57 protein-coding genes and 4 pseudogenes (1 of these 61 running past the window's edge) are annotated in these 57,371 nt (G+C 49.3%); 47 read left to right on the top strand and 14 right to left on the bottom strand.

Annotated features, from left to right (window positions below; translation table 11 throughout):
• From pcrA to ACTNCH_RS10565, 12 genes are all read left to right on the top strand, one after another.
• A protein-coding gene (gene pcrA, locus ACTNCH_RS10620) for a DNA helicase PcrA (RefSeq protein WP_441018273.1) crosses the window boundary here: on the top strand, positions 1-1,863 show its 3' portion. It extends 369 nt beyond the left edge of the window; 1,863 of the gene's 2,232 nt are visible here — the last part of the coding sequence; the start codon falls outside the window, past its left edge; the stop codon is at positions 1,861-1,863.
• A gap of 122 nt (positions 1,864-1,985) precedes the next feature.
• Positions 1,986-2,234, top strand: coding sequence for a DUF4366 domain-containing protein (locus ACTNCH_RS10615; RefSeq protein WP_441018275.1), 249 nt, complete (start codon positions 1,986-1,988; stop codon positions 2,232-2,234).
• Between the two features lie 230 nt (positions 2,235-2,464).
• The gene (locus ACTNCH_RS10610; protein ID WP_441018277.1) at positions 2,465-2,875 is read left to right on the top strand and encodes a hypothetical protein; all 411 of its coding nucleotides are present in this window, start codon (positions 2,465-2,467) and stop codon (positions 2,873-2,875) included.
• Positions 2,872-4,263 carry a 23S rRNA (uracil(1939)-C(5))-methyltransferase RlmD gene (rlmD, locus tag ACTNCH_RS10605; protein ID WP_441018279.1) on the top strand — a complete coding sequence of 464 codons (1,392 nt, stop codon included), beginning with the start codon at positions 2,872-2,874 and terminating at the stop codon, positions 4,261-4,263. Before ACTNCH_RS10610 ends, rlmD begins: the two co-directional genes overlap by 4 nt.
• 243 nt (positions 4,264-4,506) lie before the next feature.
• On the top strand, positions 4,507-4,818 hold the full coding sequence (locus ACTNCH_RS10600; RefSeq protein WP_441018281.1) for a hypothetical protein: 312 nt from the start codon (positions 4,507-4,509) through the stop codon (positions 4,816-4,818).
• A gap of 30 nt (positions 4,819-4,848) precedes the next feature.
• Positions 4,849-6,189, top strand: coding sequence for a TrkH family potassium uptake protein (locus tag ACTNCH_RS10595; protein ID WP_441018283.1), 1,341 nt, complete (start codon positions 4,849-4,851; stop codon positions 6,187-6,189).
• A gap of 13 nt (positions 6,190-6,202) precedes the next feature.
• Positions 6,203-6,850, top strand: a complete 648-nt coding sequence (locus tag ACTNCH_RS10590; protein ID WP_441018285.1) for a potassium channel family protein — start codon at positions 6,203-6,205, stop codon at positions 6,848-6,850.
• A gap of 21 nt (positions 6,851-6,871) precedes the next feature.
• Complete coding sequence (locus ACTNCH_RS10585) at positions 6,872-7,414, top strand: LysR substrate-binding domain-containing protein (RefSeq protein WP_441018287.1); 543 nt, start codon at positions 6,872-6,874, stop codon at positions 7,412-7,414.
• A gap of 90 nt (positions 7,415-7,504) precedes the next feature.
• The gene (locus ACTNCH_RS10580; RefSeq protein WP_441018289.1) at positions 7,505-10,204 is read left to right on the top strand and encodes a DUF4118 domain-containing protein; all 2,700 of its coding nucleotides are present in this window, start codon (positions 7,505-7,507) and stop codon (positions 10,202-10,204) included.
• The gene (locus ACTNCH_RS10575) at positions 10,197-10,898 is read left to right on the top strand and encodes a response regulator (RefSeq protein WP_441018291.1); all 702 of its coding nucleotides are present in this window, start codon (positions 10,197-10,199) and stop codon (positions 10,896-10,898) included. The genes ACTNCH_RS10580 and ACTNCH_RS10575 overlap by 8 nt, the downstream gene beginning before the upstream one ends.
• Positions 10,899-10,970: 72 nt before the next feature.
• A complete protein-coding gene (locus ACTNCH_RS10570) occupies positions 10,971-11,405 on the top strand; it encodes a DUF3786 domain-containing protein (protein WP_441038347.1) in 435 nt (144 codons plus the stop codon).
• Positions 11,406-11,415: 10 nt separating this feature from the next.
• Positions 11,416-11,601 carry a VanZ family protein gene (locus ACTNCH_RS10565; RefSeq protein ID WP_441018293.1) on the top strand — a complete coding sequence of 62 codons (186 nt, stop codon included), beginning with the start codon at positions 11,416-11,418 and terminating at the stop codon, positions 11,599-11,601.
• Between the two features lie 4 nt (positions 11,602-11,605).
• Here the strand turns inward: ACTNCH_RS10565 and ACTNCH_RS10560 are convergent, their stop codons facing one another.
• The 5 genes from ACTNCH_RS10560 to ACTNCH_RS10540 form a co-directional block, all read right to left on the bottom strand.
• Entirely contained in the window at positions 11,606-12,487 is an 882-nt protein-coding gene (locus tag ACTNCH_RS10560; protein ID WP_441018295.1) for an ABC transporter permease, read from the bottom strand.
• The gene (locus ACTNCH_RS10555) at positions 12,484-13,494 is read right to left on the bottom strand and encodes an ABC transporter permease (protein ID WP_441018297.1); all 1,011 of its coding nucleotides are present in this window, start codon (positions 13,492-13,494) and stop codon (positions 12,484-12,486) included. Before ACTNCH_RS10555 ends, ACTNCH_RS10560 begins: the two co-directional genes overlap by 4 nt.
• Positions 13,491-14,390, bottom strand: coding sequence for an ATP-binding cassette domain-containing protein (locus ACTNCH_RS10550; protein ID WP_441018299.1), 900 nt, complete (start codon positions 14,388-14,390; stop codon positions 13,491-13,493). The genes ACTNCH_RS10555 and ACTNCH_RS10550 overlap by 4 nt, the downstream gene beginning before the upstream one ends.
• Complete coding sequence (locus ACTNCH_RS10545; RefSeq protein WP_441018301.1) at positions 14,383-15,396, bottom strand: ABC transporter ATP-binding protein; 1,014 nt, start codon at positions 15,394-15,396, stop codon at positions 14,383-14,385. The genes ACTNCH_RS10550 and ACTNCH_RS10545 overlap by 8 nt, the downstream gene beginning before the upstream one ends.
• 67 nt (positions 15,397-15,463) lie before the next feature.
• Complete coding sequence (locus ACTNCH_RS10540) at positions 15,464-17,059, bottom strand: ABC transporter substrate-binding protein (protein WP_441018303.1); 1,596 nt, start codon at positions 17,057-17,059, stop codon at positions 15,464-15,466.
• 196 nt (positions 17,060-17,255) lie between these two features.
• On the opposite strand from ACTNCH_RS10540, the gene ACTNCH_RS10535 reads away from it, so the two are divergent.
• Positions 17,256-17,768 carry a nitroreductase family protein gene (locus ACTNCH_RS10535; protein ID WP_441018305.1) on the top strand — a complete coding sequence of 171 codons (513 nt, stop codon included), beginning with the start codon at positions 17,256-17,258 and terminating at the stop codon, positions 17,766-17,768.
• 14 nt (positions 17,769-17,782) lie between these two features.
• Here the strand turns inward: ACTNCH_RS10535 and ACTNCH_RS10530 are convergent, their stop codons facing one another.
• The 3 genes from ACTNCH_RS10530 to nrdD all read right to left on the bottom strand — a co-directional run bounded on the left by ACTNCH_RS10530 (position 17,783) and on the right by nrdD (position 21,016).
• Complete coding sequence (locus ACTNCH_RS10530) at positions 17,783-18,115, bottom strand: helix-turn-helix domain-containing protein (RefSeq protein ID WP_158365355.1); 333 nt, start codon at positions 18,113-18,115, stop codon at positions 17,783-17,785.
• 148 nt (positions 18,116-18,263) lie between these two features.
• On the bottom strand, positions 18,264-18,827 hold the full coding sequence (nrdG, locus tag ACTNCH_RS10525) for an anaerobic ribonucleoside-triphosphate reductase activating protein (RefSeq protein WP_441018307.1): 564 nt from the start codon (positions 18,825-18,827) through the stop codon (positions 18,264-18,266).
• 11 nt (positions 18,828-18,838) lie between these two features.
• Entirely contained in the window at positions 18,839-21,016 is a 2,178-nt protein-coding gene (nrdD, locus tag ACTNCH_RS10520) for an anaerobic ribonucleoside-triphosphate reductase (protein ID WP_441018309.1), read from the bottom strand.
• 243 nt (positions 21,017-21,259) lie between these two features.
• On the opposite strand from nrdD, the gene ACTNCH_RS10515 reads away from it, so the two are divergent.
• From ACTNCH_RS10515 to ACTNCH_RS10505, 3 genes are read left to right on the top strand one after another with little or no spacing between them, the layout of a single operon-like run.
• Positions 21,260-22,255, top strand: a complete 996-nt coding sequence (locus ACTNCH_RS10515) for a leucine-rich repeat protein (RefSeq protein WP_441018311.1) — start codon at positions 21,260-21,262, stop codon at positions 22,253-22,255.
• 9 nt (positions 22,256-22,264) lie between these two features.
• The gene (locus ACTNCH_RS10510) at positions 22,265-23,590 is read left to right on the top strand and encodes a vWA domain-containing protein (protein ID WP_441018313.1); all 1,326 of its coding nucleotides are present in this window, start codon (positions 22,265-22,267) and stop codon (positions 23,588-23,590) included.
• Positions 23,591-23,605: 15 nt separating this feature from the next.
• A complete protein-coding gene (locus ACTNCH_RS10505; RefSeq protein ID WP_441018315.1) occupies positions 23,606-25,129 on the top strand; it encodes an ATP-binding protein in 1,524 nt (507 codons plus the stop codon).
• Between the two features lie 18 nt (positions 25,130-25,147).
• On the opposite strand, the gene ACTNCH_RS10500 is transcribed toward ACTNCH_RS10505, so the two are convergent.
• A complete protein-coding gene (locus tag ACTNCH_RS10500) occupies positions 25,148-25,789 on the bottom strand; it encodes a hypothetical protein (protein ID WP_441018317.1) in 642 nt (213 codons plus the stop codon).
• 62 nt (positions 25,790-25,851) lie between these two features.
• Complete coding sequence (locus ACTNCH_RS10495; protein ID WP_441018319.1) at positions 25,852-27,012, bottom strand: alanyl-tRNA editing protein; 1,161 nt, start codon at positions 27,010-27,012, stop codon at positions 25,852-25,854.
• 171 nt (positions 27,013-27,183) lie between these two features.
• On the opposite strand from ACTNCH_RS10495, the gene ACTNCH_RS10490 reads away from it, so the two are divergent.
• A complete protein-coding gene (locus ACTNCH_RS10490) occupies positions 27,184-27,480 on the top strand; it encodes a GNAT family acetyltransferase (RefSeq protein ID WP_441018321.1) in 297 nt (98 codons plus the stop codon).
• 132 nt (positions 27,481-27,612) lie between these two features.
• Here ACTNCH_RS10490 and ACTNCH_RS10485 read toward each other — a convergent pair whose 3' ends face one another.
• Entirely contained in the window at positions 27,613-29,253 is a 1,641-nt protein-coding gene (locus ACTNCH_RS10485; RefSeq protein ID WP_178037964.1) for an ATP-binding cassette domain-containing protein, read from the bottom strand.
• A gap of 262 nt (positions 29,254-29,515) precedes the next feature.
• Here ACTNCH_RS10485 and ACTNCH_RS10480 point away from each other — a divergent pair, with 262 nt between their 5' ends.
• From ACTNCH_RS10480 to ACTNCH_RS10375, 22 genes and pseudogenes are all read left to right on the top strand, one after another.
• The gene (locus ACTNCH_RS10480; protein ID WP_441018323.1) at positions 29,516-30,361 is read left to right on the top strand and encodes an aldo/keto reductase; all 846 of its coding nucleotides are present in this window, start codon (positions 29,516-29,518) and stop codon (positions 30,359-30,361) included.
• A gap of 208 nt (positions 30,362-30,569) precedes the next feature.
• Positions 30,570-31,013, top strand: a complete 444-nt coding sequence (locus ACTNCH_RS10475) for an Hsp20/alpha crystallin family protein (protein WP_441018325.1) — start codon at positions 30,570-30,572, stop codon at positions 31,011-31,013.
• Positions 31,014-31,115: 102 nt separating this feature from the next.
• Positions 31,116-32,171: a DnaJ C-terminal domain-containing protein gene (locus tag ACTNCH_RS10470; protein ID WP_441018327.1), complete on the top strand. Its 1,056-nt coding sequence runs from the start codon at positions 31,116-31,118 to the stop codon at positions 32,169-32,171.
• Positions 32,172-32,413: 242 nt separating this feature from the next.
• Positions 32,414-33,277 carry an energy-coupling factor transporter ATPase gene (locus ACTNCH_RS10465; protein WP_178038921.1) on the top strand — a complete coding sequence of 288 codons (864 nt, stop codon included), beginning with the start codon at positions 32,414-32,416 and terminating at the stop codon, positions 33,275-33,277.
• Positions 33,262-34,128 (top strand): energy-coupling factor transporter ATPase, encoded by an 867-nt coding sequence (locus ACTNCH_RS10460; RefSeq protein WP_178038922.1) that lies wholly within the window; start codon positions 33,262-33,264, stop codon positions 34,126-34,128. The genes ACTNCH_RS10465 and ACTNCH_RS10460 overlap by 16 nt, the downstream gene beginning before the upstream one ends.
• Positions 34,121-34,924, top strand: coding sequence for an energy-coupling factor transporter transmembrane protein EcfT (locus ACTNCH_RS10455; RefSeq protein ID WP_178038923.1), 804 nt, complete (start codon positions 34,121-34,123; stop codon positions 34,922-34,924). The genes ACTNCH_RS10460 and ACTNCH_RS10455 overlap by 8 nt, the downstream gene beginning before the upstream one ends.
• Positions 34,921-35,688, top strand: coding sequence for a tRNA pseudouridine(38-40) synthase TruA (gene truA / locus ACTNCH_RS10450; protein WP_441018330.1), 768 nt, complete (start codon positions 34,921-34,923; stop codon positions 35,686-35,688). Before ACTNCH_RS10455 ends, truA begins: the two co-directional genes overlap by 4 nt.
• 132 nt (positions 35,689-35,820) lie before the next feature.
• Positions 35,821-36,249 (top strand): 50S ribosomal protein L13, encoded by a 429-nt coding sequence (rplM, locus tag ACTNCH_RS10445; protein ID WP_158365013.1) that lies wholly within the window; start codon positions 35,821-35,823, stop codon positions 36,247-36,249.
• 30 nt (positions 36,250-36,279) lie between these two features.
• Positions 36,280-36,672 (top strand): 30S ribosomal protein S9, encoded by a 393-nt coding sequence (rpsI, locus tag ACTNCH_RS10440; protein WP_158365014.1) that lies wholly within the window; start codon positions 36,280-36,282, stop codon positions 36,670-36,672.
• A 378-nt stretch (positions 36,673-37,050) separates the two neighbouring features.
• Complete coding sequence (locus tag ACTNCH_RS10435) at positions 37,051-37,917, top strand: ParB/RepB/Spo0J family partition protein (RefSeq protein WP_441018333.1); 867 nt, start codon at positions 37,051-37,053, stop codon at positions 37,915-37,917.
• A 6-nt stretch (positions 37,918-37,923) separates the two neighbouring features.
• Positions 37,924-38,904, top strand: a pseudogene (locus ACTNCH_RS10430) (AAA family ATPase).
• A gap of 9 nt (positions 38,905-38,913) precedes the next feature.
• On the top strand, positions 38,914-39,198 hold the full coding sequence (locus ACTNCH_RS10425; RefSeq protein WP_441018335.1) for a hypothetical protein: 285 nt from the start codon (positions 38,914-38,916) through the stop codon (positions 39,196-39,198).
• 132 nt (positions 39,199-39,330) lie between these two features.
• Positions 39,331-39,552 (top strand): helix-turn-helix domain-containing protein, encoded by a 222-nt coding sequence (locus ACTNCH_RS10420; protein ID WP_441018337.1) that lies wholly within the window; start codon positions 39,331-39,333, stop codon positions 39,550-39,552.
• Between the two features lie 23 nt (positions 39,553-39,575).
• Complete coding sequence (locus ACTNCH_RS10415; RefSeq protein WP_441018339.1) at positions 39,576-40,391, top strand: alpha/beta fold hydrolase; 816 nt, start codon at positions 39,576-39,578, stop codon at positions 40,389-40,391.
• 124 nt (positions 40,392-40,515) lie between these two features.
• Positions 40,516-40,908 carry a DUF134 domain-containing protein gene (locus ACTNCH_RS10410; RefSeq protein ID WP_441018341.1) on the top strand — a complete coding sequence of 131 codons (393 nt, stop codon included), beginning with the start codon at positions 40,516-40,518 and terminating at the stop codon, positions 40,906-40,908.
• Between the two features lie 121 nt (positions 40,909-41,029).
• Positions 41,030-41,416, top strand: a complete 387-nt coding sequence (locus ACTNCH_RS10405; protein ID WP_441018376.1) for a Fur family transcriptional regulator — start codon at positions 41,030-41,032, stop codon at positions 41,414-41,416.
• A pseudogene (locus tag ACTNCH_RS10400) lies at positions 41,328-41,537 on the top strand (rubredoxin); the annotation flags it as partial. The gene ACTNCH_RS10405 and the pseudogene ACTNCH_RS10400, both read left to right, overlap by 89 nt.
• Positions 41,538-41,930: 393 nt before the next feature.
• Positions 41,931-42,050 (top strand): annotated as a pseudogene (locus ACTNCH_RS10395) (rubredoxin-like domain-containing protein); the annotation flags it as partial.
• Positions 42,051-42,064: 14 nt separating this feature from the next.
• Positions 42,065-42,244 (top strand): annotated as a pseudogene (locus tag ACTNCH_RS10390) (4Fe-4S binding protein); the annotation flags it as partial.
• Between the two features lie 435 nt (positions 42,245-42,679).
• Positions 42,680-43,234 carry a rubrerythrin gene (gene rbr, locus ACTNCH_RS10385; protein WP_441018378.1) on the top strand — a complete coding sequence of 185 codons (555 nt, stop codon included), beginning with the start codon at positions 42,680-42,682 and terminating at the stop codon, positions 43,232-43,234.
• Positions 43,235-43,945: 711 nt separating this feature from the next.
• Positions 43,946-44,254: a hypothetical protein gene (locus ACTNCH_RS10380; RefSeq protein WP_441018343.1), complete on the top strand. Its 309-nt coding sequence runs from the start codon at positions 43,946-43,948 to the stop codon at positions 44,252-44,254.
• Positions 44,255-44,436: 182 nt separating this feature from the next.
• Positions 44,437-44,808, top strand: a complete 372-nt coding sequence (locus ACTNCH_RS10375; RefSeq protein ID WP_441018345.1) for a TnpV protein — start codon at positions 44,437-44,439, stop codon at positions 44,806-44,808.
• 48 nt (positions 44,809-44,856) lie between these two features.
• On the opposite strand, the gene ACTNCH_RS10370 is transcribed toward ACTNCH_RS10375, so the two are convergent.
• The 3 genes from ACTNCH_RS10370 to ACTNCH_RS10360 are packed head-to-tail and all read right to left on the bottom strand — an operon-like array spanning position 44,857 to position 47,775.
• Positions 44,857-45,879, bottom strand: coding sequence for a virulence RhuM family protein (locus ACTNCH_RS10370; protein WP_441018347.1), 1,023 nt, complete (start codon positions 45,877-45,879; stop codon positions 44,857-44,859).
• The gene (locus tag ACTNCH_RS10365; protein WP_441018349.1) at positions 45,872-46,786 is read right to left on the bottom strand and encodes a hypothetical protein; all 915 of its coding nucleotides are present in this window, start codon (positions 46,784-46,786) and stop codon (positions 45,872-45,874) included. Before ACTNCH_RS10365 ends, ACTNCH_RS10370 begins: the two co-directional genes overlap by 8 nt.
• Before the next feature lie 56 nt (positions 46,787-46,842).
• Complete coding sequence (locus ACTNCH_RS10360; RefSeq protein WP_441018351.1) at positions 46,843-47,775, bottom strand: sigma-70 family RNA polymerase sigma factor; 933 nt, start codon at positions 47,773-47,775, stop codon at positions 46,843-46,845.
• A 248-nt stretch (positions 47,776-48,023) separates the two neighbouring features.
• Here ACTNCH_RS10360 and ACTNCH_RS10355 point away from each other — a divergent pair, with 248 nt between their 5' ends.
• The 8 genes from ACTNCH_RS10355 to mobQ all read left to right on the top strand — a co-directional run bounded on the left by ACTNCH_RS10355 (position 48,024) and on the right by mobQ (position 57,213).
• Positions 48,024-48,233: a transposon-encoded TnpW family protein gene (locus ACTNCH_RS10355; RefSeq protein WP_044930409.1), complete on the top strand. Its 210-nt coding sequence runs from the start codon at positions 48,024-48,026 to the stop codon at positions 48,231-48,233.
• Positions 48,230-50,272, top strand: a complete 2,043-nt coding sequence (locus ACTNCH_RS10350) for a DUF4368 domain-containing protein (protein WP_441018353.1) — start codon at positions 48,230-48,232, stop codon at positions 50,270-50,272. The genes ACTNCH_RS10355 and ACTNCH_RS10350 overlap by 4 nt, the downstream gene beginning before the upstream one ends.
• A 69-nt stretch (positions 50,273-50,341) precedes the next feature.
• Positions 50,342-50,971 carry a CHC2 zinc finger domain-containing protein gene (locus ACTNCH_RS10345; RefSeq protein ID WP_441018355.1) on the top strand — a complete coding sequence of 210 codons (630 nt, stop codon included), beginning with the start codon at positions 50,342-50,344 and terminating at the stop codon, positions 50,969-50,971.
• Entirely contained in the window at positions 50,943-52,244 is a 1,302-nt protein-coding gene (locus ACTNCH_RS10340; RefSeq protein WP_441018357.1) for a DNA primase family protein, read from the top strand. Before ACTNCH_RS10345 ends, ACTNCH_RS10340 begins: the two co-directional genes overlap by 29 nt.
• 516 nt (positions 52,245-52,760) lie before the next feature.
• Positions 52,761-52,976 carry a DUF6471 domain-containing protein gene (locus ACTNCH_RS10335; RefSeq protein ID WP_441018358.1) on the top strand — a complete coding sequence of 72 codons (216 nt, stop codon included), beginning with the start codon at positions 52,761-52,763 and terminating at the stop codon, positions 52,974-52,976.
• Positions 52,977-53,104: 128 nt separating this feature from the next.
• Positions 53,105-54,385 carry an IS110 family transposase gene (locus ACTNCH_RS10330; protein WP_441019519.1) on the top strand — a complete coding sequence of 427 codons (1,281 nt, stop codon included), beginning with the start codon at positions 53,105-53,107 and terminating at the stop codon, positions 54,383-54,385.
• 538 nt (positions 54,386-54,923) lie between these two features.
• Positions 54,924-55,130 (top strand): DUF3847 domain-containing protein, encoded by a 207-nt coding sequence (locus ACTNCH_RS10325; protein ID WP_441019518.1) that lies wholly within the window; start codon positions 54,924-54,926, stop codon positions 55,128-55,130.
• A 385-nt stretch (positions 55,131-55,515) separates the two neighbouring features.
• Positions 55,516-57,213, top strand: a complete 1,698-nt coding sequence (mobQ, locus tag ACTNCH_RS10320; protein WP_441019517.1) for a MobQ family relaxase — start codon at positions 55,516-55,518, stop codon at positions 57,211-57,213.
• Positions 57,214-57,371 lie beyond the last annotated feature (158 nt).

Raw genomic sequence — 57,371 nt, 5'->3', positions numbered from 1 at the left:
AAAAAGCTTCAGATTGATACGAAAGTATATAAGGAGCGGATGCTTCTTAGTGCCGTTTCCAAGGCAAAGGACGAATTGATAAGTCCGGAACAGATGCGGCTGGACGCAGGCGGCGACTGGAATCAGCAGAAGATTGCAGGAGTCTATGCGGAATATCAGGCCCAGCTTCGCAAGAATAACGCGCTGGATTTTGACGATCTGATTATGAAGACCGTAGAGCTGTTCCGGAATTGTCCGGATGTGCTGGATTATTACCAGGAACGGTTCCGCTACATCATGGTAGATGAGTATCAGGATACTAATACGGCCCAGTTCCAGCTGATAAGCCTGCTGGCGGCCAAATACCGGAATCTCTGTGTGGTAGGTGACGACGATCAGTCCATTTACCGGTTCCGGGGAGCCAATATTATGAATATCCTGAATTTTGAGCAGATATTTCCTGACGCGAAGGTCGTTAAGCTGGAGCAGAATTATCGCTCTACCGGCAATATCCTGAACGCGGCCAATGAGGTGATTCACCATAACCGGGGACGGAAGGAAAAGCGCCTGTGGACGGATAACGGAGCAGGAGCGCCGGTGCGTTTCCGGCAGTTTATGAACGCCTTCGAGGAGGCGGAGCATGTAATCGGCAATATTATCAGTCATATCCAGAAGGAGGAGGCCTCCTACCGGGATCATGCGATTCTCTACCGAACCAATGCCCAGTCCCGCCTTTTTGAGGAAAAGCTGATTTACGCCAATATTCCCTATAAGATTATCGGCGGCGTCAATTTCTATGCCCGCAAGGAAATCAAGGATCTGCTGGCTTACCTGAAGACCATAGACAACGGTCGGGACGAGGTAGCGGTACGCCGTATTATCAACGTGCCCAAGCGAGGGATCGGAGCCACCACCTTAAGCCGGGTCAGCGAGTACGCAGTGGCCAACGATATGGGCTTTTATGAGGCTCTTTTGAACGCAGAGACGATTCCGGGTATCGGGCGCGGCGCGTCCAAGGTGCTGCCCTTTACGGTCCTGATCCAGACGCTCCGGGCAAAGCAGGAGCATGCAAAGGTCAGTGAGCTGCTGGAAACGGTTCTGGAAGAAACCGGATATCGCAGAGAGCTGATTCTGGAGGGTACCGATGAGTCAGAGGCCCGCCTGGAGAACATCGACGAGCTTATGAGCAAGGTCAAGGATTACGATGAAAATGCGGAAAATCCTTCCTTAAGCGGCTTCCTGGAGGAGGTTGCGCTGGTGGCCGACATTGACAGCCTGGACGGAGACAGCGACCATGTGCTGCTCATGACGATGCATAGCGCCAAGGGCCTGGAGTTCCCCTATGTCTATATGGTAGGGATGGAAGAGGGGCTGTTCCCCAGCCTTATGTCTATCCTTTCAGACAATCCGGTCGAGGAGATCGAAGAGGAGCGGCGTCTCTGCTACGTGGGAATCACCCGTGCCAAGAAGGAGCTGCTCATGACGGCGGCCAGACAGCGGATGCAGCGGGGCGAGGTGCAGTACAATATGATTTCCCGCTTCGTAAAAGAGATTCCGGAGGAGTATCTGGAAAATAAGACGGAGAACCCGGGACAGCGGGCCAGAGAAGCCAAGGAGCAGCGTATCAACCAGCGTAAGCAGGCCATGCTGGAGGCCCGCAGAAGCCTTCGTGCCAAGCCGATCCAGTCGAACATGGTGACGGCGACCAAGGCCTCCCACCTGGATTATGGGGTGGGCGACCGGGTAAAGCATATCCGGTTCGGCGAAGGCACGGTACTGGAGATTACCGAGGGAGCGAAGGATTACGAGGTACGCGTCAATTTTGATACGGCCGGCGTAAAGAAGCTGTTCGCCTCCTTTGCCAAGCTGCAGAAGGTTTATTAAAAATGCTTCTGTAAAATTTGTGGGAAACGATAGTAATTTTATATGTCCTGTGATATAATAAAAACACTTAGAAATGTGCGCGAGATGCAAAATAAGCGGACTGCGGAAAGGATGTAGGAGCGATGAATAATAAGATGGAAGAGTTTCTGACAGCAACCAAGTTAAATGAACTGCTTCACAAGAAAGAGATTGAGGAGAAGAATAAGAATACTGTACTCTGGATTCTGGCTGTACTCGGCGCGGTAGCGGCAGTGGCAGGAATCGCCTATGCAGTATATCGTTTCTTTACACCGTCTTACCTGGATGAGTTCGAGGACGATTTCGATGACGACGAGTTCGACGATGATTTCTTCGACGATGAGGAAGAGTAAGTAAGAGTTTGAGAAAAGAGTGTCTCAGGACAGAGAAGATGTTTTGAGACACTCTTTTTTACTCTATAGGAAATATCGTGTTACGTTAAAGGGCGAAAGCTATGATTCCTATAGAGCAAAAAGCCCCTCCGGGGGATCGCACTGCGGCGGAATAGAATGGTGTCGCTAAAGCGACCCGCCGCAGGCGGAGAATCCTGCAGAGCAGGATTCTATTATATGGAGGAAGAGGTATGAAAAAAGGACGTAATCCCCTGGCTCAGTTTATGATTGGTATGGTAATGCTGGCGGCGGGGTTGTACTGGTTTCTGTCCAATGTGACGGTGACGACGCATTTTGGCCTGCAGATCTGGAATTTCCGGCTGGGCGCCGGTCTGATTGTAGTGCCCTTTATCGCCGGGATTATCTGGCTGTTTATCAATGTGGATTCCTTTGGAGCCAAGCTTTTGACGGTACTGGGAATCGTAGTGATTCTGGCTTCCATCATAGCCAATATCCAGTTCATATTCCGGGCAACCAGCCTGTATGTGTATCTGATTATGCTGGTGCTGATTTTCGGCGGCGCGGCTCTGGTAGGGCAGGTGTTGTTCCGGTGGCCGAAGGATGAGGACAAGAAGAAAAGTGGAGAAAAAAGAGATTTATGAAAAAAGGTGAGATTTACGAAGGGATCGTTGAGAAGACCGAGTTCCCGAATAAAGGTATTGTGACGGTGGAAGAGCGCCGCGTGGCGGTGAAAAATACATTGCCGGGGCAGAAAATCAGGTTTCGGCTTAAAAAGGTGCGGAAAGGTGTGGGAGAAGGACAGCTTCTGGAGGTTCTGGAGCCCGCAGCCAATGAGATTACGCCAGTCTGTCCCCATTTTGTAAGCTGCGGCGGCTGTACCTGGCAGAACCTGTCTTATGAGGACCAGCGTCTGCTGAAGGAAGGACAGCTCCGGGAGCTCCTTGACGGAGCTATCACAGAGCCTTACCTGTTCGAAGGCGTGAAGGGCAGCCCGAGACAGCTGGAGTACCGCAATAAGATGGAGTTTTCCTTCGGCGATGAGGAAAAGGACGGACCGCTGGCTCTTGGTATGCACAAGAGAGGTAGTTTCTATGACATCGTAACGGCAGACAAGTGTCAGATTGTAGATGAGGATTTCCGGAAAATTCTCTGCTGTGTGCTGGAGCATTTTGAAAAGAAAAAGTTGCCCTTTTATCACAGACTGCGCCACACCGGGTATCTGCGCCATCTGCTGGTGCGTAAAGCGGCGAATACCGGGGAGATCCTGGTCGATCTGATTACCACCACCCAGCACCTTGGAGAGGACGGCGGCGATTACAGCGCCCTGGCGGCGGACGAGTCCTGGGCAGAAGAACTGCGCGCGCTTTCGCTGGAGGGCGAGATCGTGGGGATCCTGCATACCTATAATGACAGTCTGGCAGATGTGGTGCAGAACGACCGGACCGAGCTTCTGTATGGACGGGATTATTTCTACGAGGAGCTTCTGGGGCTTCGGTTTAAGATTTCCCCCTTCTCCTTCTTCCAGACCAATTCCCTGGGAGCAGAGCTGCTCTATGAGACTGCCCGGGGCTATATCGGAGAGACGGACGATCGCGTGATTTTCGACCTGTACAGCGGCACCGGCACCATTGCCCAGATGCTGGCTCCGGTGGCCAAAAAGGTAGTGGGCGTGGAAATCGTGGAGGAGGCTGTGGAAGCCGCCAAAGTGAATGCCCGGCTGAACGGCCTGTCCAACTGTTCCTTTATCGCCGGTGATGTGCTGAAGGTTATCGATGAGCTGACAGATAAGCCGGATCTCATTGTGCTGGATCCGCCCCGGGACGGAATCCACCCCAAGGCGCTGCAGAAGATCATTGATTTCGGCGTAAACCGGATTGTCTATATTAGCTGTAAGCCCACCAGTCTGACGCGTGATCTGGAGCTTCTGCAGGGCAGAGGCTACCGGGTGGAGAAGTGCGTGGGCGTGGATATGTTCCCGTTTACGGGGAATGTGGAAGTCGTGTGTTGTCTACATCGGGTGAATTCGTAGAAGTCCTTAATTTTAGGCACTTTGCGAGGTATATGAGTTTCACACCAACAGGCAAGAAAAAGCAGATTATGAATGGAATCGAAGTGTCAGTAGTATTGCATCTGGTATGAGGAAATACATTCGGACAGAATTAACATTTTTTATTTAATAGCATAGAGAAAAGCCAAAAGGACGCTTGTTTTCAGAACTTCTGCAAGATGAGTGTCCTTTTCTTTTATCCCAAGGCAAAGGAGAAGATAAAAAATGGCAAGGAAGAAAGAAATGTATTCACCAGAGAATCACGACCCGGGTGCAGGTATTGTACTGATGAAACTGGATGAGCTGCATAGCTTTGAAGGATACCCGTTTAATAAGGTAGAGAAAAATCAGGAACTGTTTGAACTGCGATGCAGTATTGAGAAGGAAAGAGTAAGTCAATTTGATGTTGGACGGTATCCTGTAACGAGTGCTCTCAAAAGATTTCGGACTTCTGCTCATCTTTATACAATCTTAATTTCAAAACAAACTTACTTACGCCCATTTAATACAAATAAAGATAGAATAAAGGCAATATAAAAAAGAAATTAAGATTATGGGGATATAGTTATGCAACAGACAAACAGATCAAGACATCGACATATGACATCATTTCAAGTGATTAGTTTAGGGTTTTTATCTGTGATTCTCTTAGGTAGTCTGCTTTTGATGCTGCCGATTGCTGCAAAAAGCGGTCAGTGTACCTCATTTTTGGATGCTTTGTTTACCGCGACTTCTGCGGTTTGTGTGACGGGACTGGTTATTAATGATACGGCAACCTACTGGTCTTTATTTGGCCAAGGAGTTATTTTACTGCTGATTCAAATCGGAGGTATGGGAATTATTACGATTGCTATTGCGATTGCTGTTGTTTCCGGACGCAAAATCGGATTGATGCAGCGAAGTACCATGCAAGAGGCAATTTCGGCTCCAACGGTGGGGGGTATTGTGCGGAGAACACAATTTATTATTCGGACTACTATTCTTATCGAAATCATTGGTGCGGCTCTTTTAGCCCCTGTTTTTTGCAGGGACTTTGGGTTTTGGAAAGGAATATGGTATTCAATGTTCCATTCTATTTCTGCTTTTTGCAATGCAGGATTTGATCTAATCGGTATAAGAACCCCTTTTTCCTCGTTGACCTCTTATTCTGTACAGCCGATTGTAAATCTTGTAATTATGATGCTGATTGTTGCAGGAGGTATTGGATTCCTTACCTGGGAGGATATAAAGAATCGTAAATGGCATTTTAAAAAATACCGGATGCAAAGCAAGGTGATTTTTATGGTAACAGGAATATTGATATTCTTACCGGCGCTTTATTTTTTTTATTTTGAGTTTTCAAATGTGCCTCTTACAGAAAGAGTATGGGTTTCTTTGTTTCAATCCGTTACGCCGAGAACAGCAGGATTCAATACGGCAGATTTGACTTTACTCAGTGAAGTTGGGCAAATGCTTATCATTATGCTGATGCTCATCGGTGGCTCGCCCGGTTCCACTGCAGGTGGAATGAAAACGACAACTCTTGCAGTTCTAGTTTCATCGGCATTATCTGTATTTAGAAAAAAGGAACACACTCATTTTTTCGGCAGACAAATTCCGGATGGCACTATCAGAAATGCAGCTACGATTTTTTTAATGTATATCGTTTTATTCCTTGCCGGAGGAATGGTAATTAGCAGCACAGAAGATGTTCCACTTATGACCGCTTTGTTTGAGACGGCATCGGCAATTGGGACGGTAGGGTTATCGCTGGGAATAACTCCTGACCTGGGGCTTTTTTCTCATATAATCTTGATTTGCTTGATGTTTTTTGGCAGAGTGGGAGGATTGACCTTGATTTTTGCCACCATTTCTGAAAAAAAGCCTAACGGTTCAAAATATCCTCAGGAAAAAATTACAGTAGGTTAAGGAGAATAAAAAAATGAAATCAATATTACTTATCGGTCTGGGAAGATTCGGACGGCATATTGCTATAAAATTAGATGAATTGCATCATCAGGTGATGGCGGTAGATAAAGAAGATACTCGAGTTGATGCTGTACTTCCCTTTGTAACCAACGCTCAGATTGGGGATGCGACTAATGAGGATTTTTTAAGTTCGCTTGGTGTTGGGAACTTTGATGTTTGTATTGTGGCTATCGGAGATAACTTTCAGAATTCATTGGAAGTAACGTCCCTTTTGAAGGAACTCGGTGCAAGAATGGTGGTGTCTCGTGCCGCTCGTGATGTTCATGCAAAATTTCTTTTACGAAATGGTGCAGATGAAATTGTTTATCCCGAAAGGCAGCTTGCCGATTGGGTTGCGATCCGTTATAGTGCTGATCATATTTTCGATTACATAGAACTAGATGAAGAACATGCAATCTTTGAAATATCTATACCGGGAGAATGGATAGGAAAAACAATCGGTCAGTTGGATATACGAAAAAAATATAACATCAATATTATGGCGCTGAAAACAAATAATATTATGAATTTGAAAATAAGTTCCGATACGCAGTTGTTAAAGGACAGTACCATGCTTGTTCTTGGGGAGACGAAACATATTCAAAAATGTTTTCATATTTAATTTTTGAAAGAAGTTGGTGATATGAAAGACTTTGTTTTACTTATAGTGGTATTGGCAGCATTTATTTATGGTTATTTTCTTATGGAAAAGCTGGATAAATTTCTCAAGGAAAATCAATCCCAAAAACTTATTTCAGATTCTAAGCTCAGGATTGGATTTGAAACACCTGCAATCATAGATTCTATGGCAGATCTATTAGAACAATTTTCAAGCGAATACCCAAACTATGAGCTGAACCTGTTCTACGGTTCTGTAAGTGAAATAATAAATGGGCTGGGAAATAATAAACTTGATTTTGGCTTTATCATAGAAAATTCCAACGATATTTTGAAAGATGAGTATTGTTCCTTATCCCTTCAAATAAAGCAAAGTGTCATTACTCCAGGCTCTATAGACATTGCGGTACATCCCATCAACACGATTGAGAAACCAGCGAGAGTGATATGGAAAAATGACATTAATTGTATGAAGGGCTTATTTGTCGAAAAATTGCGTGATTTTTCGGAGCGTTTTTTGCTTTCGGCTACACGCCCGAATGGAAAAAAGGAAGAAAAGGTGGTATAATCTTTATGCGATTTTAATGTCAGTGCTAAAATGCTTTTCTGAAATTTACGTATTATTCTATATAATGTTTTTGTACAAGGAGATAACCGTATGAGTGAAAGCAGACGCAATCCGGATCAGTTATTAAAGGAAATCCAAACTGATGAAGAAAACCGTAATAAAGGACATTTGAAAATCTTTTTCGGATATGCAGCTGGTGTGGGTAAAACCTACGCCATGTTAGAAGCAGCTCATATGGAAAAACAGCAGGGAATTGACGTGGTAGCCGGTTATGTAGAACCCCACGCACGTCCCAAAACAGCAGCTCTTTTAAATGGCTTAGAAGTTCTTCCTACAAGAGAAGTTTTTTATAATGGTATGATACTGGACGAATTCGACATTGGCATGGCGTTGAAAAGAAAACCACAGCTTATCCTTGTAGATGAACTTGCGCATACGAATGCCGAAGGATGCCGTCATGCAAAACGATATCAGGACATTAAGGAACTTTTGAATGCAGGGATTGATGTCTATACGACTGTCAATGTTCAGCATATTGAAAGCCTTTGTGATACAGTTGCATCCATTACGGAAATTGTTGTACGGGAACGCATCCCGGATTCTATTTTTGATAATGCAGATCAGGTTGAATTAATAGATATTGAACCACAGGATTTGATCAACCGTTTGAATACAGGAAATGTATACAGACAGACACAGGCAAAACAGGCAGTAGAAAATTTTTTTACAATAGAAAATTTGACAGCTCTCCGGGAGATTTCACTGCGGCGATGTGCGGACCGGGTGAATATCCTCACAAAAAATACCCGCATAAAAAATCATGGAGATTATCACACAGGCGAACATATTCTTGTATGTCTATCTTCTTCTCCATCCAATGCGAAAATTATCCGTACCGCCGCAAAAATGGCTTCTGCTTTTAAAGGGGAGTTTACGGCTCTGTTTGTAGAAACCCCAGATTTTTCGGTGACGAGCGAGGAAAATGTAAAACGCCTGCGTTCAAATATGCGTCTTGCTGAGCAGCTTGGGGCAAAAATAGAAACAGTTTACGGAGAAGATGTTCCGTTTCAGATTGCGGAATTTACTCGTTTGTCCGGTGTGTCAAAGATTGTGATCGGACGTAGTTCTGCTACAAAACGGCATTTGCTCAGCAAACCGACCCTGACAGAAAAATTGATTGATTATGCCCCTAACCTGGATGTGCATATTATTCCGGATACGGTTTCTAATGCGGCAGTGTATCAGTTAAGAGAGGGCAGGAAAAAGAACCATATCGTATTCTCTGTCACTGATACATTAAAATCTACTGCGATTCTGATTTTATCCAGTTTAGTCGGAATGATTTTCCAGAAATTTGGATTTGACGAAGCAAATATCATTACTGTTTTTGTTTTAGGTGTTCTTGTCACCGCTGTCATCACGAAACATCAGATATACAGCCTAATTTTCTCGATTGTAAGTGTTTTGGTCTTTAATTTCCTGTTTACGGAACCTCAATTTACCTTGCAGGCGTATGATCAGGGTTATCCTGTTACCTTTATTATCATGTTTTTGGCGGCATTTTTAACCGGTTCTCTTGCTATACGGATTAAAAACCAAGCAAAACAGGCGGCACAATCTGCTTACCGTACCAAAGTGTTATTTGATACAAACCAGCTATTGCAACAGGCAAAAGATAAAAATGAAATTGTATCTGCAACTTCAAATCAGCTCATTAAACTCTTGGGAAAAGATATCGTTTTTTATTTAGCTGATGGAGAAGTGTTGGATACGCCGCATATTTTTTCTGTAACTGAAGAAAATTTGGAATCATGTATTTCCGAAAATGAAAAGGCCGTTGCCGGCTGGGTATTGAAAAACAATGAACGTGCCGGAGCTACAACAGGAACGTTTTCCAATGCAAAATGCCTGTACCTTGCTGTTCGCAGCAGCAGTATGGTATATGGAGTTATTGGAATCGTGATGGGGGAAATACCTCTTGATCCATTTGAAAACAGTATTCTACTATCCATTCTCGGAGAATGTGCCCTGGCTTTGGAAAATGAGAAAAATGCCCGTGAGAAACAGGAAGCGGCCATTCTTGCAAAAAATGAACAGTTGCGAGCGAACCTGCTGCGTGCTATTTCACATGATTTGAGGACACCGCTGACATCCATTTCCGGTAATGCCAGCAATCTTTTGTCCAACGGCGATTCTTTTGATAATGATACAAAAAAGCAGCTGTACATGGATATTTATGATGATTCCATGTGGCTGATTAACCTTGTAGAAAACTTGCTGGCTGTAACCCGGATTGAAGAAGGACGGTTGAATCTCCGTATAACGGAAGATTTGATGGATGACGTGATCACAGAAGCGTTACATCATATTAACCGAAAGAGTGAAGAACATCATATTTCCGTTGAAAGCAAAGAAGAATTTCTTCTTGCAAAAATGGATGCAAAGCTTATTGTTCAGGTAATCATCAATATTGTTGATAATGCTATCAAATATACACCTAAAAATTCTCATATTGTTATTCGGACAGAAAAGCGGGGAAAACAAGCAATCGTATCTATATCGGATGACGGAAACGGAATTGCTGACGAAATAAAGCCACGGATATTCGACATGTTCTATAGCGGTGCAAATCAAATTGCAGACAGCCGCCGAAGTTTAGGACTCGGATTATCTTTGTGCAAGTCCATTATTAACGCCCACGGCGGAGAACTTACTGTTTCAGATAATCTGCCGCACGGAACAGTATTTACATTTACATTACCGGCAGGGGAGGTCAAAGTATATGAATAAGTCACTAATATTAGTTGTAGAAGATGACACATCTGTCAGAAATTTAATTACAACAACCTTAAAAGCACACGAATACCGATATCTGACGGCACCCGATGGTCAATCGGCAATTATAGAAACATCTTCCCACAATCCTGACATTGTTTTACTTGATTTAGGACTTCCTGATATAGATGGTGTTGAGATTATTAAAAAAATCCGTACTTGGTCAAACATGCCAATTATCGTAATCAGTGCTCGCAGTGAAGATACCGATAAAATTGATGCGTTGGATGCTGGCGCAGATGATTATTTAACAAAGCCATTTTCTGTTGAGGAACTGCTTGCCAGACTACGAGTCACGCAAAGAAGGTTATCGATGATGCAAAAAGTATCCCCTGCCGAAGCGGTTGTTTTTGTAAACGGAAAACTTCGTGTAGATTATGCTGCAGGTTGTGCTTATTTGAATGAAGAAGAGTTGCATTTAACACCTATTGAATATAGGTTGCTTTGCCTGTTGACAAGAAATATAGGAAAAGTTCTGACCCATACTTTCCTTACGCAAAGCATTTGGGGAAGTAGTTGGGATAATGATATTGCTTCCCTTCGTGTGTTTATGGCAACACTTCGTAAAAAAATCGAGAAAGAACCGAACTCCCCACAATATATCCAAACACACATTGGCGTGGGGTATCGGATGCTGAAAGTTGATTGAACTTCACAACACCATAGTTAAAGTTGGAATATAAGCTGTAGATCTGTATAAGAGACCCGTACGCACAGTTCAATGGGAGGGGCGAGAAAATATATGTTTGCAGAAAATATGGGTTTCAGGGAGCATTTGCAGGCATGGGGTATCCATATAAGATCCGCGGGAAATTCTGGGCTTATCAGAGGGACGAAGTTTGACCATGACATGGAAAAGGAACTTCAGAGATTTCTGAATGGAAAAACACCGGATTGCATTCAGAAGATCTGCAAAGCCCTTGGGGCAGAATTTGCAGACAGCAATGCCGATCTGTGTGCAGTATTTCACTTTCTGCCAAACTATCCGGTCTGGCTGAAGATATGGTTTGCGGATGAAGAGTTTGAAGCGTCCGGGAAGCTCTATCTTAGCAGAAGCGCCGACCACTATCTGAGTATGGAGGATGCGGTTACAGTTGGAGAAGTTCTTTTATCAAAACTGAAAATACAGGAACAGGAGCATGTGAACCTCACGTGACTTTAGTCATGTGAGGTTCACAAACGCCTGTCTGAATGTATTGTTATTTATTCCCTTTGGTTTCTTCCTGCCCACATTATGGAAGAAATTCCGAAGTGTAAAAAGCACGTTTACGGCAGGATTGCTGATAACCCTCACGATGGAGATATCTCAGCCATTTATTTCAGAATTATTATGGAAAATGATACTATCATAGATCGCTACAGATTACTTTCCTTCCGGTTGGCTGTTTTTCGGAGCCAGTTGCCGATGTTGGTCAGGCAGATGAGCAGCGTAACCAGGAACAGACCGGGAATCAGAATCATCCACCAGCCCTTCGTCATCAGAGCCCGTTCAGAGAGAGACAGCATGCTGCCCCAGGAGATTACCTCCAGGGGAAGTCCCATACCCATGAAGCTCAGCGTAGATTCCGAAACGATGGCTCCGCGGACATTCATGACGACCATGAACATGATGGCAGAGAGAAAATTGGGGGCGAGGTGCTTCCGCAGGATATGCAGAAAGCTTCCGCCCATGCACCGGGAAGCGATGACATATTCAGAATTACGGATCTGCCGTACCTCTGTCCGGACGACCTTGGCGATGGAAAACCAGCTGGTAATACCGATAATCACGGAGATAGACAGAACCGTGGGCGTTCCCCAGATAGCCTGCAGGAAAAGAATGAGCAGCAGCTCCGGGACGCTCAGAAGGATTTCGGTCAGACGCATCAGGCAGGTATCCGCTATATCGGAGGCAGCCCCGCTGAGGGCGCCAAATACGATGGCGATAACCGTGGAAATGGCGGTGGCCAGGAAACCGATGAACAGGGAAACCCGTCCGCCGTACCAGATACAGGAAAAAATATCCCGGCCCAGGGTATCCGTACCAAACAGGAATTCCCTGTCCGGAGCTTTGGAATAATTTGCCAGATCCAGAAAGGCCGGATCCTTTTGGGCGATGATGCCGGCAAAAACGCAGCCAAGCACAATCAGCAGAAGGATAAGGACGGACAGAAAGGGAAAGCCTGTTTTCTTTTTAGAAGGCGTTGCCTGCGGTTCTTCCGGACGGATGCCTACCAGGGTAAAGGGATCTTGTGTCATGCTTTGGTCACCTCCGACAGTTCATTGATTTCGTTAGCTTTCACCCGGGGATCGATCTGTTCATTGATGATACCGCCGATGATGTTGCAGAAAATGACGGTAATGCCGGTCATCATACAGAGAATCATCAGCATGTTGTAATCCGCGTATTTGGCAGATTCATAGGACAGGGTGCCGATACCGGGATAGGAGAATACCGTTTCCACGATATAGGTGCCGCCCAGGATATGGGGAACAGAGATTGCCATAATACTGATATAGGTCGGCAAAATGTTGCGTACGCAGTGCCGGAACATGATCTGACGCTTGCTTAAGCCCTTGGCCTTGCACAGGAGCACATAGTCCGCCCGGATTTCCTCCAGAAGCTTATTGCGAATCATATAGGCGTAGTACCACAGGTGGCCGATTATGACGATAAACAGGGGCAGAATCAGGTGAAGGATTCGATCCCCCAGATGATCTGCCATACCCATGGAGTAGGCGCCGGAGCTTGGAAGCCATTTAAGCTGGACGCAGAAAAACAGGATCAGAACCAGCGCGAACCAGAACTCCGGAATACAGCTGGTAATGGTTCCGATTTTACATAGAAGCCGGTCGAGCCAGCTATCCTCCTTCCAGGCGCAGAGGATACCCAGCAGAAGAGAGCCTGCAAAGGTCAGGATAAAGCCCGTGCCCCCAAGAATCAGGGTGTTGTTGATTCGCTTCCCGATAACCTGGGTTACCGGCTGCTTATATTTATAGGAAATGCCAAACTCACCCTTCAGGGCATTTCCCAGCCAGCGGACATACTGGGTGGGAATGGAGTCATTGAGACCCAGCTTTTCCCGCGCCCATTCCTTCTCCTCGACGCTCATTTTTTCCGTCCGCTCGCCGTAATAGGCCTGCAGGGGATCGGTGGGCGTCAGTCTTGAGATTACGAAGACAGACAGGGACAGCAGAAATACACTGACGAAGAAAATCAGGAATTTTTTACTGTAATAAGCAATTCGATTGTGCTTGTGAATCATGCTTCCTCCTCCTTTCGCAGTACATAATGTCCGGGAGTAACCTCCAAAAGGACGCCGTCGGTGTCAAACTCCATTTCCTCGGTGTTGATTCGGGGCCGGTTCCGCTCCCGAATCGGATCCGGGTAAGGAATCGCGGACAGAAGCATCTGGGTGTAGGGGTGCAGGGGATTGCGAAACAGCTCTTCCGTCGGGGCCAGCTCCACCAGACAGCCCCGGTACATGACGCCAATCCTGTCGCACAGGTATTCCACCATGGCGAGATCATGGGCGATGAACAGGATAGAAAAGCCGTGTTCCTTCTGCAGATGTTTGAACAGGTTTACGATCTGTGCCTGAATGGACACGTCCAGAGAGGCGATGGGTTCGTCTGCCACCAGCAGATCCGGTTCCATGGAGAGCGCCCGCGCAATGGCTACCCGCTGCCGTTGGCCGCCAGACATCTCAGAAGGATATTTATCCAGGAAGTTCTCATCGAGGCCCACATATTTGAGCTGAAACGCAGCTTCCGCCCGATAGTTTCCCCTGGGTGGCTTCACATGGTTGATTTTCATCGGTTCGGCAATGATTTCCTGTACGGTCATGCGCTGATTCAGACTGGAGGCAGAGTCCTGAAAAATGATCTGCCGCTGGGTCTGCAGGGTTTTCCGGTTCTTTCTTGCCTCTACGGGGTCAGTGGTATGGATACCTTCAAAGAAGATCTCGCCCTCTGCGGGCTTGTAGATATTCATAATACACCGGGCGGCGGTGGATTTCCCGGAGCCGGATTCTCCCACCAGACCGAAAATCTCTCCCTTTTCGATAGAGAAGGATACGTGATCCACAGCTTTAATGGAGAGCTTCCGGGTCAGTTTAAAATGATGGGTCAGATTTCTGACGGTTACGATAGGCTCAGACATGGGAGTCTCCTTTCAGCGGACTTTCGATCTTCGGGGCTCTGGGATCCAGGAGCCAGGTGGCCGCGTAATGGGTATCAGTAATGCGGAACATGGGCGGAGCCTCTTCATAATCGATGGCCAGCGCGTATTCGTTCCGTCCGGCAAAGGCGTCCCCTTTCGGGGGAGCGATAAGAGAGGGCGGCATACCGGGAATGGTATACAGCTCCTTTTTCCCGTGGGCCAGCGCCGGAAGGGAACGCATGAGTCCCCAGGTATAGGGATGCCGGGGATCGTAATAAACCTCTTCTGCCGTTCCGATTTCTACGATTCGGCCTGCGTACATGATAGCGACCCGGTCAGCGGCCCTGGCGACCACGCCCAGGTCGTGGGAAACCAGAATGGTAGCAGTATTCAGCTTTTGCTGGATTTCCTTCAGTAAATCCAGAATCTGCGCCTGGATCGTAACGTCCAGGGCGGTGGTGGGTTCGTCTGCCAGCAGGATGTTCGGATTTCCGGCCAGGGCGATAGCCATGACTGTACGCTGCCGCATACCGCCGGAAAAATTATAGGGGTAGAGCTTATAGCGCTCCTTCGGCTGGGTAATGCCAACCAGAGTCATAAGGTCGATGACCTTCGCATAGACTTCCTCTTTGGGCATTTTGGGATTGTGAATCAGGATAGCCTCCGCAATCTGGGCGCCTACGGTCATAGTGGGATCCAGGGAAGTCATGGGATCCTGGAAAACCATGGAAAAGAGCCTGCCCCGCAGCTTCGCCATATCCTTCTCCCGGTAATGGGTGATATCCGTATCCTTTACGGTAATAGATCCCCCGTCTATCCGGGCGTTTTTGGGCAGCAGCTTCATCATGCTTTTGCACAGGATACTTTTTCCGCAGCCGGATTCTCCTACGATAGCCAGAACTTCGCCGGGATACAGCTCTAAATTTACGCCCCGCACGGCTTCCACCTTCCCCTGAGGGCTGTCGATGGAAACGTGCAGGTCTTTGATGGTCAATAATTTGTTCATAAGAGATTCTGCCTCTCAACACACAAGTAAGGGGCTGTTGCCAGCCCCTGTACAAGGAATTTTTGTTTTATTCGATGGTCCAGTCACAGACATTCCAGAAGATACCTACACCGTGGTGTCCCAGGACGGTGTCGCTGGAAATGCCCTTGATGTTGTTGTCTGCCACATACATGGCGTCAACGTAACAGAAGAAGGTGAAAGCGGGAGTATTCGCAAGCTCTGTCTGGAACTTGGCGTATGCTTCCTTACGTTCTGCCGGGTCGTTTGTCTGACGCGCTTCTGTCAGGTACTGGTCAATCAGTTTGTTGGAGTAGCCGGAGTAGTTAGCGCCCTTGTCTGTGCCGAATACCTTGTAGGTATGATCGTCCGCGTCGAAGGGAGAGCCCCAGCCGATGATACAGCACTGCTGTCCGCCCCAGTCGATACCGCCGGCGGGAACATTGGCTGTGACGTCCAGGCCGATAGCCTGAAGCTGCTGGGCAACGACCTGTGCCATATCGATACGGACCTGATCGCCGGGTGTCGCGTTGATGACAAAGGAGATACGCTCGCCGTTGCGGGTCCAGTATCCGTCAGAATCCTTGGTGCAGCCAGCCTTTTCCAGCATTTCTTCTGCCTTGGCGGGATTGTAGTCGTAGTGTTCTACATCTGCGTAATCATAAATATTTCTCTGCAGGGGGCCGTACGCAACCACTCCGCAGCCAAGTACCACCGCGTCCAGGATAGCCTGACGGTCAACGGCGTAGTTGATAGCGGGAATCAGGTCCGCGTTCTTCTGCCAGTACTCATTTCCAAAGTTGTACAGAATACCGCGGTAGTCAGAGGTCGTCTCATCGTATACGGTATGAGTGCCGTCGTTCTCAAACATGGCGGCGTCCTTGGGGGTAACCTGGGACAGATTCAGCTCGCCGGACTGTAGCTGTAATGCCTTGGCGTTGTCATCGGGAACAATCTTGAAGACAATGCGGTCAATCTTGGCCGGGCCTGCAAAATAGTCCGGATTCCGATCCATGATAATAGCCTGTCCCTCGTCCCATTCAGTGAGCATATAAGGACCGGTACCGACGGGCTTCCGGAAGAAGTCGGATTCCTGCATATTTTCACCCTCCAGCAGGTGCTTGGGCAGGATTGCCATGGTCATGTACTCCAGGAATGCGTAGTTGGGCTCAGCCAGCTGAAAGGTGATAGTGTAGGGATCTACAACGGTGATTTCCTCCACGTCCTCGTAGTTGGGAGCGTTCTCCGCGCCGTTCTCGGGATCCATGATGGCTTCGATGGTAAACTTTACGTCTTCCGCGGTAAAGGGCTCGCCGTCATGCCATTTTACATTCTCTTCCAGATGGAAGGTATAGGTGTCTGTTTCCTTATCAAACTCCCAGGACTTCGCCAGTCTGGGGATAATGTTGTTGTCGCCGTCGTGGTCTGTCAGACCGTCGAACAGCAGCACATTGATCTCACAGTGCTCGTCCATGGCAGGGTTAATACGGGTGTAATCACCGGAGCCGTAAACCAGAGTGGAGGCTTCAGCCTCGGCAGCGCCATTGGAGGTCTCAGCAGCCGCAGGAGCGGAATCACCGGAGGGTGCAGAGGAGCCACAGCCTGTCATGCCAAGAAGCATACTTAAGGTCAGCAGCACACAGAGTGGGGTTTTCCGTTTTTTCATGTTATCTTGTTCCTTTCTGTTTCGGGGGAATCGCGTTCCCAACATCTATGAACCAGTCTAACACAGAAAAATTTACGGTGTAAGCCCCCATGGGGGTTAAAAAGATAGAAAAATTTGAAAGCGACATATCCGAAGGATATGTTATAATAAATTTGCTGAATGGAATACAGAGAAGATGAATCAGGAGGAAACTGGTATGGAATTTACAGAAGTCATTAAAAACCGTTATTCCTGCAAAAGCTACGGTGAGAAGCAGGTAACGAAGAAGCAGCTGGAGGCGATTCTGGAGGCAGGGCGGACAGCGCCTACGGCAAAGAATCTGCAGGAGCAGAAAATTTATGTGATACAGTCAGAAGAGGGATTGGAAAAGATTGACCGGGCAACGCCCTGCCGCTATGGAGCGCCTACGGTGCTGGTAGTTGCGTTCAATACCAGAGAGGTATTTACCTATCCGGGCGGAAGACGGGATTCCGGAATTGAGGACGCGGCGATTGTGGCAACCCATCTGATGCTGGGCGCGTACAACGCAGGCGTGGACAGCTGCTGGCTGAATAATTTTAACCCGGAGGAACTGAAAAAGGATCTGGGACTTCCGGAAGAGGAGGAGATTCTGATGCTGCTGGATCTGGGCTACGCGTCAGAAAATGCGAAGCCCCTGGCAAATCATTTTTCCAGAAAGGAACTGACGGAAACCGTGCAGTGGATATAAGCTGGCTGTAAGGCTTATCTTCCGTGCTCTTCTTCATGCTCCAGAAAGCTGGAAAAGGAGAGCACCATGCGTTGATGTTCCGGATTCAGAGAATTGAAGGACGTGAAAAGCTGACGCTGATTGGCCGTCAGGTCTGCGGACGAACGGTCGAAAAACTGTGATACCGTAATGTTGCAGGCGGCGCAGATTTTCTCAATGGTTTCTACCCGAGGTTCGGTATTTTTTTCGAACATGGAAGAAAGGGTGGACAGAGAAACGCCGGACTGCTTGGACAGATGATACGTATTATAGCCGTTTCTTTTCATAAGTTCTTTGATTCTTCTGATACAGAAATTTTCGTTATACATAAAAGCCGCTCCGTACAAATGATGTCATGCATTGGAATACATCGTGATAGTTCTATTGTATATGCGGTTTGTATAGTTCGAAAGATTTAAAAACCGATGAAATGCATTTAAAATACGTAGTACAGAAGGAGAAAAAACATCCACGGGGTCAGTCCTCGTGGATGTTTCCATTTCCCATTTTCCGCTGCCAGGTGCCGGGCAGAAGAACCATGTGCCCGGCTTTCAGAGAAGCGGGAACGTCGATGATATTCTGATTGGCAGAGCCGCGGAAGAGGAGCGAGGCGTCCTTTTCCTCCTCCACGAATTTCCCGTCCACCAGGACGTCGAGGAAGGAGAGAAGCTCCCGGACCGTGTCAGGGTTGCCCACTGCTCCGGTCAGCAGATCCTTTTCAAAGGAAAAGCCGGTGTAGCACCAGAGATTCTTTTCCGGAAAGCGTTCCTTGAACCGGCAGGCCAGGGTCCGCAGACCCTCCTGATTTTCCGGCTCAAAGGGTTCGCCTCCGAGAAAAGACAGACCAGCCACATAATCGGGAGCCAGGGCCTCCAGAATCTCGTCCATCACGGCCTCGGTAAAGGGCTGGCCGAAGGAAAAATCCCAGGCCTCCCGATTGAAGCAGTTCCGGCAGTGATGGCGGCAGCCGCTGACAAACAGGGATACCCGGACGCCGGGGCCGTTGGCAATGTCATTTTTCTTAATGGTTGCGTAATTCATAGTTCAGACTCCTACAGATGAAGAACACGCTCCTTGATTTCCTGGGTTCTTCCCTGGTTCCAGAACTGAGTTCCGATGTAGCCGCAGGTACGTCTTGCCACATTCAGCTTGTTCTGGTCGGTGTTGCCGCAGTTGGGGCAGGTCCAGATGAGCTTACCGTGCTCGTCTTCCTTGATCTCAATCTCTCCGTCATAGCCGCATACCTGGCAGTAATCGCTCTTGGTATTCAGCTCTGCGTACATGATGTTGTTGTAGATAAACTTCATGACGGACAGGACAGCCTCCAGGTTATTCTGCATGTTCGGAACCTCCACATAGGAGATAGCGCCGCCCGGTGACAGTGCCTGGAATTTGGCCTCCAGCGCCAGCTTGTCAAAGGCGTCAATTTTTTCCGTAACGTGAACATGATAGCTGTTGGTAATGTAGTTGCGGTCAGTTACGCCCTTTATGATGCCGAAACGCTTCTGCAGGCACTTGGAAAACTTGTAGGTGGTACTCTCCAGCGGGGTGCCGTAGAGAGAGTAGTCGATATTTTCGGCAGCCTTCCATTTTGCGGTGTACTCGTTGAGCTTCTTCATGATTTCCAGTCCCAGCTCTTCGCCTTCCTTCTCGGTCAGCTTTTTGCCATTCAGGCTGTATACACATTCCCAGAGACCTGCGTAGCCCAGGGACAGGGTGGAGTATCCGCCGTGGAGATACTTATCGATGGTTTCGCCCTTCTCCAGACGCAGGAGAGCTCCATGCTGCCACAGAATCGGGGCCGCGTCGGATACTGTACCGCTTAAACGCTCATGACGGCACTGCAGGGCGCGGTGGCAGAGCTCCATACGCTCGTCAAAGATCTCCCAGAACCGGTTCATGTCGCCGCCGGCGGAAAGTCCGATATCCACCAGGTTGACGGTGACAACGCCCTGGTTGAAGCGGCCGTAGTACTTGGGCTTGCCGTTCTCGTCCAGATAGGGGGTCAGGAAGCTTCTGCAGCCCATGCAGGTGTAGCAGTGGCCTTCCCCGTTTTTGTCCACCTTATTCTGGAACATGATTTTTTCGGAAATGTAATCGGGCACCATACGCTTGGCAGTACACTTGGCAGCCAGCTTTGTCAGATAGTAGTAGGGATCCTCGTCGTGGATATTGTCGTCCTCCAGCACATAGATAAGCTTCGGGAAGGCAGGAGTAATCCAGACGCCCTTTTCATTTTTGACACCCTGATAACGCTGACGCAGGGTTTCTTCTATAATAAGAGCCAGATCCTTCTTTTCCTGTTCGTTCTTTGCCTCGTTCAGATACATGAAGACGGTGACAAAGGGAGCCTGTCCATTGGTGGTCATCAGCGTGACAACCTGATACTGGATCATCTGTACGCCATTTTTAACCTCTTCCCGCAGACGCTTCTCGGTGATGAAATCGATCTCATCCTGGGTAACCGCTTCGCGGATGGAATGCAGCTCGTCTGCCACCTGACGGCGGATTTTTTTACGGCTGATATCCACAAAGGGAGCCAGATGGGTCAGGCTGATGCTCTGGCCGCCGTACTGGCAGGAGGCTACCTGGGCAATGATCTGTGTGGCGATATTGCAGGCAGTGGAGAAGCTGTGGGGCTTCTCGATAAGCGTGCCGCTGATAACGGTGCCGTTCTGCAGCATATCCTCCAGATTGACCAGATCGCAGTTATGCATATGCTGCGCAAAGTAGTCTGCGTCGTGGAAATGGATCAGACCCTCTTCGTGGGCCTCCACGATATCCGGCGGAAGCAGGATACGGCGGGTGATGTCCTTGCTGACCTCGCCGGCCATATAATCGCGCTGTACGCTGTTGACGGTGGGGTTCTTGTTGGAGTTCTCCTGCTTAACTTCCTCGTTATTGCACTCGATAAGGCTTAAGATCTGCTCGTCGGTGGTATTGGATTTCCGCACCAGCGCACGGGTGTAACGGTAGGTGATATACTGTCTTGCCACGTCAAAGGCGCGCAGGTTCATGATCTCGTCCTCGACCATGTCCTGGATTTCCTCGACGCTTAAGGAACGCTTGATATTCAGCGCGGCACTCTCCACGTCCTCGGCAATCCGCCGGATCTGGACGTCCGTCATACGGGCGCTGGGCACAACGCTGGCATTGGCCTTTGCCACGGCAATGACAATTTTGTGAGGGTCGAATTCAACTTCGGCTCCGCTTCGTTTGATGATTTTCATATGCTACCTCTCCCTCTATCGTAAAAATATTTTATCTTGTTAGCAACAAACTCATTGTAACAAGATATAGTGGGTATGTCAATGAGTATTTACTATATATTGTTGTATACATGCGTGAAAATATACAGGTGTTCTTTGGCATTGACACATTCTTTCTGGAAATGACAGAAAGTTTATGATATGATGCAAGAGCGTAAAGGGATTCAAAAAAAGAAGACTGACAAAAGGAGACAAAGGCAGAAAATGAGATTTGCCTATGAAATAAAGAATGGCTGCGCGGTGGTGCGCCGCTGTTATGATTTTGGAAAAGAAGCGGAAATTCCGTCAGAAATCGAGGACTGTCCGGTGACAGAGCTGGGCGCGTATGCCTTTTCCGCGCACCTTAATAAGGAGCGGTTCCGGCAGGAGCTGAAAACCGAAACTGTAAAAATATGGAATGACGAAATGAAAGACCGGGAGCCGGTTGAGCCGTCACCGGACACAGCCCCGGAGCTTCAGGGACTTACGGTGGAAGCAGTCCGGCTGCCCGGGAGCCTTCGGAAAATCGGCCCCTATGCCTTCTACAACTGCAACGGACTGAAGGAATTTGCTTTTCACAGCAGCTTAAAGGATCTGGGAGCGGGACTTTTTACCGGCTGTCATCATCTGGAGCAGCTGACGGTGACGCTGGACGGGACGGAAACATCCTGCCTGAAGGAGATCCTGATTGAAGTGCCGGAAAAGATGACGGTGACGGTCAGGGGACAGATAGAAGCAAAGCTGGTATTCCCGGAATTCTTTGAGGAAAGTGTGGAAAATACCCCGGCCCGGATTCTGATGACCCATATGCACGGAAGCGGCATGAATTTCCGGAACAGCTTCTATATGAAGAAGTTGGATTTCCGCGCCTATGACGCCTGCTACTATATGGCGAAGGCAGAAGAGGAGTTTGACACGGTGCTGGAGATGACCCTGGATCGGCTGCAGTACCCGGTGGGATTGTCTGAGGAGCGCCGGGCAGATTATGAAAGCTGGCTTTCGGAGCATCTGGAGCAGGCCTATGGGGACGCGATAGAAAAGCGGAATCTGGACACTTTAAAATGGCTGACAGAAAATGGAAATCCAGAAACGGATCTGCTGTCACAGATGGCGGTTGCCGCTGTGGACGGATTTCCCGAGGGCGTGGCCTATCTGCAGGATCGGCTGGGAGCGTCCGGCCGGACAAAAAAACAATCAGCCCTTGAACGGTTTGAGCTGTAGGAGGACATCATGATAAAAAGCGCGATATTGGAAGAACAAAAGGTACAGCTTCAGAAGGAAGAGCTGGCGGCCCGGATTCTCGCGCAGTCCAGGAATGAGCTGTATCTGAAGCTTCGGTATCTGGATCTGGCCCTTGGAAATCTTAGTCCGGTTCCGGGCACGGCGTCGCCGGCGGGAACGGACGGCGGGGCGCTGTACTATTTTCCGGACGGCATGCTGGAGCTTTATGAAAAGATGGGGCGCGCCGCCTGCACCCGGCTTTATCTTCATGTGATACTCCACTGCCTGTTCTGCCACCCCTTTGACCGAAAGGGCAGAGACGGGCGGCTGTGGAACCTGGCCTGTGATGTGGCCACGGAGGCGCTGATTGACAGCCTGTATCTGCGCTGCGTCCATCTTTCCTCAGGAGCCTTCCGGAAAAGCGTATACGCAAGACTCCGGGACAAGGTGCCGGTGCTGACGGCAGAGGGAATCTATCAGGTGATTGCCGGGGAGCTTACCGAGGCGGAAATCAGCCGCTGGGAGATGGAATTCCGGCTGGACGACCACAGCCTCTGGCAGCAGGATCCGAAAAACGGACCCAGAAATCCCAGCCCCAACCGGAAAAAATGGGACGATATCCGGGAGCGTATGGAGACGGAGATTATGCTCTTTTCCAACGAGGCCTCGGAAGGGGAAGGGGATCTGAAGGAGCAGCTGCGGGTCAGCAACCGATCCCGTTATGATTACAAGGAATTTTTGCGGAAATTTACGGTGCTGCATGAGGAAATGCAGATTGATCCGGACAGCTTTGATTACATTTTCTACCACTATGGAATGGAAATGTATGGAAATATGCCGCTGATTGAGCCGCTGGAGACCAGCGAGGTGCGGAAAATCGAGGAATTTGTCATCGTCATTGATACCTCCATGTCCTGTAAGGAAGGGCTGGTTAAGCGGTTTCTGGAGGAAACCTATGACGTATTGTCCCAGACGGAAAATTTCTTTAAGCGGATGCGGATTCATATCCTTCAGTGTGATGAACGGGTACAGTCGGACGTGATTATCGAGAGCCAGGAGGCCCTGAAGGAGTATATGGAGCATTTCACCATTCTGGGAGGCGGTGGTACCGATTTCCGTCCGGCCTTTGCCTACGTAGAGGAGCAGATGGCCCGGAAGAAATTCTGGCGGCTTCGGGGACTTTTATATTTTACGGACGGTTATGGAATTTTTCCGGTGAAAATGCCGCCCTATGAGACCGCGTTCATCTTTGTGCAGAATCACTACCGGGACGTAGATGTACCGCCCTGGGCGATCAAATTGATTTTGCAGGAGAGCGATCTGGAAAACAGATAAAAGAAGGAGAAAAAAATGAACATCAAGCGAGCGAAACAGGAGATCAAAGACGCGATAGAAGCGTATCTTTTAAAAGATGAATACGGTGATTACGTTATCCCGTCCGTGCGCCAGCGCCCCGTCTTATTGCTGGGAGCCCCCGGTATCGGAAAAACCCAGATTATGGAGCAGGTGGCCAGAGAGTGCGGCGTGGGTCTGGTAGCTTATACCATCACCCATCATACCAGACAGAGCGCCATCGGACTGCCCTTTATCTCGGAAATGGAGTTTGGCGGCCAGAAGAAAGCGGTTACCGAGTATACTATGAGCGAAATCGTGGCTTCTATTTATGAGAAAATGAAAAAAACAGGTCTGAGCGAGGGAATTCTGTTCATCGACGAAATCAACTGTGTATCCGAGACCCTGGCTCCGGCCATGCTTCAGTTTCTTCAGTGCAAGACCTTCGGAAACCATCCGATTCCCGAGGGCTGGATTATCGTGGCAGCAGGAAACCCGCCGGAGTACAACAAATCCGTTCGGGAATTCGATGTAGTTACTCTGGACCGTGTAAAGAAAATTGAGGTGGAGCCGGATTACGGCGTTTGGCGGGAATACGCGGTACAGTCCCGGATCCATCCGGCGGTGATTTCCTATCTGGACGCCCGTCCCGCTCATTTTTATCAGATGGAAAGCACCGTGGACGGCCGCCGTTTTGCTACGCCCCGTGGCTGGGAGGATCTGTCCCGCCTGTTAGAGGTCTATGAAAAGCTGGGAAAGAAGGCGGATAAGGATGTGGTGCGCCAGTATCTCCAGCACGACAAAATCGCCGGAGAATTCGCCAACTATCTGGAGCTCTACCGGAAATATGAGAGTGATTATCAGATAGAGGAAATCCTGGACGGTACGATCCGGGAGGCAACCCTGAAAAAGCTGTCCCATGCCTCCTTTGACGAGCGGCTGAGCGTAGTGAATCTGCTGCTTTCCGGCTGTATCGAACGCCTGCGAAAAGTTCGGGAACAGGAGCTGTTTACGGAAGCTCTGTTCCGGGAAATGAAGTTTGCCGGAAGCATATTAAACGCGGAAAATTTCAAGGGCGGCGCCGATGAAATCCCGAAGGTGCTGGAAGAGTTGCGCAGCGCAGTGGAAGAAAAACGACAGCAGAAAAAAGAGGCGGAGCTTCTGACGAAAGAAGAAGAAAAGCGAATGCTCCGTCTGATGGAACTGTTGCTTTCCTATGAGAATACCCTGAAAGCCGAAAGGCCGGAGAGCGGACCGGAGGCCTTTGATCTTCTGCGCCGTCTCTTTGGTGAGCAGCGGGCCCGCTATGCCGGTGAGCAGGAGGCCGGAAGCGGCTGCCTTGAGCATGCTTTTGATTTTCTGGAGGCAGCTTTTGGCGACAGTCAGGAACTGGTCATCTTCCTGACCGGCCTTAATATGTCGGAGGCTGCGGTGGCCTTCCTGCAGACCACCGAGTGTGAACGGTATGAACGTTACAATAAAAGACTGCTTTTTAATGAGAGTGATCGTGAGATACGGGACGAGATTGCGAGACTGAAGTAAAAGTCAGTTAGGAAAATTTTACGAAGTCCTCTTATCCCGCACTGCCACTTCGATCCGTACCTGCTCCTCCAGCATGGCGTCGATTCGCGCGTCTTCGGAGAAGTCTGCAGCCAGCTTGTTAAGAAGCTTTTTGTCCTCTTCCGGAAACTGGGTATGAAGCACATTTTTAATCGCCTCGTATTTCCGGCGGTAGAGGGCCTCCAGCTCGCTGACCGGTACGGTCGCAGGAAGGGAGGTAACGGCCTCGGAGGCGATCCCCTGGGTTTCAAACCAGTGCTTGATCTGTTTAATCCGGGCATGCTCTTCCTGGGCAGTCGCCAGGATTTTCTTTGATTTTTGTATGAAAACCACGCCTACGATTAGAAAGATGAGGAAAAATACGCTCATACTGTAGGGCGCGATTTTCGGCAGCGGGAGCTTTAGGGATCCAGTGATGACGAGAAGCATCACCGCCAGACCCAGCGCACCCACCAGAATCAGGGTCAGAGCGGTGCTTCTGGCGTCGGCGCAGCGTTCCTCCACAGTCTTAAAAAGCTTGGCTTCCTCCGGCCGTTTGATGGGGCCGTCCAGAATATTGGACATGGTTACTTCCGCGGGTTCTTTTACTTCAATGCCCTGCTTACGGGCCGCGGCTCTCTGTACATCATGGTATAGGGACATAATCACATTCTCCTTGTGTAGTATTGGGCGGTAACAGGTACCGCTTTGGATCGGCAGGCTGCCTAACGCTGCAGAACGGTTTCGATGGCAGCCATGATTTCTTCCTGGGTGCCGGACAGGGATCCCTGTACCATCTCCGGCTTTCCGCCGCCTTTTCCACCGAACTGCCCGTTCAGGGCCTTGCAGAGGGGTCGGGTATCCTCGGTCTTGCTGCCAAAGATGTAGCGGTATCCGGTTTCGTCATTTCCGGTAAAGACGCAGGCAATGCCTCCGCAGCGGGCAGTTAAGAGGTTTACGAACTCCCGGCTGGTGTCCGGATCCAGGCTTTCCTCAAAGAAAACAGGGCTTTTCTGTCCTTCCGGTACCTGGGAAGCCTTGATCTGAATCAGGGTTCTGTTCAGGGTCATGAGCTGTCCGGTCAGGCGGAAATTCTCCTGCTTCAGCCGTTCTACCGCGTCAGCTACTACCGCTTCTTTGGCGGAGAGCAGCACGGAAACAGCCTTCACGCTGGTCTCTTTTTCCCGGTAATCCCGAAGCGCCCGATCTCCGGCCAGGAGACTAACCCGGACGCCGCCCCGGTGGGACTGCACATTTGTAAGCTTAATCAGGCCGATCTCTCCAGTACGCTCCACATGGGGCGCGCAGCAGGCGCAGACGTCGGTATCGGGAATGGTGACGATACGCACCTGTCCTTCGATCTCGATTTTGCTCCGGTAATCCAGAATGGCTAGCTCTTCCTTGCAGGGATAGGAGATGAGAATCGGCACATTGTCGAAGACCACCTGATTGGCGGCCGCTTCAATTTCCGCCAGCTCCTCCCGGGAAATAGGGCCGTTGAAGTCCATGGTGACTTCCTCCTCGCCCAAATGGAAGCCTACGTTGTCATAGCCGAAGCGGGTATGGATAAGACCGGAGACGATATGCTCGCCGGAATGCTGCTGCATCCGGGAGAAGCGCTTCTTCCAGTCAAGAACGCCTTTTACCTCCGCACCGATCTCCAGAGGTCGCCGGGTGTAGTGCCAGATTTCTCCATTTTTCTCATGGGTATCGAAGACCTCCACGTCGCCCAGATATCCCGTATCTCCGGCCTGTCCCCCGCCCTCCGGGAAAAACGCGGTCTGGTCGAGCGCCACCTTCCAGTAATCCTTTTCCTGCTCGCAGGCAGTCACCACCGCCGGGAACTCGGTCAGGTGGCTGTCTTTATAATATAGACGGTCTGTCATGGTGTAAAACCTCCTGTCGTTGTCAAAAATAAATCTACCACCAAGTATAACATTTTCTAACAGCTTTGGACAGGTTTATTTTAAGCGGGAATTGGCAGTTTTCAGTGAACTGTGCTATAATTTTAAAGAAATCATCGGAAAAGATATAAAAACCAGAAAGGAAGTCATTCTATGATAGATTTACACGGCCAGGCCGGCCTCCCCTATATCAACCGGGGCGTCTATACCGGAAGCTATGAGGGCATGCGTTACCGGCTGTGGAAGAAAGAGGAAGAGGACAAAAAGACACTGGAGGCAGTGATTTATCCGGAGCCCTTCTGCTTTGAAAAGACCGCGGAGGATCAGAAGGAGGCCAGGGAGTTTCCCTTCACAGACGAGGGCTTTCAGCAGGCCATCGCCTGGCTGAACGAGCAGTACGAGGCCCAGCAGGAGCGCTGGACGGAGGCGAAGAACGCCAGCTGGGTGTAAAACAGCGTCGCGTCGGTGGAAAATATGGGGTCAGCAAAAGAAAAAAGGCATTCTGCAGCTTCAGGTAATGAAATAGAAACTGCAGAGTGCCTTTTTAAGTAACAAAATTGATTTTTGACGGATTCAGAAAACTTAGTTATCTTCTTCCTCGTCTGCGCTCTTGGTATAGACGGTACGCTTTCTTGCCATCTCATCGCTCTCCAGGTACTCGTCGTAGGTGGTGATCTTATCGATCATAGCGCCGTTCGGCAGCAGCTCGATGATACGGTTGGCAGTAGTCTGTACAATCTGGTGGTCACGGGAGGAGAACAGCAGCACGCCCGGGAACTTGATGAGACCGTTGTTCAGGGCCGTGATGGACTCCATATCCAGGTGGTCGGTGGGCTCGTCCAGAATCAGCACGTTAGCGCCGGAAATCATCAGCTTGGACAGCATACAGCGGACCTTCTCACCTCCGGACAGCACCTTGACCTTCTTCACGCCGTCTTCTCCGGCGAAGAGCATACGGCCCAGGAAGCCGCGTACATAGGTTGCGTCCTTGATCTCGGAATACTGGGTCAGCCAGTCGACGATGGTATCGTCGTTGTCAAATTCCTTACTGTTGTCCTTGGGGAAATAGGACTGGCTGGTGGTGATACCCCATTTATAAGTACCCTCGTCTGGCTCCATTTCTCCGGACAGAATCTTAAAGAGGGTTGTTTTGGCAAACTCGTTGCCGCCTACAAAGGCTACCTTGTCGTCATGGCCCAGAATAAAGGAAATATTATCCAGAACCTTCACGCCGTCGATGGTCTTGGACAGCCCCTCTACGGTCAGCACTTCATTTCCGATCTCGCGGTTCGGACGGAAATCAATGTAGGGGTACTTCCGGCTGGAGGGACGGATCTCGTCCAGCTCGATTTTCTCCAGAGCCTTCTTTCTGGAGGTTGCCTGCTTGGACTTGGAAGCGTTAGCAGAGAAACGGGAGATAAATTCCTGCAGCTCCTTGATCTTCTCTTCCTTCTTCTTATTGGCTTCCTTCATCTGGCGAATCAGCAGCTGGCTGGATTCGTACCAGAAGTCGTAGTTACCGGCATAGAGCTGAATCTTGCCGTAATCAATGTCGGCGATATGGGTGCAGACCTTATTCAGGAAATAACGGTCATGGGATACTACGATGACGGTGTTCGGGAAGTTAATCAGGAACTCCTCCAGCCATGCGATAGCGTCCAGATCCAGGTGGTTGGTCGGCTCGTCCAGAAGCAGGATATCCGGGTTGCCGAACAATGCCTGTGCCAGCAGCACCTTGACCTTCTGAGCGCCCAGGAGATCCTTCATCAGGGTGTAGTGAAGATCGGTATCGATACCCAGTCCATTTAAGAGAGTAGCGGCGTCAGACTCAGCCTCCCAGCCGTCCATGTCCGCGAATTCAGCCTCCAGCTCGCTGGCGCGGATACCGTCCTCATCGGTAAAATCCTCTTTCGCGTAAATAGCCTCTTTCTCCTTCATAATCTCGTAGAGGCGGGCATTTCCCATAATAACGGTGTCCAGAACCGGATACTCGTCATACTGGAAATGATCCTGCTTCAGGAAGGAGAGACGCTGTCCTGGGGTGATGACGATTTCGCCATTGGTGGAATCCAGCTCGCCGGACAGAATCTTTAAGAAGGTAGACTTTCCTGCGCCGTTGGCTCCGATAAGACCGTAGCAGTTACCTTCGGTAAATTTGATATTGACATCTTCGAATAAGGCTTTCTTTCCTATTCTAAGCGTTACATTATTTGCACTGATCATGTTTTGCTCCTTATGACTTGGTAAATATGGTGTATGATACGTTTTTTGTCTCACAGCTTTTATCTGCGGGCATACACATCTATTTTACAGGAAAATATAGAATTTGCAAGCCCTTTCCACGGTTAAATTCCCGAAATTTCTGAGTTTTCAGGATTTCGGAGGGAAAACGGGGTTTTCCGGCGGACGGACTTGATCGGCCGGGAAAAAGAAGGTATAATGTAGGAAATCACGGGCGTGAAAGCACGGAAGAAGGGAGCAGCATATGAGACATACATTTACATTGGCCAATGGTGTGGAGATTCCGGCGGTGGGCTTCGGTACCTACAAGGTCGCAGAACACAACGATGAGGCTATTATCAGCGAAGCTATCCGGCAGGGCTACCGGCATCTGGATACGGCTGCCTTTTATTTTAATGAGGAAGCAGTGGGAAAAGCAGTCTGGGAAAGCGGCATTCCCCGGGAAGAATTTTTCCTGACCTCGAAGGTCTGGAGAGACCGTCTCGGCTACGATTCAACCCTGCGGGAGTTTGAAGAGTCCTGTAAAAAACTGGGCACCGACTATCTGGATCTGTATCTGATTCACTGGCCGAGACCCGACGACCTGACAGCCGGGTGGAAGGATCTGGATGTGGAAACCTGGAAAGCCCTGGAGGATCTCTATAAGTCGAAAAAGGTGCGGGCTATCGGCGTCAGCAATTTCCTGCCTCACCATCTGAACAACCTGCTGGAGCGGACCAGTATCATTCCTATGGTGAATCAGCTGGAGTTCCATCCGGGATATACGCAGAAGGCCGCGGTGGATTTCAGCCAGCGCCTGGGCATTCAGGTGGAGGCCTGGAGCCCCATCGGACGGGCCAGAGTGCTTGGAGAGCCGCTTCTCATGGAACTGGCGGAAAAGTATCAGGTATCTGTAGCGCAGATCTGCATCCGTTTCGCCCTTCAGTGCGGCGTACTGCCGTTGCCCAAGTCCTCTTCCGGCGAGCGGATGCGTCAGAACCTGGATGTCTTTGGCTTTAACATCGAGGACGACGATATGCATCAGCTGATGACGCTGCCCCAGCTTGGCTGGTCCGGAGAACACCCGGATCGGGAGCGGGTGAAGTTATGATGAATTATCAGATAAATATGTCTGAATTATTATGATTATTATGCAAAAATAACGATTATAAACAATTTCTAAAATATTAGCACTCCTACTTGACGAGTGCTAATAATGGTGCTATAACAGAATCAGAGCAAGGGAGAAGAAAGAAAATAAGAAAAAGCCCTTGCGGAACCTCCAGCAGAACTGAAGGGAAGATTAGGAGGAATGATTTATGTTAGTACCGAGTATTTTTGGAGAAAGTTTATTAGATGATTTTGTAAATGATTTTGCATTTCCGTATGCACCTGCAAAGAAGGTTTATGGCAAAGAGGCAGCGCCCCTCATGCGCACCGATGTGAAGGAGACCAAGACGGGCTACGAGCTCGAGATTGAGCTTCCGGGCGTAAAGAAAGAGGATGTTAAGGCAGAGCTGAAGGACGGTTACCTGACCATTACCGCTTCCACCGACAGCAAGAAGGAGGAGAAGCAGGAGGGTAAGTATATCCGTAAGGAGCGCTACAGCGGCGCCACCAGCCGGAGCTTCTATGTGGGAGAGGAGCTCACTCAGGAAGACATCAAGGCCAAATTTGAAAATGGCGTGCTGAAGGTGCTGGTTCCGAAGAAAGAGGAGCAGCCGAAGGTAGAAAAGAAGAGCTATATCGATATTGAAGGCTAAGCGTAGGCCTTTTCGACAGGCAAAAGAGAAGATGGGGATGCGGCTTGGCTGCATCCCCATCTTTGCAGATGGTGATTATGCAGGCGGAGGTGAGCAGGCATTATGAAACAGGACTATTATGAGGTGCTCGGCATTGGAAAGCAGGCAGATGAGAAAGAGATAAAGCGTGCTTACCGGAAGCTGGCAAAGAAATACCACCCGGACACGAATCCGGGGGACAAGGTGGCCGAGCAGAAGTTTAAAGAGGTCACAGAAGCCTACAATGTGCTCAGTGACAAGGAAAAGAAGAAATTATACGATCAGTTTGGTTTTGCGGCCTTTGACGAGGCAGGCAACGCCCGGGCAGACGCAAGAAGCGGTTTCTACGGAGGAGCGGGCGGTCAGGGCTTTGGCGGCCGGGGAGGCTTCCGCAGCGGCAGCTTCCACACGGGAGACGGCAGCGGCTATCAGGAGTTCCATTATGAAGGCGGCGACATGGACGATATGTTTGGAGATATCTTCGGCAATATGTTCCATGGCAACGCGGGCGGCCACAGCGGCTTTTACAGCAACGGTTCCGGTTTTGGCGGCTTTGGCGGTCAGAAGGGCTATCGGCAGCAGGCTTCTTATCGGGGCGAGGATTTACACGCGGACATTACGGTCGGCTTTGATGAGGCGGCCTTTGGGTGCGATAAGATGATTCACATTCAGGCAGCAGACGGTACCGGCGTACAGTCCTTAAGCGTGCATATTCCGGCAGGTATCGACGACGGCAAGAGCGTGCGGCTCCGGGGCAAGGGACACCTGGGCTTCGGAGGCGGGGAGAACGGCGATTTGCTGCTGAAGGTACACATTACGCCCAGGGCAGGATATGAGCGGAAGGGCATGGACGTCTATACCACGGCCGATATCCCATTTACCACAGCAGTATTTGGCGGCGAGGCCAGCTTCCCGACCCTCTACGGCAATGTGGTCTGCAAGGTTCCGGCAGGAACCCAGTCCGGAAAGAAGATACGGCTCCGCGGCAAAGGAATCGTGTCCATGAAGGATCCGAAGGTACACGGGGATCAGTACGTGACCATTCAGATTCAGGTACCCACCACACTGACGGCCGAACAGCGGAAGAAGCTGCATGAATTTGAAAATGCCATGAAGCAGGGCGGCAGAAGTGCCGCGTAAGATAGAAAGCAAAAGACAGAGCCTTCGGAACGGAAACGTCCCGAGGGCTTTTGTTTTAAAAATCTATTGGCAATTCATACTTTTCCTTGCAAAAGCCATATTCTTATTATACAATGAAAAGCAGTGCCATGACTGGCTTACGCCGGGAATTTATGGAAGAACGCATAAAACAGGATTCAAAAAATAGGAAACTCCGGCAGTGAAGAGAGTAATCTATGGATTTTGCAGGATGGGTTGTAAACATGGAAAAGAAAGAAACAATGATCCAAGCGGAAGATTTGGTTTATGAATATAGAAAATACGATGAGGAAGGCCGGGAACGGGAGCTGATTAAGGCCGTGAACGGCGTCAGCTTCCAGATAGAGAAGGGGGATTTTGTAGCGATTCTGGGACACAACGGTTCCGGAAAATCTACGCTGGCCAAGCATATCAACGCCCTGCTTATCCCCAGCGAGGGAACTCTGTGGGTGGATGGAATCGATACCCGGGAGGAAGAACGGGTATGGGATATCCGGCAGAGCGCCGGTATGGTATTCCAGAACCCGGATAATCAGATTATCGGAACCATCGTGGAAGAGGACGTGGGCTTTGGCCCGGAAAATATGGGAGTGCCCACGAAAGAAATCTGGGAGCGGGTGGAGGAGAGCCTGAAGGCAGTGAATATGCTGAAATACCGTCACCATTCTCCGAATAAGCTGTCCGGCGGCCAGAAGCAGCGGGTAGCCATTGCAGGCGTGGTAGCCATGCACCCGGAGTGCATCGTGCTGGACGAGCCTACGGCTATGCTGGATCCCAACGGCCGTAAGGAAGTGATCCGTACGGTCCGGGCCCTGAATGAGGTGGAGGATATTACGGTCATTCTGATTACCCATTATATGGAAGAGGTTATTTACGCCGATAAGGTGATTGTCATGGACGATGGCAAAATCGTCATGGCCGGTACGCCGAGGGAAATCTTCTCTCAGGTGGAAACGCTGAAAGCCTACCGTCTGGATGTACCCCAGGCCACACAGCTTGCCTGGGAGCTGAAAAAAGCAGGTCTTGATCTGCCCGACGGAATTCTGACAAGAGAGGAACTGGTGGAAGCATTATGTCACTTAAATTAGAGCATGTACAATATACCTACAGTCCTTCCACAGCCTATGAGATTCATGCGCTGAAGGATATAAATCTGGAGATTCCGGACGGTCAGTTTATCGGCCTCATCGGCCATACCGGATCGGGAAAATCCACACTGGTACAGCACCTGAACGGTCTGGTAAAGCCCACCTCCGGTCATATTTATTTTAACGGAGAGGACATTTACGCGGAAGGCTACGATATGCGGAAGCTTCGAAGCAAGGTGGGACTGGTATTTCAGTATCCGGAGCACCAGCTTTTTGAGGTAGACGTATTAAGCGATATCTGCTTTGGCCCGAAAAATCAGGGCCTGTCCAAAGAGGAAGCCGAGAAAAGAGCGCGGGAGGCTATGCGTATGGTAGGGCTTTCCGAGGAGTATGAGAAGCAGTCGCCCTTCGAGCTGTCCGGCGGTCAGAAGCGGCGTGTGGCCATAGCGGGCGTGCTTGCCATGGAGCCGGAGGTGCTGATTCTGGACGAGCCTACGGCGGGCCTGGATCCGAGAGGCCGGGACGAAATTCTGGATCAGATCAGCTATCTGCACCGGGAACGGGGGATCACGATTGTGCTGGTTTCCCATAGTATGGAGGATGTGGCAAAGTATGTGGAGCGCATTATCGTCATGAATCAGGGCGAGGTGCTGCACGACGGAGCGCCCAGAGAGGTGTTCCGCCATTATAAGGAGCTGGAGAGCGTAGGCCTGGCCGCGCCCCAGGTAACCTACATTCTGCATACCCTGAAGGAAAAGGGATTTGGCGTGGACGGAGACGCTACGACCATGGAAGAGGCAAGGGATACGATTCTGAACGTGTTCCGGGATAAGGTAAAAAAACATGATTAGAGATATTACGCTGGGGCAGTATTACCCGGCAGATTCCATATTGCATAAATTAGATCCGCGGGTTAAGCTGGTGACCACCATGGTATTCCTGGTGGCGTTGTTTGTGGCCAATGACTGGGCGGGATATCTGGTGGCTACGGTTTTTCTGGTGACCGTGATTCGGCTTTCTAAGGTTCCCTTCCATTTTATGGTAAAAGGCCTGAAGGCAATCTTCTTTATCCTGCTGATTACCTTGATTTTCAATCTGTTCCTGACGCCCGGCGATGTGGTGCTGGTACAGATCTGGAAGCTGAAGATTACGGATAAGGGTCTTCACACGGCGATTTTCATGGCTGTCCGGCTGATTTACCTGATTCTGGGCACCTCCGTCATGACCCTGACGACTACGCCCAACGACCTGACGGACGGTCTGGAGAAGCTGTTAAGCCCTTTGAAGAAGCTGCGGGTGCCGGTACATGAGGTGTCTATGATGATGTCCATCGCCCTTCGGTTTATTCCGATTCTTTTGGAGGAAACGGATAAAATCATGAAGGCACAAATTGCCAGAGGCGCGGATTTTGAGCACGGCAACCTGGTACAGAAGGCAAAGAACCTGGTGCCGCTTCTGGTACCACTTTTTATCTCCGCGTTCCGACGGGCCAATGACCTGGCGATGGCTATGGAGGCCAGATGTTACCGGGGAGGAGCCGGACGGACCAAGATGAAGCCGCTGGTATACGCAAGGCGGGATTATTACGCATACGCGGTGGTTGCGCTCTTCCTGGCGGCGATTATCGCAGTGAGAGTGGTATTATGAAACGGGTAATGCTGATAGTGGCCTATGACGGCACAAATTATTGCGGCTGGCAGGTACAGAATAACGGAGATACGATAGAAGGAGAGCTGAACAGGGCTCTTTCTTCTTTATTAAAAGAGGAGATTGCGGTGATTGGCGCCAGCCGGACCGATTCCGGCGTCCATGCGCTGGGAAATGTGGCTGTTTTTGATACAGAGGCCCGGATGCCGGCGGAGAAGATGGCCTATGCTCTGAACAGCCGTCTGCCGGAGGATATCCGCGTGCAGCAGTCCTTCCGGGTGGACGATCAGTTCCACCCAAGGAAAACCAGCTGTATCAAGACTTATGAATACCGGATTCTGAACCGGGAATTCGAACTGCCCGGAGAACGGCTGAACAGCCACTTCTTCCGGAAGAAGCTGGACGTGGCGAAGATGCGGGAGGCTTGCCTGCCATTTTTGGGAGAACATGATTTTAAAAGCTTTTGCAGCATTCATACCCAGGCGGAAACCACGGTCCGGATTATTTACAGTCTGGACGTGATAAGAGAAGGGGATATGATACGAATCCGGGTGACCGGAAACGGCTTTCTCTACAATATGGTCCGCATTCTTGCAGGTACCCTGATAAATGTGGGCTTCGGAGTTACAGACCCGGCAGAAATCCCGGGTATCATAGAGGCGCGGGATCGTCAGGCAGCGGGACCGACAGCTCCGGCGAAAGGCCTGACTCTGATAAAAATGGAATATCCGGAGCATCCGGAATTTCCGGGACAGAAAAGTTGAAAAAGTGGTTGACACAACCGCGTTTCTATCATATAATAATTCAATGTGACGTAGTGCGAAAATGTCTGAGCCAAAGCCCCGGTAATGACATATTTCCATAGAAGTTTCAATTTATTTTCAGGAGGAAAACCAATGAAAAGTTACATGGCTAGTCCAGCAACAATTGAGAGAAAATGGTATGTAGTTGACGCTACAGGATATACATTAGGACGTTTGGCTTCAGAAGTAGCTAAAGTTCTGAGAGGTAAGAACAAAGCAATCTTTACTCCGCACATCGACACCGGAGATTATGTAATCGTTGTAAATGCAGACAAGATCAAAGTAACCGGCAAGAAGCTGGATCAGAAGATTTACTATCATCACTCTGATTACGTAGGCGGTATGAAAGAGACCACCCTGCGTGAGATGATGAACAAGAAGCCGGAGAAGGTTATCGAGCTCGCTGTAAAGGGCATGCTTCCGAAGGGACCGCTGGGAAGACAGATGTATACAAAGCTTCACGTATACGCTGGTCCGGAGCACAATCATGAGGCTCAGAAGCCGGAAGTGCTTACATTTTAATTGAGAAAAGGTTAAAGGAGGAAATTTACAGTGGCTAAGTCAAAATTCTACGGAACTGGCAGAAGAAAGAAATCCATCGCAAGAGTATACCTGGTACCGGGTACTGGAAATATCACCATCAATAAGAGAAGCATCGACGAGTATCTTGGTCTTGAGACCCTGAAGGTAGTCGTTCGTCAGCCGCTCGTTGCTACAGAGACAGCAGACAAGTTCGACGTTCTGGTAAATGTTCGCGGAGGCGGATATACAGGACAGGCTGGTGCTATCCGTCATGGTATCGCAAGAGCACTGCTTCAGGCAGATCCGGATTACCGTCCGGTCCTGAAGAAGGCTGGTTACCTGACTCGTGACCCGAGAATGAAAGAGCGTAAGAAATACGGCTTGAAGGCAGCGAGAAGAGCGCCTCAGTTCAGCAAGCGTTAATCGCTTTCTCAGAACACAAGAAAAGCTATCAAAAACCCCGAAAACACTGCGTTTTCGGGGTTTTTTCTTTTTGATAAGCTCTGATGTGGCGTGCCATGAATTATCCTATTGAAATCACCTTAATAAGGGCGAAATCGGGGTTAATTTGAAGAAATGGGTTAAAAAATGGGCTAATGTAGGAAATAAAGAACTTGCCTACAGCACTGACTAAGACCGGCTCATCAAGACCTTTTCTTCACTGTTTGACGAGTAGTTCATGAATAACTTTTGAACAGATTTAACCAAATAAGGCATATCGGATTTCACTTTATACTGAGCGTCCAGCTATCTAAAAAATAGTTGGGCGCTTTTTTATTTGCCCAAAGGAGGCTATGTGTAATGAGTTTATCGGAAGAAGTTGTTCAGATTGCAGTAACCAGCCTGAGAGCATTTCCCAATCATCCATTTTATGTTCGAGATGATGACATGATGCAGCAGCTTGTTGAAAGCATCCGTCAGGTTGGAGTTCTGATGCCGATCATTGTTCGAAGGTCGGAAGATGATTTTTATGAGATCATATCCGGTCACCGTAGAAAGCATGCGTGTGAGCTGCTTGAACATAAAACCGTTCCTGCCATCATCAAGGAGGCTGATCTGAGCGAGGCCACGATCATGATGGTGGATAGTAATTTTCAAAGAGAAGTCATTTTGCCCAGTGAAAAGGCCAAAGCTTACAAGATGAAGCTGGAAGCAATCAAGTGCCAGGGTGCAAGAACTGATCTGACTTCAGACCCCAGTGGACGAAAGTCTGGCGTTTCATCCAGAGAAATGATAGCCGAAAACAGTCCGGACAGTTCGACGCAGATCCATCGCTACATTCGATTGAATGAGCTGATCCCTGAGCTCATGGAGCTTGTGGACGAAGGAAAGATGGCTATCTCCCCTGCAACTGAGATTTCTTATCTCAGAGAGAACGAGCAAAAAATGCTTCTACTGACTATGGATAGTGAGCAGGCTTCACCCTCAAGAGCTCAGGCACTAAGGATGAAGAAACTATCGGAAGCCAGACTGCTTACAGATGATATGATCCTCACGATCATGTCGGAACAGAAGAAGCCTGACAGCTGGAACCTGGCTCTCCCAATGAACAGAGTTGCGAAGTATTTTCCCAGCAACTACACACCGCAGAAAATGCAGGACACTATTTTCCAGCTGCTTGACCGATGGCTGGCTATTCAAATGAAAAATCAATCAGGAAAGAGGTAATCGAGAATGTGTAAAGTAATCGCAATCGCAAATCAGAAAGGCGGCGTTGGAAAGACCACCACTGCTGTAAATCTTGGTATTGGCCTTGCTCGTGAAGGAAAGAAGGTCCTTCTCATTGATGCTGATCCTCAGGGAAGCTTAACTGCCAGCCTTGGCTTTGCATAACCAGATGAGCTTCATGAAACATTGGCCACAGTATTGACAGCTGTTATTGATGATGAACCTATCGAAGAAAGCATGGGTATTGTTCATCATGAGGAAGGCGTGGATCTCCTCCCGGCAAATATCGAACTTTCTGCTGTCGAAGCGTCTATGGCAAACGTAATGAGCCGCGAGTTGATGATGAAGGAATATCTGGATACGATTAAGGAACAGTACGACTATGTACTTATCGACTGTATGCCTTCTCTGGGTATGATGACAATCAATACCTTGGTTGCTGCAGATTCTGTTCTGATTCCAGTGCAGGCTGCGTACCTTCCGGTGAAAGGCCTTCAGCAACTGATCAAAACCATCACTATGGTAAAAAAGCGAATGAATCGTAAGCTCCGTGTGGAGGGTATTCTTCTTACGATGGTGGACTATCGCACCAACTTCACCAAGGATATCTCTGCTACGGTACATGAGCTCTATGAAAACATCGGAGTATTTGAAGTTACTATCCCTTCCTCCGTAAAGGCAGCGGAGACCAGTGCATTAGGCTCCAGCGTATTTATTCATTGCCCGAATGTGAAGGTTGTCGTAAGCAAAAGCCCGACAACGATTATTGCAAGTAATGAGTATCCAACGGAATTGGTAAGGAGCAAATTCCTGAAGCTCACATCAATGCATGTGGAGTATGTGGTAGATTGTTTTAATCAAAACAGCAGCAAGGTCAGAAATATCAAGAAGTATCTCCTGGCAGCACTGTTTAATGCTCCATCTACGATTAGTGGTTATTACACTGCAGAGGTTCATCATGATATGCCGCAATTGGCGGTAAGATAAGGAGGCGTTATGAGATTTTTAATTAAGCTGGCACTTCTGCCGGTTGTTATCGTCGCAACCGTAGTATGGTTGATAGCTCTACTGGCTTCGAAGATATTTGGAATGGTACATGGATTTCTTTGGGCGTTGTTACTAATCCCGATTATTCTGGCCTGCTGTCTTCAGATGTGGCAGAATGCAATCATTTTTGCAGCGATGGGCTTTATCAGCTATTTAATTCTGTTTGGATTGACCGCAGCAGAGGTTCTATTGGATGCAGTGCGACATAGTGTCTGTGCTGTTATAAGCAACTAAAAACATGCCTGTAGATTTCCAGACTGGACTCTGCAGGCTATTTGTATGCCCCGGGGTAAAGAGTATTAAGCCTTGTTAATCTTGAAAAATGCAACCATATGGTTTACAATAGGAATGAGAAAGGTGGTGCCTATGACTACTTCAGAAATGATTAAAACAATATGTAAGCAGCAAAATATCACTATTTCCGAATTGGCTAGACGTATTGGTCAGTCACGGCAAAACCTAAATAAGAAGTTCCAAAGAGACACCTTGACAATAGATGAGATCAAGCAGATCTCTGATGCCATTGGTGTTAAGTTTGAGCAGTCATTTACACTGCCAGATGGAGCACAATATAAGATTGAGAATTAAATTATAATTTTGCGGAGGTAATCATGACGGGATTACATGAGAAATCAGTTTCGTCCAAACATGGAATTACATATTACTGGACTAATATAATCCAGAGCGATATTGCATTAGTGCTTCTGCCCGGTCTGACGGCAGATCATCATCTATTCGAAACTCAAATTTCATGCTTCGAAGATGAGTTCAAAGTACTGGTGTGGGATTGCCCGTGCCATGGCAAGTCAAGACCATATGATGAATTTACATATGCCAATGTTTGCAGTGAACTGGATTGTATTCTTGGAATTGAAGGAATCGACAGAGCCATATTCATCGGACAGTCGCTCGGAGGAATGATCGCTCAGTATTATATTGATCAGCATCCAACCAAGGCGATTGGCTTCATTTCGGTCGATAGTGTTCCGCTTGGAGATTACTACTCCAAATCAGATCTGTTTTGGCTGACTCAGTTGGAGTGGATGTGCAAATTGTTTCCTAACAAAATACTGAGGTCTTCAATGGCGAAGATGTGCGGAGCAACGGAGACTGCACAGAAGCGCATGCTCACTATGATAGATTCTTACTCGAAGAACGAACTGTGTCATCTAATGTATATCGGTGAGGCGGCCTTTATACCTGAGAATAAGAATTTGAATATTCCGTGTAAAAGTGTTCTATTGCTTGGAGACAAGGACAAGGTCGGAAAGGTTGCTGTCTATAACAAGAGATGGGAGCAGCGCACCGGTTTTCCACTCATCATGATTCAGGGGGCAGCGCATAATGCAAATGATGATCAGCCGGATAAAGTCAACGCTATTATCCGCGACTTTATAGAAACAACCAATGCACAAACGGAGAGATAAATTTTAATTCGTTATGCTAAATTCCTATTTTCAATGTAACCTAATATTGAAGCCTATTAAAAACACAGCTCGTGGAGTTGTGTTTTTTCTTTACAAAGCAGCAATGTTAAGATATTATGTTTTTATGGCATATGCCAATAAAAACGAGGTGAATAGAATGCCTAAATGTAGAAAGAGAATGGTATGTAAAGAACCTGATCATAATATTTTTCTGCCGCAGGGACTAAGCAATCTTGAAATGCTTACAATGACAGTGGACGAATATGAAAGCATCAGGCTGATTGATTTGGAAGGCCTTATCCAGGAGGAATGTGCTAATAAACTGGGGGTGGCAAGAACCACCGCACAGCTTATTTATAATAATGCACGTGAAAAACTCGCCAAAGCACTGGTAATGGGCATTGGCCTTCAAATCGATGGAGGAAATTATGCCCTTTGTGATGGACGCCTCAGCTGTACTAAGTGCCATCTGAATGGAGTCACGAACGGGCAAAGAGTTTTAACAGAAGCATATTAGTGAACCTGATGAACTAAATGAAGAGCTTTTAAAGAGTAATACTCTTTAAATATAAAAATACTTGACATGGATGAAAAAATGATATATAATCCTTATCAGGAACTATTACTAACAAAGATGTATTATGGATAAGAGAAACACTATACAAAAAGAATTGGTGCTTAACGCTGTAACTAAGATGCGTCGACATGTTACTGCAGATGAGGTGTACGACTATATAAAGAAAGATTATCCATCAATTGGAAAAGGAACGGTATATAGGAATCTCAGCATTTTAGCCGGTGAAGCTAAAATAAGAAAAGTTGAAATTCCTGGTGGAGCGGATCAATACGATTTTACACTTACTAGGCATTATCATGTAAGATGTGTGGAGTGTGGAAAAATCTTTGATGTAAACCTTAATGAAGTAAAAGAGATTGATGCATTTATGCATGCAGAATATGATATCCAGTTGCTGGATTATGATATTATATTTAAGGGAATCTGCAAGGATTGTCAAAATAAGTAAAGGAGATGTTTGGATGCGTTACATATGTCAAATATGTGGATATGTCTACGATGATGAAAAAGAAAAAATTCCATTCGAACAGTTACCCTCAGACTGGAAGTGCCCATTGTGTGGGGCAGCGAAATCTGACTTTAAACCTGAAATGCAAAAGGCAGATGTAAAACCTATAAGTGTTAACACTGAGGCGGCTGATTTGAAAAAACTTTCGGCAGGACAGTTAGCTGCTGTATGTTCCAATCTTGCAAGGGGATGTGAGAAACAGTATAAAGCTGAAGAAGCAGACTTGTTTAAACAGTTAGCGGACTATTTTACGACTATTACACCAGCAGTTAATGATGCCACAGTAGAAACGATAGCCAAGATTTTACAGGATGACATTGATAATTATCCCAATGTGAGGGCTGTAGTTGATCAGAACAATGACAGAGGTGCTGCAAGAATCTGTGTCTGGGGTGAGAAAGTCACCAGAATGCTTTCTTCCCTTGTGAATCGCTACTTAAACGAGGGTGAAGCGATGCTTGCTGATACAAACATCTGGGTCTGCACAGTCTGCGGTTTTGTTTATATCGGAGAAAACGCACCGGAGCTGTGCCCGGTATGCAAAGTCCCGGCATGGAAATTTGAAAAGATCGAAGGGAGGGCATAACGATGAAAAAGATAGCTGTCAGAAATCTTCGCCTTTGCACCAAAGACTGCCTTTGCCTTTATGTTTGCCCGGTCGGAGCAACAGATACTGAGAACAGTATTATTGATGTGAATAAGTGTATCGGCTGCGGCGTATGTGCTGAGGCCTGCCCAAGCGGAGCAATCAGTATGGTGCCGGTGGAATACCCCGTACAACAATCCAAAACAGATGCGGTACGTAGTGTGTTAAATACTTTGGCTCAGAATAAAGCTGACGGCGAGAAAGCCGCACTTCAGGTTGCTGAGACCACTGGTCTGGACGGACTTTATCGTCTTATGAAAGCAATATCCAAGTCTGAAAGACTGATTTCGGAGGATGTTCTTCGTGAAGCAGGATATATGCTTCCGCAGAGTGACAATGCTCACGAATTACTGAAGGAACTGATAGAAAATCCGCCCACACTGGATTTCCCAGTTGAAGCGGCAAAAAGACTTTTGAACATAATTCCCAATAATGAAAAGAAAGAGGATAAGAAAATGAAAACTTACAAGTGTCTCGTATGCGGTCAGGTATTCCAGGTTGAAGATGGTGTTGAGCCTGAGTGCCCACTCTGCCATGCAAAAGGCGACAAGCTGGAGCTGGTAGAAGAAAAGAAATCCAATCCTTATGCAGGAACACAGACTGAAAAGAATCTTGAGGCTGCTTTTGCAGGCGAATCTCAGGCAAGAAACAAGTACACCTATTTTGCTTCTCAGGCAAAAAAGGATGGCTTTGAGCAAATTTCCGCTCTTTTCCAAAAGACTGCCGATAATGAGAAAGAGCACGCGAAAATGTGGTTCAAGGAACTGAACGGAATCGGCACTACTGCTGAAAATCTCGGTGCTGCCGCTGATGGTGAAAACTATGAGTGGACTGACATGTATGCCGGTTTTGCTGATACTGCTGAAAAGGAAGGATTCCCTGAACTCGCTGCTAAATTCCGTGCTGTCGCAGCCATCGAAAAACATCACGAAGAGCGTTACAGAGCTCTGCTTCATAATGTGGAGGCGCAGGAAGTGTTCGCTAAGAGTGAAGTCAAGGTTTGGGAATGCCGCAACTGCGGTCATATCGTAGTCGGAACAAAGGCTCCGGAAATCTGCCCGGTATGCGCTCATCCTCAGGCTTATTTCGAAATCAATGCTGAGAACTATTGATTTCAAGCAGGGACATTAAATTCCAGTTTAATCGCTCAATGGCAAGTCGGAAGGTTTGTCATTGGGCGATTTGTTTTATAAGCGCATAAGAAGAATCAGAATATAGCTTAAGGCTGCATTGCCAGAAATGGTGGTGCAGCCTTTTTTTATTTGCTCAAAATTTTTTTGAAAAACTTTTGAGGAAGCACACCAACTTGGTGATTTTTTCTCCACGTAGGGTAAGTGAGGAGGTCAGGAGACATTCCTGACGAACCTTGAAAGCTGAATATGCAACCCTCCGGTTCATATCCGTTATATGTGGAGCAACAAGTTTTCTGCCGCCATGACTCCTTAAGGACGAGCGATCTACAGAGAGACAGAACAGATCTGTTGGTACGATCTGATTGCCATGAAGCATATGCGGGACAATGATACTTCCGTCTAGTCGCAGTAATGCGGGCGGCCCGGTGAGCTCCACGGGGAGGTAAAACGGTCTATGAGTGTCCAGACCAGGACGCGGGCCGGAGGGTTCCCATATTCAGTCAGGGGTGTCGGGGACAAATGTGATTGAGAATTAGAACGACCTAAACTTAATAGTGAAAACCATGCGGCGGACTGCGTTCGAGAAATTGTTTCGTATTCCGCCGTATTCTTTTGCGATTAAGCAAACGCTGCCTTTGTCCACACCACTGGCAGCAAGAATATTCAAGAAAACATTTGGAGGTTTTTAGAGTGAATAAGATTTTAGACAGTAAAGAAAGATGCATCATGATCAACACAGACTGTGTGTCTACCGTTCAGGTGATCAACGAAAATGTCCTGAAGGTCACGCTTCACAATGATGAGCAGCTGAACATTCCGGCTAGCGCATTCGGTGACAGAGTTCCTTTTAAGAAGATTCCGAAAATCGTTCCTGTCAGTGGAATGCTTGGTATCTTCAACATAGCGGGACATATTGAGGCCTGCCCGGTTCACATGATGGCCAAGACCGATATTGCACTTCAGCCGATGTGCATAGATCTCGGTCGGCTTGAGCCGTGATGATGATTTACAGGGCGAGAGCAATTCTATCTCCAACCAAGAGTTACTATGTAGAGGGTGGTTTCTCCCACCTAATACATATGACTGCGGCTCATTTGTGGTGAATGGAACAGCAGTTGTAGGAAAGGAGTAAAAAAGCCCTTATAACCGCTAAAAAACAACACCAAAAGGAGCTGATTCTTATGAAATCTCTATTTGAAGAAATGGGCGGCACTTACCGTCAGGAGGGTGATTATCTTATCCCGAACCTTGCGCTGCCGGACGAACCAGAATACCAGATCGGCAAGTACGGGCGTATGCGTCGCAGCTATCTGAAAGAACATCGTCCAGTTCTCTATGCAAACTTGCTCACAAGCGGAACGCTGCATCGTCACCTTGCCGAGATCGACCAAGCCTGCAATGAGCGCATGGCAATCATCGTTTCTGATATGGCGAAGCAGGAGGGTGTGACCGAAGCACTCAAGGCCGCCGAGCAAATGGAATGGGTGCGCCGCATGAACAGCATCCGCAATCGTGCGGAGGAAATCGTTCTGACCGAGCTCGTATATGAATGACAAATGCCCGTTATTGGCTGTACGGCCGATAGCGGGCATTTCTGCGTTTTAATCCTTTTCCTCGGTGCTGGCTACAAGTCGGTCAAAATCGCTCTGATACTGCCGATCCTGAATGACACGGTATTTCTCAAATTCGCTCTCGGCAAAGGCTTTTGCAATGGCTGCTGTCACTTTTCCTTTATGATGCAGCACTTCTTCCTCGTTGAACTGCAAAAACGCATCCAGCCGTGCGACCCAATCCCGCATATACATGATGTTTCCACGGCGTGCCTGCCGCTCGGCATAATCAAGATACATCGTGACGATCTCGTTCAGGCTTCCTATCTCGGTTTCGTCCAAGTAGTTCTTCGCTATCACAACATCGGATTTTCGGATTCTGCCGCCCGGTGCATTTTTCCATGTTGTCAGGCCCATATTCGGTTTCGTGCTGTCTGCCCGGTCGTAGATGATCTCCGCTGCGGTGTGCTTTGTAATTGCGTAATGCAGTTTGTTTTGTACGGTGGCGAAAAATTCTTTTGTCACAGGGCTGTCCACGTCATAGTCTGCGCTGCATTGGGAATAGATATCCGTGATTTTCTGATAAAAGCGCCGTTCACTGGCGCGAATATCACGGATGCGCTCCAGCTGTTCCTCAAAATAATCCTTCCCGAAGAAGTTCTGCGGCTCTTTCAGGCGCTCATCGTCCATGACATAGCCCTTGATAATATACTCCTTCAATATCCTGTTTGCCCATATGCGGAACATGGTGGCCTTTTTGGAGTTCACCCGATAACCGACCGCAATAATCGCATCCAGATTATAGTACCGTGTGGGATATTTTTTCCCGTCTGCCGCAGTTGTTTCCAAAACGGAAACAACTGAATCCTCCATCAATTCACCGGATACAAAGATATTCTTCAGGTGCTTTGAGATGGCCGCTTTCTGCACCTCAAACAGCTCCGCCATCTTTGCCTGCGTCAGCCATAAATTCTCCTGATATAGCAGAATTTCAACCTTGACATCGCCGTTATCGGTCTTGTAAAACAAAATTTCTCTTGTCTCGTATGGGGTAAGTGCCATATTCTCATCCATTCTCTTTATCCTCCCGGCTCTTTGCCCGTGTTTTATAGACATTATACTGATTCTTGCACCGGGCGCTGCAAAACGCGGAGTTGGCCCGGCTGCCGAGGAATACCTTCTGGCAGTGCTTGCACAGCCGCAGGGGTTTTGTATCGTCCACCAGCATAAAGCTGAACATCATCTGGATGCCCAGCAGCAGGGAATGGAAGTCCCAATAGATGGTCGGTTTCTCCAGCAGTTCGATATGATAGGTAGGCGCAATGCCGCCGAAGGCAGCCATGGCCTTGCGGTAAAGATTTCTTGTGTCCTCATCAATGCTGTCGTAGTCGTTATAGTACAAAACAGAGGTAGTCAGCGTGAACGCCCAATCCTTGAACTGCTGCGCCACCCAATCATACGGTTCTGCATATTCCCGCTGGAAGCTCATGTTCTTTGCCATCGGCTCATCCATGAAGGTCATGGTCAGGGCAATCATCATATTATCCCCGGAAACATTCCAACTGGATTCCACGCCTTTTTTCACTACATCCAATTTGTCAAAGGGATAGAACAGGGCAAGGTAGTCCTCTGTTGCCATGCTTTCTTCCTTGATGAAGTGATTCTTCGGCAGATAGACTGCCTCATAGTCCATAAAGGACGGCGTGGTGGGCAGCGCCGTCATCAGCCCCAACAGACCATAATGGGTCACAAAAGCCAGAATTGCCTTTTCCACCTCATCCTCCGGGCTGCGGTTCATCATCAGCATCCCTACGTTCAGCGCCTCCAGCACCATCTCGGAGGATTCCTTCAGCGGGTTATAGACATCGGGCTTTGCCGTCTTTTCCGGCGTGATATAGCGTTTCCCGTCCTTACCGGTCTTGATCTCATAGCGGTCATACCGCACCCAATGGGAACGGGACTGCGCAAACAGATTATTCATAACGCTGTTCCTCTCAATTCGTAATCCATCTATATATTAACCATATTACCATTGTATCAACCGTCCTTGACATCGTCAAGGGCGGCTTTCTTTTTTCTCGGTTTTGTTTTGTTCTCCCGGCGGATCACGGCATCCTTGCCCATGGTTTGCATCGACGCTTCATATTTCTCCATGAATTCGCGCTCCCGCAGGGTAATGCTGTAGTCCTTCTCCAGCTTTTCACTCAGATGCTCATACATCCGCTTTTGCAGCTTTTTTTGAATGGTCATCCGCAGCTTTCGGATATTCCGGTCGGATTGTCCACGGATGGCTGCAAGCCTTGTGGTGCTGTATTGCTTGACAAACAGGTAATACAGCACCTCCTTCTGCTCATCACTGAGGGTGAAAAAGAGCTTGGAGAGAAAACGGTTCGCAGTCAGCTCGTGCAGCTCGTAGGGGCAGGAGAAGATGATGTCGAGAAAATTTCCCTGACAGAGCTGGCGGAACCTCGGCAGATTCATCCAGAAGGGAGCAATCTTCGGATCAGGTACAGCCTGAAACTCCAACGGAACATCCCCGCGCAGGTTTTCGTGGTCACGCTCCCGGCGCTCCCGGTTCCTGTCCAGCTTGTTCCACTCGTCTACCACAGTCAAAAAATCCGATTCTGTCCGGGCTGCTTCCTCTAAACGCTTCAACGCCTCTGCACGAATTTCCCGCTTGAGTCGTTTTTCGCTGGTGGGCGCGGCTTCTTCCTCCTCGTCCTCCAGCTCGGTATCATAGTCTCTGGGATGCTCGTCCTGCTCCAGCTCGCTTTCCAGCTCAAGAGTACGTTCCTCGGTAAGCGCTTCCTCCAGCGTCTCGTCCACCGGCGGACCGTCAGACGCATCCTCCCAATCGGCAAAGCTGTCCGCATCCATTTCAAGGTCGTTTTCCTCTATTTGCTCCTCGGTATCTTCTTCCTCATCGGAAAAATCATCATCCAGCAGCAGTTCATCCTCCCATGGTTCCACGGCAGCTTCACCTCCCCGAAAAAATATTTTTCTTTTTTTCAAAAACAGTTCCGATTTACACCCCTTATTTCTCCTATTAGTAGATGGAGTAATCTTATAGCAGAATACACAGATTACTTTTGGAATCGCCAGCGAAGAAAAGGAGGATATGGAGCATGAAAAAGCAGCAGAAAGACACGGTTGGCTTACAGCCAACGGAACCAACCACATTATATCAAAAACCAACCAATCACGCAAGGAGGATGCCTATGGAGCAGAACAAACGAGAACAGTTTATCATTCGCCGGATCGGCGGCACCACCTACAAGGTCAGGGTCGTGTTCAACGAAAGCGGCGGCGAGACCATGGAGGATAAAATTTTGCGGATTGTACGCAATGATATGGTTACAAACGACGGAACCTATGGTATAATGGAGACACCACAAATGAGCCGACAGTCTGAAAGGAGCGCATCATGAGTGCGAAACAGACTGAAAGCAAAATCACCGCTCTCTATGAGCGGCTGTCCCGCGACGATGACAACGCCGGGGACAGCAATTCCATCGTGAATCAGAAAAAATACCTCGAAAGCTATGCCCAGCAAAGGGGCTACACCAACTGTCGGCACTATACCGACGACGGCTGGAGCGGCGGCAACTTTGAGCGTCCAGCGTGGAAGCAGCTCATCGCGGATATTGAGGCAGGCAAGGTTGCTCATGTGATCGTCAAGGATATGAGCCGGGCGGGGCGAGACTATCTGCAAACCGGATTTTACACGGAGGTATTCTTCCGGCAGCACGGCGTTCACTTTGTTGCCATCGCCAACAGCGTGGACAGCGATGACCAGAACAGCAATGAATTTGCCCCCTTCCTCAACATCATGAACGAATGGTATCTGCGCGATCTGAGCCGCAAGCAGAAAACCGCCATTCGTGTCAAAGGGGAATCCGGCAAGCCTACCACCAACTGCGCCATCTATGGCTACAGGAAAGACCCGGAAAACAAATACCATTGGCTGATCGACGAGGAAGCCGCCGCCGTGGTGCGCCGCATTTTCCGCTTGACCATTGAGGGCAAAGGCCCATACGATATTGCCCGTATTCTTTTTGAGGATAAGGTGGAAACACCTGCTGTGTACTTCGGCAAGCAGGGCAAGGGCATCTGGAAAAGCAAAGAGGAATTTTCCAATCCCTATAACTGGAGCGGCTATGTCGTGGGACAGATCCTCTCCAAGCCGGAGTATATGGGGCATACGGTGAATTTCCGCTCCCACAAGCAGTCCTATAAAGATAAAAACGCCGTGATGAATCCCAGGGAGGACTGGCTGATCTTCGAGAATACCCACGAGGCCATTGTGGACAGGGAAACATGGGAGCTTGCACAAAAGCTCCGCAAGACGCCCAAGCGCATCGACACGCTGGGTGAAGCGAATCCGCTGACCGGCCTTTTGTACTGCGCCGATTGCGGCGAGAAGATGTATAATCACCGCTCCAAAGGCGGCACAGAGAACAATCCCTATCCATCTGACTTCTTCGATTGTTCCTCCTATACCCTCGCCCGCCAGAAGCGTACCGCCGCCTGCTGCGGCCACTATATCACGACCAAGGCCCTGCGCACACTGATTCTGGACACCATCCGCACGGTCAGTACCTTTGCGATTTCCAATCAGGCGGCGTTCATGGAAAAGGTGCGCTCCGCCTCCCAGCTCCGGCAGACGGAGGCGGCCAAGGACGCCAAGCGAAGGTTGAGCAAGGACAAAAAGCGCATTGCTGAGCTGGACACCATCATCAAAAAGCTCTATGAATCCTTTGCCGTCGGGCGTATCACCGATGAACGCTTTGACAGTCTGCTGGCAGATTATGAAGCGGAGCAGAAAACGCTGCAAGCCTCTGTCGCAGAAGCAGAAGAAAAGCTGTCCGCTTTCGCTGAAGACACCGCCCGCGTGGAGCAGTTTCTGGAGCTGGCGAAGAAGTACACCGATTTTTCTGAGCTGACCACGCCCATGATCAACGAGTTTATTGAGAAAATCATCGTCCACGCCCCGGAGCGCATCGACGGTGACCGGGTGCAGGAGGTGGAGATCCACCTTCGCTTTATCGGGCAGTTTGAGCTTCCCGCGCCGGAGCTGACCGAGGAAGAAATCAAGCGGCAGGAGCAGCTCAAGCGACATCGCATCAAAAGCCGGGAACGGTATCAGAAAATCAAGGCTGGTGAACACGCTGTCGGTCAGCCCTTCACGCTGACCTGTAAGTGCTGCGGGCAGGAATTTGCATCCAGGCGGACGAACACCCTGTTCTGCGGCCCCAACTGCCGGGCAAAATTCTACCGGCAGGAGGCGGCAGAAAGCCGCAGCCGGGAGTGTACCTGCGAAAATTGCGGCAAGGAGTTCATCACAACAAGGTCAGATGTGAAATATTGCAGTGACGATTGTCGGTATGCAGCACAGATCAAGCGGCAGGGCGCACGGAAGAAAGCCTTGCGAGAAGCTAAGAACGAGGAAGAAAGGAAAACAGCATAAGAAAAGACGCAGACGGCGGCTTGCCCCAAATCGGGCAGGCCGCCGTTTTTGCGCAGAAATGGAGGTATCATGCGAATTTTTGAAATCGTAAAAGAAAACGTCAATCTACGGGAAGCGGCAGAGCTGTACGGGATTGATGTGAACAGGTATGGGAAAGCCCTCTGCCCCTTTCACAACGACCGGCACCCCAGCTTGCTTGTAGCAGATGAACATTATTATTGCTTCGCCTGCGGGGAACACGGAGATGTGATCGACTTTGTAGGCAGGCTGTTTCAGCTTTCGCCCTACGATGCGGCACGGAAACTGATGGCAGATTTTCATCTCAGCCCGGATAAGCCGCCCAGCGCAGCGGCGCTACACGCAAAGCGCATCCGAACAGAAGCACAGCGGCTCATGGAAAACGAGCGGCTGTGCTTTTCTGTTCTGTCCGATTATGCCCGTGTGCTGCGGGACTGGAAGGTGCGGTATGCGCCGCAATCTCCCGATGAGCCTGTTCACACGCGGTTCGTGGAAGCCTGTCACAAACTCGATGAAACGGAATATTATCTGGATATTCTGTGCGCTGGGGATTCCCATGAACGTGCCGAAGTGGTTCAGCAGCAGATGGCGGACGGCAAACTGGACAGGCTGCGAAGAAGATTGGAGGCAATTCACAAGGAGGAATTGGAAGATGGATATGACACCGCAGACGTGGCCTGACTGGTACGACGGCAGACACATCAATGAGGTGCTGTTCTGCCAGCAGTTTTTGGAGAAGCATCCCATGAAATGTGTGCGCGGGCGGCTGTTCACAGTGGACGGGTTGATCGAGGATGAAGGGCAGATCGGCAATCTCATTCTGGAGGAAATCTCCGGAGTTCTGACCTCCGGACTGTCTAAAGTGGTAACAAATCTGCTTGCCAGCATCAAGCTGCAAGCCTATTCGCCGCCGCTGCCCATCGAGACAGACCGCATCCATGTTGCCAACGGAACGTATTTCATGGACGGCAGCTTCACCGCTGACAAGAGCTACTGCAACAACCGGCTGACGGTCGCCTACAACCCTGACGCACCCATTCCGAAAAAGTGGCTGCAATTTCTGTCCGAGCTGCTGCAACCGGAGGACATTCCCACCCTGCAGGAGTTCCTTGGTTACTGCCTGCTGCCGACCACCAAGGGACAGAAAATGCTCATGCTCATCGGCAAGGGCGGCGAGGGCAAAAGCCGTATCGGACTGGTCATGCGCTCGCTACTGGGCGACAGCATGAATACCACCAGCATCCAGAAAGTTGAGAGCAACCGGTTCAGCCGCGCAGATTTGGAAAACAAGCTCCTGATGGTGGACGATGATATGGATATGAGCGCTCTGCCCAAGACGAATTATATCAAATCCATCGTCACCTCCGAGTGCAAGATGGACATGGAGCGCAAGGGCATCCAAAGCTATCAGAGTCAGCTTTATGTGCGCTTCCTCTGCTTCGGCAACGGTGCGTTGACCGCTCTGCACGACAAGTCCGACGGTTTCTTTCGACGCCAGATCGTGCTGACCACCAAAGACCGGCCCGCAGGCAGAGCAGACGATCCGTTTCTGGTAGATAAGCTGATGCGGGAAAAGGAGGGTATCTTCCTCTGGTGTCTGGAGGGGCTGCACCGGCTGATCGGGAACAACTATCAGTTCAGCATTTCGGGCAAAGCCAGAGAAAATATGGAGACGGTCAAGCGCAGCAGCAACAATGTGATCGAGTTTCTGCAATCCGAGGGCTATATCCGATTCAAAGCCGACAGCGAAGCCAGCTCCAAGGCGATCTATGAAGCCTACACGAGATGGTGCGATGATAACGCGCAGAAGCCTATGTCTGCCAACCGTGTCAGCTCTGAGCTTGCACAAAATGAGCAGCTTTACAATGTGGAGGCCACCAACAATGTCCATGTCGGCGGCAAGCGGGTGCGTGGCTTTATGGGCATTGAGGTAGTCAATCCGCCGCCGTATTGAAAATGAGAACCGGACTTCAAAATTGCCGTACACGCCGTACACTCTGTACGGCTGTTTTTGATTCCATTCTTAAAAACTGCTTTTGCTTGTGCGCACCGTGAAGCATTTCACGGCAGAGTATAAAATCTGCTGTTGAATCGGCGGCCAGTACGCAAAACCGGCGTACAGAAGCGTACAGAAGGCGGGCTTGCCGTACCAAGCCGTACACCGGCGGCTCAATTTTGCTGTTCCAAAATCAATGCTTGTGAAATCCGTGAAGATTTTCGCCGCAAGCCGAACGCACTGCACCATCCGGTGATTTACCGAAGCGTGAAGCCGATGCACCGGAATGTGGTATATCCCGCCGTTCCGCATGACCTCACGCAGAACAGTGAAGCCGGTAGGGTGCTGTTTCGAACAGAGCATCACGGGCGGAAATCTGAGCGGATTTGCGGCACGACAGAATTTTCACCGCAAAGCGCACACAGTTCACTTACTCAAAAACCAATATCACGAAAATATGGAGGTAAAAAGTTGATGAAATCCAATCTGAGAAATGAGATCAAGTCATACATCGTCCGTCAGGGAATGACCATGCAGGAGGTGGTCGATCTGCTGCGGGATGAACACGGCTGGTCTGACAGCGTTTCCAATCTTTCAAACAAGCTCCAGCGGGAGTCCCTGCGCTATGTCCAGGCTGTCCAGCTTGCCGACGCGCTGGGCTATGAAATCGTCTGGCAGAAACGAAGATAAGGAGCTTCCTGTATGATTCAAATATAGGGACGCGAAAGAAAGCAGGTGAAAGAAAAGATACCTCACTGTAATATAAGGTTTGCTGACCCACGACAGTTAGCAAATCCATTACAAGAGAGGTATCTAAGATGAAGTCTACCACACAAAACGCAAAGATCGCAGCTATAACTGAAAAAACTTTGATCATTGGCATTGACGTAGGAAGTGAGACACACTTCGCACGGGCATTTAACTGGCGGGGATACGAGTTCTCCAGGAAACCGCTTGAATTCAGTAACACGGAGGAAGGGTTCGAGACGTTCCGGATCTGGATTGAGGAGCTGAAGGAAAAGCACGAAATGGACAAGGTAATACCGGGCATGGAACCAACAGGCCATTATTGGTTCAATCTTGGGAAGTTCCTGCAGGATAACAGTATGACTCCAGTGCACGTAAATCCACATCATGTCAAGAAATCGAAGGAACTGGATGATAACAACCCGGACAAGAATGACCGCAAAGATCCGAAAGTAATAGCCGGTCTGGTAAAAGACGGAAGGTATTTCCGGCCGTATATCCCGGACGGGGTCTATGCAGAGATCAGGGCATTATCAGGACTGCAGGTGCTCGCACAGAGCGAGATCACAAGGCTGAAGAATCGGATCGCCAGATGGTTCAGTATCTACTTCCCGAATTATAAAGACGTTTACGGGAATGTCGGTGCGGTGAGCGGTCTGATGGTTCTGAAGGCAGCGCCACTGCCGGAAGATATCGTAAAACTTGGTGTGGACGGTGTAAACCGGATCTGGAGGGATGCGAAGTTAAGAGGCGTCGGATTAAAGAGGGCTAAGACCCTGGTAGCAGCGGCGGAGCACAGCATCGGGAGCCGGGAAGCACAGGAAGCAGCCAGGATAGAACTGCAGATCCTGCTCTCAGACTATGAGATGCAGACAGCACGGGAAGCAGAATTGATGGCACTGATCGAGGAAAAGATCATAGAGGTGCCATACGTAGACAAGCTTCTGGAGATCAGGGGCGTAGGCCTGAAGACGGTGATCGGGTTTGTAGCGGAAGTCGGGGACATTACGCGTTTCGATGATCCCAGACAGCTCCAGAAGCTGGCCGGATACGCAATCGTCAAGGACGAATCCGGAAAGCACAAGGGAGAAAGCCACATTAGCTACCGCGGCAGAAAGCGACTGAGATATGTGCTGTATGAAGCGGCAGTCAGCGTGGTAAGCCACAGTCCGGAATTTAAGTCGATCCATCAGTATTACACGACAAGGGAGAAGAATCCTTTAAAGAAGATGCAGTCAATGATCGCGGTGGCATGCAAGCTGATCCGGGTGTTCTACCTGATCCTGCAGACCGGAGCGACTTATGATGCGGCAAAGCTGATGGGGGATATCCGGAGACCATTGGCGGCATAAGCAGCCGAAAACAACAGAGCAACTACTGCTTGCGGCCAGAGCCGGGGATCTGAACCACATCAGGGATCCGGTTCCGGTCACAAGCAGGAGACCGGCTCCCTTATGGGAGTGACGAAGGAAGAAGTTCATCAGGGAAACGTCCGCCGAAAGGTGCTGGTGAGCGGGAGCTGGAGTCAGCAAACAACAAAGAATGAGCCAGTAGTCGGCAGGAATTTATTCCATAGGGCACGACCCTGATGAGGAGCTAAGCTGACACCCTGGTTATGGGCAGGCGGAACGAAGGAAGTGAGGACCCATCGGGGAACCGAAGGTGATCCTGGTAGATACGGGAGGTGCGCTGCCATAGAGGGAAGGGTTATACAACGGCCATGAATATCAGGATAAATGACGTTCTGGTTCGTATACCCAAAACACCTCTATTCTCGTACCCGATACTCAGAGATGCCCACCCTTACGGCTCATTCAGTAGAGGTATACCGTTGAAAAATCCTTGATTTTCAAGGAAAAATCACTTGACATTATAGGGAGGATTTTTCACATGACGGATACGGAAAAGAAATTGTTGCAGGCACAGCACCGGTTAGAGGAAGCGCAGGCGCGGGATCGTGTCAAGGAGCGAAAAGCGAGGACACGCAGGCTCATTCAGGAGGGCGCGATTCTGGAAAAGGTGCTGCCGGAAGTGCGGACGGTGGAGCTGCCTGCGCTGGAGGATTACCTGATGCAGAAGCTGCCGCAGCACGATTGAATTCGCTGGGAGGTCTCCGGGAAACCGGGGGCCTTCCTCTTTTTTCTCCCGAAGGGCTCCCGAAGGGCGCACTTACTCACCACCCGAAGGGGCGGTGGTACTTGCCGTTGGCAAGCCGTGCGCTCTGCGAGGCAGATGCGGCTGCTGCGGCAGCCTCCAGACAATGCCACAGCACCTGCGGGCGCTGCTGTCATCGTCTGCGCAGACGGCAAATTCCCTGCGACAGGCGCAGAGAATTGGGGGTAGAAATTCTCTACCCCTGTTGCCGCCTGCCTACGCAAACCTGCCACCGGCAGCTTTGCCGCAGAGATGGACGGGCGTTCTGCCCGTCCATTTTCTCTTTTACGAAAGAGAAACAGAAAAAAGAAAACGAGGTGAACGAACGATGGCAATTTATCATCTGGAGGCAAAGGTGGTCAGCCGGGGCGCAGGGCGCTCCGCCGTGGCCGCCTCTGCTTACCTAAGCTGTTCCCGTCTCTACAACGATTACGATGGGATACAGCACGACTATACGAAAAAGCAGGGGCTTGTCTGGCAGGAGGTGTTTCTGCCGGAATACGCCCCGCAGGAATGGAAAGACCGGGAACAACTCTGGAACGCCGTAGAGGAAGTGGAGACTGCCAAGGACAGCCGGTTGGCGCGTGAATTCGTCGTTGCCCTGCCCATAGAGTTGAACCGTGAGGAACAGATCGAACTGCTGCAAGATTTTATCCGGGAGCAGTTCGTATCAGACGGAATGTGTGCCGATGCTGCCATTCACGACACGGATGGTCACAATCCCCACGCTCACATTCTGCTGACGGTGCGCCCGCTGGATGAACGAGGCAAGTGGCAGTACAAGACAGAGAAGGAATATCTCTGCATGAAAAACGGCGAGGAACGGGGTTTTACTGCCGCTGAGTTCCGGACAGCGCAGAATGATGGCTGGGAGAAGCAATATCCCTACAAAGTCGGCAAAAAGAAAGTGTATATGGTTCCTTCCAAGGCTGATGCACAGGGGCTTGTCCGGGCTGACAAGCATCCCAAAAGCACCCGCTACGGCAGACAGAATCCCATCTCTGAACGCTGGAACAGTGAGGAACAGCTTGCGTTATGGCGGGCGGCATGGGCGGATGTGTCCAACCGCTATCTGGAACGCGCCGGGCGGGAGGAACGCATTGACCACCGCAGCAACGCCGCACGGGGATTGGATAAGATTCCTACCATTCATGAGGGCGTGGCAGCGCAGGCGTTGGAGCGCAAGGGAATCATCTCCGACCGCTGCGAGATCAACCGGCAGATCAAGGCCGACAATGTGCTGCTGCGGGAGTTGAAAGCCGAAGTCAAGAAGCTGGCCGCACTGGTCGCCCGTACTGTTCCCGCCATTGCGGAGGGGCTGGAGAAGCTGCGCAGCCGTGTGATGATCTTCTGTTATCAGCTCTCTCATATTCGCAGCGGCAAAGCGCATATTCAAAAATCCCTTGCCGTATGGAAGCCGGAGCTGGAGCGTTACACCGGTCTGGTGCAGCAGATCAAGGAAAAGAGCAAGGAGCGCAAAGCGTTGGTTGCTGAGAAAAAGGAATTACCAGTATATCATGTGAAACGGCACAAGGCGCTGGCTGTCTGCATAGCCGAGCTGACGGAGGAATTGGAGGAACTGCGTTCCGAGAAGGCGCTTCTTTTGCAAAAATTTGAGTATGCGGAGGATGCAGGCGCAGAGGCGTTCCGCAAGGATATTGCCACCATGGAGGCCGGTCTGAAAAAGATAGAGGCGCAGGAGCAGAAATACTCTGCCGAGTTGGATAAGGCGCTGGCTGAATATGACGAGCTGAAAGCGCAGGCTGCGGATTTTGACCCGGTGGAGCTATACAAAGCACGGCAGGTCATTCGCCCTGTGCAGGAAAAGGCAGCAGAACAGCAGTTAGAGGATGCCATGCATGAGAAGCCATCTCTTATTATGCTGCTCAGTGCCAAACAGGAAACATCCCGCCTACTCAGAGAGGACCTGGAAGAACGGCAGGTGCGGCAACTCATTATGCACAGAAATCAAGAGCAGCACCAAAATTCTCACAGTAAACAAAAAAGAAATGACCCTGAGCGGTAATCGTGCAAAAGGCGGCGGCTCATACGCTGTCTCTTATACACATCTGACGCTGCCGACGAGCCATAGAATGTGTAGATCTCGGTGGTCGCCGTATCATTAAAAAAGGGGGGGGGGGGGGGGGGGGGGGGGGGGGGGGGGGGGGGGGGGGGGGGGGGGGG

This window comes from Candidatus Merdisoma sp. HCP28S3_D10 (assembly GCF_052065835.1).
GTDB lineage: Bacteria > Bacillota > Clostridia > Lachnospirales > Lachnospiraceae > Laedolimicola.
The sequence above is the reverse complement of the archived record's forward strand: the minus strand, read 5'-3'. Positions and strand labels throughout refer to the sequence as shown.

Coding starts and splice junctions, on each gene's coding strand:
- mobQ (WP_441019517.1), top strand. CDS start 55,516: ATGGCAATTTATCATCTGGAGGCAAAGGTGGTCAGCCGGGGCGCAGGG.
- ACTNCH_RS10475 (WP_441018325.1), top strand. CDS start 30,570: ATGTTAGTACCGAGTATTTTTGGAGAAAGTTTATTAGATGATTTTGTA.
- ACTNCH_RS10365 (WP_441018349.1), bottom strand. CDS start 46,786: ATGAATAATCTGTTTGCGCAGTCCCGTTCCCATTGGGTGCGGTATGAC.
- nrdG (WP_441018307.1), bottom strand. CDS start 18,827: ATGAATTACGCAACCATTAAGAAAAATGACATTGCCAACGGCCCCGGC.
- ACTNCH_RS10610 (WP_441018277.1), top strand. CDS start 2,465: ATGAAAAAAGGACGTAATCCCCTGGCTCAGTTTATGATTGGTATGGTA.
- ACTNCH_RS10495 (WP_441018319.1), bottom strand. CDS start 27,012: ATGACAGACCGTCTATATTATAAAGACAGCCACCTGACCGAGTTCCCG.
- ACTNCH_RS10575 (WP_441018291.1), top strand. CDS start 10,197: ATGAATAAGTCACTAATATTAGTTGTAGAAGATGACACATCTGTCAGA.
- ACTNCH_RS10330 (WP_441019519.1), top strand. CDS start 53,105: ATGAAGTCTACCACACAAAACGCAAAGATCGCAGCTATAACTGAAAAA.
- ACTNCH_RS10480 (WP_441018323.1), top strand. CDS start 29,516: ATGAGACATACATTTACATTGGCCAATGGTGTGGAGATTCCGGCGGTG.
- ACTNCH_RS10560 (WP_441018295.1), bottom strand. CDS start 12,487: ATGACACAAGATCCCTTTACCCTGGTAGGCATCCGTCCGGAAGAACCG.
- ACTNCH_RS10370 (WP_441018347.1), bottom strand. CDS start 45,879: ATGGATGAGAATATGGCACTTACCCCATACGAGACAAGAGAAATTTTG.
- ACTNCH_RS10355 (WP_044930409.1), top strand. CDS start 48,024: ATGGAGCAGAACAAACGAGAACAGTTTATCATTCGCCGGATCGGCGGC.
- ACTNCH_RS10410 (WP_441018341.1), top strand. CDS start 40,516: ATGGCATATGCCAATAAAAACGAGGTGAATAGAATGCCTAAATGTAGA.
- ACTNCH_RS10470 (WP_441018327.1), top strand. CDS start 31,116: ATGAAACAGGACTATTATGAGGTGCTCGGCATTGGAAAGCAGGCAGAT.
- ACTNCH_RS10555 (WP_441018297.1), bottom strand. CDS start 13,494: ATGATTCACAAGCACAATCGAATTGCTTATTACAGTAAAAAATTCCTG.
- ACTNCH_RS10325 (WP_441019518.1), top strand. CDS start 54,924: ATGACGGATACGGAAAAGAAATTGTTGCAGGCACAGCACCGGTTAGAG.
- ACTNCH_RS10535 (WP_441018305.1), top strand. CDS start 17,256: ATGGAATTTACAGAAGTCATTAAAAACCGTTATTCCTGCAAAAGCTAC.
- ACTNCH_RS10350 (WP_441018353.1), top strand. CDS start 48,230: ATGAGTGCGAAACAGACTGAAAGCAAAATCACCGCTCTCTATGAGCGG.
- ACTNCH_RS10570 (WP_441038347.1), top strand. CDS start 10,971: ATGGGAGGGGCGAGAAAATATATGTTTGCAGAAAATATGGGTTTCAGG.
- ACTNCH_RS10515 (WP_441018311.1), top strand. CDS start 21,260: ATGAGATTTGCCTATGAAATAAAGAATGGCTGCGCGGTGGTGCGCCGC.
- ACTNCH_RS10485 (WP_178037964.1), bottom strand. CDS start 29,253: ATGATCAGTGCAAATAATGTAACGCTTAGAATAGGAAAGAAAGCCTTA.
- ACTNCH_RS10540 (WP_441018303.1), bottom strand. CDS start 17,059: ATGAAAAAACGGAAAACCCCACTCTGTGTGCTGCTGACCTTAAGTATG.
- ACTNCH_RS10465 (WP_178038921.1), top strand. CDS start 32,414: ATGGAAAAGAAAGAAACAATGATCCAAGCGGAAGATTTGGTTTATGAA.
- ACTNCH_RS10500 (WP_441018317.1), bottom strand. CDS start 25,789: ATGTCCCTATACCATGATGTACAGAGAGCCGCGGCCCGTAAGCAGGGC.
- truA (WP_441018330.1), top strand. CDS start 34,921: ATGAAACGGGTAATGCTGATAGTGGCCTATGACGGCACAAATTATTGC.
- ACTNCH_RS10615 (WP_441018275.1), top strand. CDS start 1,986: ATGAATAATAAGATGGAAGAGTTTCTGACAGCAACCAAGTTAAATGAA.
- ACTNCH_RS10415 (WP_441018339.1), top strand. CDS start 39,576: ATGACGGGATTACATGAGAAATCAGTTTCGTCCAAACATGGAATTACA.
- ACTNCH_RS10375 (WP_441018345.1), top strand. CDS start 44,437: ATGAAATCTCTATTTGAAGAAATGGGCGGCACTTACCGTCAGGAGGGT.
- ACTNCH_RS10545 (WP_441018301.1), bottom strand. CDS start 15,396: ATGAACAAATTATTGACCATCAAAGACCTGCACGTTTCCATCGACAGC.
- nrdD (WP_441018309.1), bottom strand. CDS start 21,016: ATGAAAATCATCAAACGAAGCGGAGCCGAAGTTGAATTCGACCCTCAC.
- ACTNCH_RS10490 (WP_441018321.1), top strand. CDS start 27,184: ATGATAGATTTACACGGCCAGGCCGGCCTCCCCTATATCAACCGGGGC.
- ACTNCH_RS10590 (WP_441018285.1), top strand. CDS start 6,203: ATGAAATCAATATTACTTATCGGTCTGGGAAGATTCGGACGGCATATT.
- ACTNCH_RS10345 (WP_441018355.1), top strand. CDS start 50,342: ATGCGAATTTTTGAAATCGTAAAAGAAAACGTCAATCTACGGGAAGCG.
- ACTNCH_RS10455 (WP_178038923.1), top strand. CDS start 34,121: ATGATTAGAGATATTACGCTGGGGCAGTATTACCCGGCAGATTCCATA.
- ACTNCH_RS10420 (WP_441018337.1), top strand. CDS start 39,331: ATGACTACTTCAGAAATGATTAAAACAATATGTAAGCAGCAAAATATC.
- ACTNCH_RS10340 (WP_441018357.1), top strand. CDS start 50,943: ATGGATATGACACCGCAGACGTGGCCTGACTGGTACGACGGCAGACAC.
- rplM (WP_158365013.1), top strand. CDS start 35,821: ATGAAAAGTTACATGGCTAGTCCAGCAACAATTGAGAGAAAATGGTAT.
- ACTNCH_RS10425 (WP_441018335.1), top strand. CDS start 38,914: ATGAGATTTTTAATTAAGCTGGCACTTCTGCCGGTTGTTATCGTCGCA.
- ACTNCH_RS10460 (WP_178038922.1), top strand. CDS start 33,262: ATGTCACTTAAATTAGAGCATGTACAATATACCTACAGTCCTTCCACA.
- ACTNCH_RS10600 (WP_441018281.1), top strand. CDS start 4,507: ATGGCAAGGAAGAAAGAAATGTATTCACCAGAGAATCACGACCCGGGT.
- ACTNCH_RS10550 (WP_441018299.1), bottom strand. CDS start 14,390: ATGTCTGAGCCTATCGTAACCGTCAGAAATCTGACCCATCATTTTAAA.
- ACTNCH_RS10435 (WP_441018333.1), top strand. CDS start 37,051: ATGAGTTTATCGGAAGAAGTTGTTCAGATTGCAGTAACCAGCCTGAGA.
- ACTNCH_RS10505 (WP_441018315.1), top strand. CDS start 23,606: ATGAACATCAAGCGAGCGAAACAGGAGATCAAAGACGCGATAGAAGCG.
- ACTNCH_RS10585 (WP_441018287.1), top strand. CDS start 6,872: ATGAAAGACTTTGTTTTACTTATAGTGGTATTGGCAGCATTTATTTAT.
- ACTNCH_RS10580 (WP_441018289.1), top strand. CDS start 7,505: ATGAGTGAAAGCAGACGCAATCCGGATCAGTTATTAAAGGAAATCCAA.
- rlmD (WP_441018279.1), top strand. CDS start 2,872: ATGAAAAAAGGTGAGATTTACGAAGGGATCGTTGAGAAGACCGAGTTC.
- ACTNCH_RS10510 (WP_441018313.1), top strand. CDS start 22,265: ATGATAAAAAGCGCGATATTGGAAGAACAAAAGGTACAGCTTCAGAAG.
- ACTNCH_RS10595 (WP_441018283.1), top strand. CDS start 4,849: ATGCAACAGACAAACAGATCAAGACATCGACATATGACATCATTTCAA.
- ACTNCH_RS10335 (WP_441018358.1), top strand. CDS start 52,761: ATGAAATCCAATCTGAGAAATGAGATCAAGTCATACATCGTCCGTCAG.
- ACTNCH_RS10530 (WP_158365355.1), bottom strand. CDS start 18,115: ATGTATAACGAAAATTTCTGTATCAGAAGAATCAAAGAACTTATGAAA.